At 69.6% G+C, this 57258-nt stretch carries 52 protein-coding genes and 3 pseudogenes (1 of these 55 only partly in view); 29 read left to right on the top strand and 26 right to left on the bottom strand.

The window, feature by feature from the left end; translation table 11 throughout:
* The 5 genes from R2S09_RS31945 to msrA form a co-directional block, all read left to right on the top strand.
* On the top strand, nt 1-1309 hold the 3' portion of the coding sequence (locus R2S09_RS31945; RefSeq protein WP_316744773.1) for an AfsR/SARP family transcriptional regulator. 449 nt of this gene lie to the left of the window's left edge; 1309 of the gene's 1758 nt are visible here — the last part of the coding sequence; its start codon lies off the left edge, out of view; its stop codon occupies nt 1307-1309.
* A 125-nt stretch (nt 1310-1434) separates the two neighbouring features.
* Complete coding sequence (gene tal, locus R2S09_RS31940; protein WP_306192394.1) at nt 1435-2565, top strand: transaldolase; 1131 nt, start codon at nt 1435-1437, stop codon at nt 2563-2565.
* Between the two features lie 224 nt (nt 2566-2789).
* A complete protein-coding gene (locus R2S09_RS31935) occupies nt 2790-3002 on the top strand; it encodes a WhiB family transcriptional regulator (RefSeq protein ID WP_316744772.1) in 213 nt (70 codons plus the stop codon).
* 290 nt (nt 3003-3292) lie between these two features.
* Nucleotides 3293-3610, top strand: coding sequence for a molybdenum cofactor biosysynthesis protein (locus R2S09_RS31930; RefSeq protein ID WP_316744777.1), 318 nt, complete (start codon nt 3293-3295; stop codon nt 3608-3610).
* Between the two features lie 733 nt (nt 3611-4343).
* Nucleotides 4344-4883 (top strand): peptide-methionine (S)-S-oxide reductase MsrA, encoded by a 540-nt coding sequence (gene msrA / locus R2S09_RS31925; RefSeq protein WP_316744770.1) that lies wholly within the window; start codon nt 4344-4346, stop codon nt 4881-4883.
* Between the two features lie 182 nt (nt 4884-5065).
* Here msrA and R2S09_RS31920 read toward each other — a convergent pair whose 3' ends face one another.
* The 8 genes from R2S09_RS31920 to R2S09_RS31885 form a co-directional block, all read right to left on the bottom strand.
* The gene (locus R2S09_RS31920; protein ID WP_316744768.1) at nt 5066-6442 is read right to left on the bottom strand and encodes a phosphomannomutase/phosphoglucomutase; all 1377 of its coding nucleotides are present in this window, start codon (nt 6440-6442) and stop codon (nt 5066-5068) included.
* Between the two features lie 381 nt (nt 6443-6823).
* Nucleotides 6824-8464: a glycoside hydrolase family 13 protein gene (locus R2S09_RS31915; RefSeq protein ID WP_316744766.1), complete on the bottom strand. Its 1641-nt coding sequence runs from the start codon at nt 8462-8464 to the stop codon at nt 6824-6826.
* Nucleotides 8461-9678: a Gfo/Idh/MocA family oxidoreductase gene (locus tag R2S09_RS31910; RefSeq protein WP_316744765.1), complete on the bottom strand. Its 1218-nt coding sequence runs from the start codon at nt 9676-9678 to the stop codon at nt 8461-8463. Before R2S09_RS31910 ends, R2S09_RS31915 begins: the two co-directional genes overlap by 4 nt.
* Nucleotides 9675-10748 carry a glycosidase gene (locus tag R2S09_RS31905; protein ID WP_316744764.1) on the bottom strand — a complete coding sequence of 358 codons (1074 nt, stop codon included), beginning with the start codon at nt 10746-10748 and terminating at the stop codon, nt 9675-9677. The genes R2S09_RS31910 and R2S09_RS31905 overlap by 4 nt, the downstream gene beginning before the upstream one ends.
* A 5-nt stretch (nt 10749-10753) precedes the next feature.
* A complete protein-coding gene (locus R2S09_RS31900) occupies nt 10754-11647 on the bottom strand; it encodes a carbohydrate ABC transporter permease (RefSeq protein WP_316744763.1) in 894 nt (297 codons plus the stop codon).
* Between the two features lies 1 nt (nt 11648).
* Nucleotides 11649-12608: a sugar ABC transporter permease gene (locus R2S09_RS31895; protein ID WP_316744762.1), complete on the bottom strand. Its 960-nt coding sequence runs from the start codon at nt 12606-12608 to the stop codon at nt 11649-11651.
* 9 nt (nt 12609-12617) lie between these two features.
* Entirely contained in the window at nt 12618-13889 is a 1272-nt protein-coding gene (locus R2S09_RS31890) for an extracellular solute-binding protein (protein ID WP_316744760.1), read from the bottom strand.
* A gap of 111 nt (nt 13890-14000) precedes the next feature.
* Complete coding sequence (locus tag R2S09_RS31885; RefSeq protein ID WP_306192377.1) at nt 14001-15017, bottom strand: LacI family DNA-binding transcriptional regulator; 1017 nt, start codon at nt 15015-15017, stop codon at nt 14001-14003.
* Between the two features lie 663 nt (nt 15018-15680).
* Between R2S09_RS31885 and R2S09_RS31880 the strand changes: the two genes are divergently transcribed.
* Complete coding sequence (locus R2S09_RS31880; protein ID WP_316744757.1) at nt 15681-16358, top strand: alpha/beta hydrolase; 678 nt, start codon at nt 15681-15683, stop codon at nt 16356-16358.
* Between the two features lie 212 nt (nt 16359-16570).
* Here R2S09_RS31880 and R2S09_RS31875 read toward each other — a convergent pair whose 3' ends face one another.
* Nucleotides 16571-18403 (bottom strand): helix-turn-helix domain-containing protein, encoded by a 1833-nt coding sequence (locus R2S09_RS31875; RefSeq protein ID WP_316744776.1) that lies wholly within the window; start codon nt 18401-18403, stop codon nt 16571-16573.
* Nucleotides 18404-18942: 539 nt separating this feature from the next.
* Here R2S09_RS31875 and R2S09_RS31870 point away from each other — a divergent pair.
* The 8 genes from R2S09_RS31870 (at nt 18943) to R2S09_RS31835 (ending at nt 27655) form a co-directional block, all read left to right on the top strand.
* A complete protein-coding gene (locus tag R2S09_RS31870) occupies nt 18943-20583 on the top strand; it encodes a methane monooxygenase (protein ID WP_306192380.1) in 1641 nt (546 codons plus the stop codon).
* An 83-nt stretch (nt 20584-20666) separates the two neighbouring features.
* The gene (locus R2S09_RS31865; RefSeq protein WP_306192381.1) at nt 20667-21704 is read left to right on the top strand and encodes an FAD-binding oxidoreductase; all 1038 of its coding nucleotides are present in this window, start codon (nt 20667-20669) and stop codon (nt 21702-21704) included.
* A 53-nt stretch (nt 21705-21757) separates the two neighbouring features.
* The gene (locus R2S09_RS31860; protein ID WP_316744754.1) at nt 21758-22864 is read left to right on the top strand and encodes an aromatic/alkene monooxygenase hydroxylase subunit beta; all 1107 of its coding nucleotides are present in this window, start codon (nt 21758-21760) and stop codon (nt 22862-22864) included.
* Nucleotides 22864-23214, top strand: coding sequence for a propane 2-monooxygenase effector subunit MimD (gene mimD, locus R2S09_RS31855; protein ID WP_399145127.1), 351 nt, complete (start codon nt 22864-22866; stop codon nt 23212-23214). Before R2S09_RS31860 ends, mimD begins: the two co-directional genes overlap by 1 nt.
* Nucleotides 23215-23435: 221 nt before the next feature.
* The gene (locus R2S09_RS31850) at nt 23436-24071 is read left to right on the top strand and encodes an iron-sulfur cluster assembly protein (protein ID WP_316744750.1); all 636 of its coding nucleotides are present in this window, start codon (nt 23436-23438) and stop codon (nt 24069-24071) included.
* 151 nt (nt 24072-24222) lie between these two features.
* The gene (gene groL, locus R2S09_RS31845; RefSeq protein WP_306192385.1) at nt 24223-25872 is read left to right on the top strand and encodes a chaperonin GroEL; all 1650 of its coding nucleotides are present in this window, start codon (nt 24223-24225) and stop codon (nt 25870-25872) included.
* A 45-nt stretch (nt 25873-25917) separates the two neighbouring features.
* Nucleotides 25918-27303, top strand: coding sequence for an Nramp family divalent metal transporter (locus R2S09_RS31840; RefSeq protein ID WP_306192386.1), 1386 nt, complete (start codon nt 25918-25920; stop codon nt 27301-27303).
* A 127-nt stretch (nt 27304-27430) separates the two neighbouring features.
* A complete protein-coding gene (locus tag R2S09_RS31835; RefSeq protein WP_306192387.1) occupies nt 27431-27655 on the top strand; it encodes a hypothetical protein in 225 nt (74 codons plus the stop codon).
* A gap of 135 nt (nt 27656-27790) precedes the next feature.
* On the opposite strand, the gene R2S09_RS31830 is transcribed toward R2S09_RS31835, so the two are convergent.
* The 5 genes from R2S09_RS31830 to R2S09_RS31810 all read right to left on the bottom strand — a co-directional run bounded on the left by R2S09_RS31830 (nt 27791) and on the right by R2S09_RS31810 (nt 32751).
* Nucleotides 27791-28120 (bottom strand): putative quinol monooxygenase, encoded by a 330-nt coding sequence (locus R2S09_RS31830; protein ID WP_306192388.1) that lies wholly within the window; start codon nt 28118-28120, stop codon nt 27791-27793.
* Nucleotides 28121-28225: 105 nt separating this feature from the next.
* Nucleotides 28226-29251 carry an NAD(P)-dependent alcohol dehydrogenase gene (locus R2S09_RS31825; RefSeq protein ID WP_316744747.1) on the bottom strand — a complete coding sequence of 342 codons (1026 nt, stop codon included), beginning with the start codon at nt 29249-29251 and terminating at the stop codon, nt 28226-28228.
* Complete coding sequence (locus tag R2S09_RS31820; RefSeq protein ID WP_316744745.1) at nt 29248-30024, bottom strand: iron-sulfur cluster assembly protein; 777 nt, start codon at nt 30022-30024, stop codon at nt 29248-29250. The genes R2S09_RS31825 and R2S09_RS31820 overlap by 4 nt, the downstream gene beginning before the upstream one ends.
* Before the next feature lies 1 nt (nt 30025).
* On the bottom strand, nt 30026-31087 hold the full coding sequence (locus R2S09_RS31815) for an amidohydrolase family protein (protein ID WP_316744744.1): 1062 nt from the start codon (nt 31085-31087) through the stop codon (nt 30026-30028).
* A 446-nt stretch (nt 31088-31533) separates the two neighbouring features.
* Nucleotides 31534-32751, bottom strand: coding sequence for an MFS transporter (locus R2S09_RS31810; protein WP_316744743.1), 1218 nt, complete (start codon nt 32749-32751; stop codon nt 31534-31536).
* Nucleotides 32752-32905: 154 nt separating this feature from the next.
* Here R2S09_RS31810 and R2S09_RS31805 point away from each other — a divergent pair, with 154 nt between their 5' ends.
* Nucleotides 32906-33370 carry a helix-turn-helix domain-containing protein gene (locus R2S09_RS31805; protein ID WP_306192393.1) on the top strand — a complete coding sequence of 155 codons (465 nt, stop codon included), beginning with the start codon at nt 32906-32908 and terminating at the stop codon, nt 33368-33370.
* 224 nt (nt 33371-33594) lie between these two features.
* Here the strand turns inward: R2S09_RS31805 and R2S09_RS31800 are convergent.
* The 4 genes and pseudogenes from R2S09_RS31800 to R2S09_RS31785 all read right to left on the bottom strand — a co-directional run.
* Nucleotides 33595-33735, bottom strand: a pseudogene (locus R2S09_RS31800) (3-oxoadipyl-CoA thiolase); the annotation flags it as partial.
* Nucleotides 33736-33839: 104 nt separating this feature from the next.
* The gene (locus R2S09_RS31795) at nt 33840-34313 is read right to left on the bottom strand and encodes a cupin domain-containing protein (protein WP_316744740.1); all 474 of its coding nucleotides are present in this window, start codon (nt 34311-34313) and stop codon (nt 33840-33842) included.
* Nucleotides 34310-35716, bottom strand: a complete 1407-nt coding sequence (locus tag R2S09_RS31790) for an NAD-dependent succinate-semialdehyde dehydrogenase (protein ID WP_316744739.1) — start codon at nt 35714-35716, stop codon at nt 34310-34312. Before R2S09_RS31790 ends, R2S09_RS31795 begins: the two co-directional genes overlap by 4 nt.
* A complete protein-coding gene (locus R2S09_RS31785; protein WP_316744737.1) occupies nt 35713-36792 on the bottom strand; it encodes an isocitrate/isopropylmalate family dehydrogenase in 1080 nt (359 codons plus the stop codon). The genes R2S09_RS31790 and R2S09_RS31785 overlap by 4 nt, the downstream gene beginning before the upstream one ends.
* A gap of 174 nt (nt 36793-36966) precedes the next feature.
* Here R2S09_RS31785 and R2S09_RS31780 point away from each other — a divergent pair, with 174 nt between their 5' ends.
* Complete coding sequence (locus R2S09_RS31780; protein WP_306190724.1) at nt 36967-37815, top strand: PHB depolymerase family esterase; 849 nt, start codon at nt 36967-36969, stop codon at nt 37813-37815.
* Between the two features lie 6 nt (nt 37816-37821).
* Here the strand turns inward: R2S09_RS31780 and R2S09_RS31775 are convergent, their stop codons facing one another.
* The 3 genes from R2S09_RS31775 to R2S09_RS31765 all read right to left on the bottom strand — a co-directional run bounded on the left by R2S09_RS31775 (nt 37822) and on the right by R2S09_RS31765 (nt 41981).
* On the bottom strand, nt 37822-39000 hold the full coding sequence (locus R2S09_RS31775) for a GDSL-type esterase/lipase family protein (RefSeq protein ID WP_316744735.1): 1179 nt from the start codon (nt 38998-39000) through the stop codon (nt 37822-37824).
* Nucleotides 39001-39210: 210 nt separating this feature from the next.
* Nucleotides 39211-40530 (bottom strand): metallopeptidase TldD-related protein, encoded by a 1320-nt coding sequence (locus R2S09_RS31770; RefSeq protein ID WP_316744734.1) that lies wholly within the window; start codon nt 40528-40530, stop codon nt 39211-39213.
* Entirely contained in the window at nt 40527-41981 is a 1455-nt protein-coding gene (locus R2S09_RS31765; protein WP_316744733.1) for a TldD/PmbA family protein, read from the bottom strand. The genes R2S09_RS31770 and R2S09_RS31765 overlap by 4 nt, the downstream gene beginning before the upstream one ends.
* Before the next feature lie 302 nt (nt 41982-42283).
* On the opposite strand from R2S09_RS31765, the gene R2S09_RS31760 reads away from it, so the two are divergent.
* The 8 genes from R2S09_RS31760 (at nt 42284) to R2S09_RS31725 (ending at nt 50749) form a co-directional block, all read left to right on the top strand.
* Nucleotides 42284-43468 (top strand): C45 family peptidase, encoded by a 1185-nt coding sequence (locus R2S09_RS31760; RefSeq protein WP_306190728.1) that lies wholly within the window; start codon nt 42284-42286, stop codon nt 43466-43468.
* A 56-nt stretch (nt 43469-43524) separates the two neighbouring features.
* The gene (locus tag R2S09_RS31755; RefSeq protein ID WP_316744732.1) at nt 43525-44565 is read left to right on the top strand and encodes a Fe(3+) dicitrate ABC transporter substrate-binding protein; all 1041 of its coding nucleotides are present in this window, start codon (nt 43525-43527) and stop codon (nt 44563-44565) included.
* Nucleotides 44562-45614 (top strand): iron ABC transporter permease, encoded by a 1053-nt coding sequence (locus tag R2S09_RS31750; protein WP_306190730.1) that lies wholly within the window; start codon nt 44562-44564, stop codon nt 45612-45614. Before R2S09_RS31755 ends, R2S09_RS31750 begins: the two co-directional genes overlap by 4 nt.
* Entirely contained in the window at nt 45611-46639 is a 1029-nt protein-coding gene (locus tag R2S09_RS31745; protein ID WP_316744730.1) for an iron chelate uptake ABC transporter family permease subunit, read from the top strand. The genes R2S09_RS31750 and R2S09_RS31745 overlap by 4 nt, the downstream gene beginning before the upstream one ends.
* Before the next feature lie 9 nt (nt 46640-46648).
* The gene (locus R2S09_RS31740; RefSeq protein WP_316744728.1) at nt 46649-47485 is read left to right on the top strand and encodes an ABC transporter ATP-binding protein; all 837 of its coding nucleotides are present in this window, start codon (nt 46649-46651) and stop codon (nt 47483-47485) included.
* Between the two features lie 100 nt (nt 47486-47585).
* Complete coding sequence (locus tag R2S09_RS31735; RefSeq protein ID WP_306190733.1) at nt 47586-48305, top strand: VIT1/CCC1 transporter family protein; 720 nt, start codon at nt 47586-47588, stop codon at nt 48303-48305.
* A complete protein-coding gene (locus R2S09_RS31730) occupies nt 48302-50152 on the top strand; it encodes an FAD-binding protein (RefSeq protein WP_316744727.1) in 1851 nt (616 codons plus the stop codon). Before R2S09_RS31735 ends, R2S09_RS31730 begins: the two co-directional genes overlap by 4 nt.
* A gap of 9 nt (nt 50153-50161) precedes the next feature.
* Nucleotides 50162-50749: a Chromate resistance protein ChrB gene (locus R2S09_RS31725; RefSeq protein ID WP_316744726.1), complete on the top strand. Its 588-nt coding sequence runs from the start codon at nt 50162-50164 to the stop codon at nt 50747-50749.
* 25 nt (nt 50750-50774) lie between these two features.
* Here the strand turns inward: R2S09_RS31725 and R2S09_RS31720 are convergent, their stop codons facing one another.
* The 3 genes from R2S09_RS31720 to R2S09_RS31710 all read right to left on the bottom strand — a co-directional run bounded on the left by R2S09_RS31720 (nt 50775) and on the right by R2S09_RS31710 (nt 52848).
* Nucleotides 50775-51701: a MurR/RpiR family transcriptional regulator gene (locus tag R2S09_RS31720; RefSeq protein ID WP_316744724.1), complete on the bottom strand. Its 927-nt coding sequence runs from the start codon at nt 51699-51701 to the stop codon at nt 50775-50777.
* 134 nt (nt 51702-51835) lie between these two features.
* A complete protein-coding gene (locus R2S09_RS31715; RefSeq protein ID WP_316744722.1) occupies nt 51836-52054 on the bottom strand; it encodes a hypothetical protein in 219 nt (72 codons plus the stop codon).
* Nucleotides 52051-52848: a hypothetical protein gene (locus tag R2S09_RS31710; RefSeq protein ID WP_316744721.1), complete on the bottom strand. Its 798-nt coding sequence runs from the start codon at nt 52846-52848 to the stop codon at nt 52051-52053. Before R2S09_RS31710 ends, R2S09_RS31715 begins: the two co-directional genes overlap by 4 nt.
* A gap of 142 nt (nt 52849-52990) precedes the next feature.
* Here R2S09_RS31710 and acnA point away from each other — a divergent pair, with 142 nt between their 5' ends.
* Entirely contained in the window at nt 52991-55693 is a 2703-nt protein-coding gene (gene acnA, locus R2S09_RS31705) for an aconitate hydratase AcnA (protein ID WP_316744719.1), read from the top strand.
* On the opposite strand, the pseudogene R2S09_RS31700 reads toward acnA, so the two are convergent.
* Nucleotides 55654-55803 (bottom strand): annotated as a pseudogene (locus tag R2S09_RS31700) (helix-turn-helix domain-containing protein); the annotation flags it as partial. The gene acnA and the pseudogene R2S09_RS31700 overlap by 40 nt on opposite strands.
* A 318-nt stretch (nt 55804-56121) precedes the next feature.
* Between R2S09_RS31700 and R2S09_RS31695 the strand changes: the two are divergent.
* Both R2S09_RS31695 and R2S09_RS31690 read left to right on the top strand, forming a co-directional pair.
* Nucleotides 56122-56304: a hypothetical protein gene (locus R2S09_RS31695; protein WP_306190740.1), complete on the top strand. Its 183-nt coding sequence runs from the start codon at nt 56122-56124 to the stop codon at nt 56302-56304.
* A 75-nt stretch (nt 56305-56379) separates the two neighbouring features.
* Nucleotides 56380-56574, top strand: a complete 195-nt coding sequence (locus tag R2S09_RS31690) for a hypothetical protein (protein WP_306190741.1) — start codon at nt 56380-56382, stop codon at nt 56572-56574.
* Between the two features lie 147 nt (nt 56575-56721).
* Here the strand turns inward: R2S09_RS31690 and R2S09_RS31685 are convergent, their stop codons facing one another.
* On the bottom strand, nt 56722-56880 hold the full coding sequence (locus R2S09_RS31685; RefSeq protein ID WP_316744717.1) for a hypothetical protein: 159 nt from the start codon (nt 56878-56880) through the stop codon (nt 56722-56724).
* Between R2S09_RS31685 and R2S09_RS31680 the strand changes: the two are divergent.
* Nucleotides 56845-56931 (top strand): annotated as a pseudogene (locus tag R2S09_RS31680) (hypothetical protein); the annotation flags it as partial. The gene R2S09_RS31685 and the pseudogene R2S09_RS31680 sit on opposite strands and share 36 nt — an antisense overlap.
* 74 nt (nt 56932-57005) lie before the next feature.
* A partial coding sequence (locus tag R2S09_RS31675) for a transposase family protein (RefSeq protein WP_316744715.1) occupies nt 57006-57258 on the top strand: 253 nt, incomplete at its 3' end.

Below are 57258 nucleotides of genomic sequence, written 5' to 3'. Positions count from 1 at the left end.
CGCGGAACTGTCCGCCCTGCTTGTCGAGCACCCGCTCCGAGAGCGCGTATGCGGCCTCCTCATGACCGCGCTCTACGGTGCTGGGCGGCAGTCCGAGGCCCTGACCATCTACCACACGACCAGTCACCTGCTGCGTCAACGCCTCGGCGTCAGCCCTTCGCCGGAGCTGCAGCAAGTCCACGAGCGCATACTCTCCGGGCGATTCCAGCTCCCGCACAGCGCCGACCGTCCGAAGGGCGAGCCACGGACGCCCCCGCCTCACGCCCCGGCCCAGCTCCCAGCCGCCCTTCCGAGCCTCGTCGGCCGCGAGAGGGAGCAACAGCAGGTCGAGCGCCTGGTCGCCGATGCAGAGGCGTCGTCCTCTGTGGCCATCTGCACGGTCGGCGGACTGGCCGGCGTCGGCAAGACAGCTTTCGCCACCACCGTCGCCCACCGTTTGGCTGACCGCTTCCCGGACGGCCAGCTCTTCGCCGACCTGCAGGGAGCCGGACCGGAGGCCGAGCCACGGGACCCCGCGCACGTGCTCGAGGACTTCCTGCAGTCCTTGGGGGTCCGTCCCGAGGACATGCCCGAGACCGCGCAGGCACGGGGGCTGATGTTCCGCGGCTTGCTCGCCAGCCGCCGAGTGCTCGTCGTGCTCGACAACGCATGGAACACGGACCAGCTGAAGCACCTCCTCCCCGGAGGTCCCGGCTCCATGGCCCTTGTCACCAGCCGCATGCAACTGCACGCGCTCGTGGCCGCCTATCAGGCACTTCCGCTGACACTCACACCCCTGAGCCAGACGGACGCACGCAGCCTCCTCGCGCGCCGACTCGGCGCAGCGAGGACAGCGGCTGAACCAGAGGCCGTCGACCGCATCATCAGGTTGGCCGGGCAGCTTCCCTTGGCCCTGGCCAACGTCGCCGCCCGCGCGGCCTATCGACCGCAGCTGCGCCTGGCGAGCCTGGCCGACGAGTACGAGGCGCTGGAGCACCGCACCCTGGACGCCTTCGCCAGCGACGAGGATCAGACGCTCGACGTCCGCGCGTCCATCACCCGCTCGTACCGCCTGCTCGACACGGAAACGGCCGCGCTCTTCCGCGACCTGAGCGCCTGCCCAGACCCCATGTTCGCAGCATCGCAGGCCGCGGACCTCGCCGGACGGCCCGAGTGCCGGGTCCGCCAGGTCCTGTCGCGCCTCACCCGAGCGCACCTCGTCTCAGAGATCGGTCCGGGCCGCTACAGCTGGAACCGGCTCGTGGCCGCGTACGCGGCGGAGCAGGCGGGGCGGAGGCTCCTTGACCAGGGCAAACCGGCCTGTTGGTAGGGCGAGCAGAGGCCGGCATCCATGTCGTGGTCACAGGCACCCCGCAGGGCCACCGCCGCGCAGACATGGGCACGCCGAGGCGGCCTGCCCGGCCCGCCTCACCACCCTTGGAAGGTGCGGGAAACATGACGAGTGCGTTGAAAGATCTGTCGGACGCCGGTGTGTCCGTGTGGCTGGACACCCTGTCGCGGGGGCGGATCGTGTCGGGCAGCCTGGCGGAGCTGGTCAGCAGTCGCTGCGTGGTGGGCGTCACGACGAATCCGACGATCTTCCGGGACGCGATAGCGCACGGTGCGGAATACGAGGCCCAGATGTCCGAGCTCGCGCTTCGCGGAGTGTCAGTCGAGGAGGCGGTCCGCACCATCACCGCGTGGGATGTGCGCGACGCCGCAGACATCCTTCGCCCCGCTTTCCTGGCATCCTCTGCCGGCCAGGACGGCCGCGTCTCCATCGAGGTCGACCCTCACCTGGCTCACGACACCGCGGCGACGATTGCCGAGGCACGTCATCTGGCCTGGCTTGTGGACCGCCGGAACACATACATCAAGATCCCGGCAACCGAGGCGGGCCTGCCCGCCATCACCGAGACCATTGCCCAGGGCATCAGTGTCAACGTGACCCTGATCTTCTCGCTGGCACGCTACCGGCAGGTAGCCGACGCCTACATGACAGGCCTCGAGAAAGCCCGAGCGGCCGGGCTGGACCTGTCGCGGATCTCCTCGGTCGCATCGTTCTTCGTCTCCCGCATGGACACGGAGGTCGACAGGCGCCTCGACGCCCTCGGCACGCCGGAGGCCAGAGCCCTCCGGGGCAAGGCCGCCGTCGCCAACGCCCGCCTGGCGTACGAAGCCTTTGAGGAGGGCTTCTCCGGTGAGCGCTGGAACCGCCTGCACCGTGCACAGGCGAACAAACAGCGCCCGCTGTGGGCCTCCACAGGTGTCAAGGACAGCGCGTACGAGGCCACCAAGTACGTCGCGGGGCTGATCGCCCCGGACACGGTGAACACCATGCCCGAGGCAACGCTGCTGGCCGTCGAGGCACAGGGGCTGGCCGCGGGCCGCGACGTCCGCGGCACATACGACGAGGCCCGGGCCGACCTCGAAGCGGTTGAGCGCCTGGGGATCCCCTACTCCGAAGTCGTCCAGCAGCTGGAGGACGAGGGTGTGGCGAAGTTCCAGGAGTCCTGGGACAGCCTTCTCACCGCGACCGAGGCCCGGCTCGGAACCGGCACACGCAGACTGCACACGCGGCAATGAGCAACACCCCTCCGGAACACCCCGATGCCCGGGCGCTGCCGAACCACCCGCACGCCGTTCCCCCCTCCAGGGAGAGCGGGGCGGATCACGTCCAGGGAGACGGCAGTACGATAGACTCGGCATTTGCGCCCGCGGCGGCGTCCCCGGCCCCGGGGACAGCAGCATGCTGACATGGCTCGCAAGCGCGGCCTGCCGGGACCTCGACACCGAACTGTTCTTCCCCCGTGAGCACGAAGGGTCCCGGTCGGCGTCAGGCCGACGAAGCGAAGGCCGTGTGCAAGGCATGCCCTGTCCGCCGACCGTGCGCCAGTTGGGCTCTCGCCACAGCACAGGAGTACGGAATCCGGGGCGGAATGGACGAGGAAGAACTGGTCCTGGCCTGCAGGAGAAAACACCTCAGCGCTCGGAAACGGTCCAGCTCCGGGCCTGACGCCTGACACAGAGCCGTCGTCCGTGCCAGGGACTTCCAGTACGCCGGGACAGCACAATTCGCGGGGCAGAAGGGATCTGACTCGGTTTGAGTTCCCCATACATCCCTCAGGGTGAGGTGCAGGTGGTGCAGCTCCTCGTGTCGCCGGTGCACCGGTACTCCGGACGGCCCGCCCAGGGGCCGTCAGCGGACCCGGCCGGCGGGCTGGTGCAGCAGGTCCATGTACGCCGTCACCTTGGAATCGTCGGCGACCGGTACTTCGCCCAGCCGGCTCACCGGGACGCGGCCGTGACCATCATGGCGGAAGAGAACCTGCCCACAAGCATCGATCCCGCTGTCGGCCTCCGACAGACGCGACGGAACATCCTGCTTCGAGGCGTCGACATCGACGCCTACGTCGATTGGACCGTGGAGCTCGACACCGGCGACGGCCCCATCGCGTTCACCGTCAACCGCGCCGCACGGCCCTGCGCGTGGATGGACGCTGTCATCGGACCCGGGGCGCAGCGCGCGCTGCGCGGCAAGGGCGGCGTACGGTGCACGCCGCTGTCGGACGGCGTGCTCAGTGTCGGCAGGGCGAGCTTCCGCGTGGTCGGGCCGCGCGAACGACGCTGATCCTCCCGTCTCACCTCGCGATCTTGTCGCGGACCCGGCTGAGAACAGGTACGGCCACGTGATCATCGGGAGTTGCGCGGACTCCTGAAGGCCGTGCGGTGCCCGCAGGCTACAACGAGACCTTGCCCGCCGGCGGGCGATGTCCGACCAGTCATGGGGCGGGCCGCACGCGGCCCGGGCCGATGCACCGCCTGCCGTGCTACGCACGCTGGGACGCCGACGCTGTCCACGACGACCTGCGCGCCCACGCCGCACGGCCGTACTCCAGTCCGCGCCGATACCGCCGCCGGCCGCCTGCCCGCCACGGCCTGGCACCGTCAGGGTGCGGGAAACGGCGCGGAAGGCCCGCGATACCACGACTGGGCCCGGATCCATATCGGTACCAGCAGCCATCACACCTGCTCAGCCGACGCAACCGGTCCACGGCGAACTCGCCTTCTGCCTGTGCTGGTCGCCTACCGAAGTGCCCCTCGATGAACCAGGCCGGGCTGTCCCGGGGCAGCCCGGGGCAAGGGACGGCGCGGCAGCCCGAGCAGATGCGGAACCCCCGGGCAGGCGCCCCGGGCCTGGCACCTGCAGACGCCGGGTAAGGAGTCCGCCACCGAGGCAGCTAACGGTGAACCAGCCGGCGGTTCGACGCCGCAGAGTCGAGGCCCCTGTCTGTCTGCCGCAACCTGGCGAAGGGGCGGGCCTCGCCCGTCTGGGCGTTCTCGTGTCGGACGGTCTTTGGTCAATGCCTACTTCACAGAAAGGGGAACACAACGTGGTACCAGCAAGGGGGTATGCCGTGTTGGCGGGCGGATGCTTCTGGGGCATGCAGGAGCTGTTCCGCTGGCTCCCGGGTGTCGTGGGCACCCGTGTCGGCTACACCGGCGGCGAGGTGGTGGAACCGACGTACCGAAACCACGGCAACCATGCGGAGGCGGTGGAGGTCACCTACGACCCGTCCTGGACGGACTACCGCAGCATCCTCGAGTTCTTCTTCCAGGTCCACGACCCCACCACGTTGAACCGGCAGGACAACGACATCGGCTTGCCCTTCAGGTCCGCCATCTTCTACCTGGACGAGGAACAGCGACGCATCGCCGAGGCAGTGATCACGGACTGCGACGCGTCTGGATTATGGCCGGGGAAGCTGGTTACCGAGGTCGTCCCGTCCGGCACGTTCTGGGAGGCGGAACCTGAGCACCAGAACTACCTCCAGCGCCATCCGGATGCGCCCATGAGCCAGTACATCCGACAAGAGTGGAACCTGCCGCGAGGACCGGCCTGACCTCCCCGCACCTGCCGCGGCATGTCATAGCAGGCGCGGAGGGGTCAGGCTGACGCGCCCTTTCACGCGATCCACGGTGACCCCGAATCGGCACCGGGGGTACGAAGCGCGGCCCAGGTGTTGATGCGGGCGGCCGGAAGGGACGACCGCATGGGCGCCGGCATCACCCGGTAGGCCCTCGGTCATCGGCGGATGACGGCCAGCACCTCGTCCCGCACCAGGGCCAGTGTGTCCGTGTCTGCCGCTTCCACATTGAGCCGCAGCAGCGGTTCGGTGTTGGAGGGGCGCAGGTTGAACCACCAGGCAGGGGTGGAGACGGTCAGGCCGTCGAGTTCGTCGACGGTGGTCTCGGCGTGTGCGGTGAAGTGAGCGCGTACGGCAGCGACGGCGGTGTCGGGGTCGGGAACCGTGCTGTTGATCTCTCCTGATGCCGCATAGCGCTGGTAGCGCTCGACCAGGCGGGACAGGGGCTCCGGCTGTGAACCGAGGGCGGCGACGACGTGGAGGGCGGCGAGCATGCCGGTGTCCGCGTTGTAGAAGTCGCGGAAGTAGTAGTGCGCCGAGTGCTCGCCGCCGAAGACCGCATTCGTGCGAGTCATCTCGGCTTTGATGAATGAGTGGCCCACCCGCGTGCGGACCGGGGTGCCGCCGAGCTCGCGGACCACCTCGGGCACGGTCCGTGAAGTGATCAGGTTGTGCAGCACGACGCTTCCCGGGTGTTCGGCCAGCAGCCGGGCGGCGATCAGGGCAGCGATGGCGGACGGGGCCACGGCTTCGCCGCGCTCGTCGACCACGAAACAGCGGTCGGCGTCGCCGTCGAAGGCCAGACCCAGGTCGGCCTGCGTCTCACGCACTGCGCGCTGCAGGTCGACGATGTTGGCGGGGTCGAGCGGGTTGGCCTCGTGGTGGGGGAAGGTTCCGTCGAGTTCGAAGTAAAGCGGGACGATCTTCACCGGCACGTCATGGAAGACGGCCGGCACGGTCAGTGCGCTCATGCCGTTGCCGGCGTCCACCACGATGCGGAGCGGGCGCACGGCGTGGACGTCGACCAGGTTCAGCAGGTGGGCCGCGTACTCCTTCAGCATGTCGAGCCGGGTGATCGAGCCCGCGGGGCGGGGCGGGGCGGGCAGTGGTTCGCCGGACGCCCAGCGTTCGACGAGCGTGCGGATGGCGCGCAGCCCGGTGTCCTGGCCGATCGGTGCCGCACCGGCCCGGCACATCTTGATGCCGTTGTAGCGGGCAGGGTTGTGGCTGGCGGTGAACATGGCGCCGGGCAGGTGCAGGGCACCGCTGGCGAAGTACAGCTCGTCCGTGGAGCACAAGCCGATCTCGGTGACGTCGGCGCCCTGTTCGGTGGCGCCCCGCGCGAAGGCGTGGGCCAGGGCGGGCGAGCTGGCCCGCATGTCGTGGCCGGTGACGATGGCGTCGGCGCCGGTCGTCTCGACGAAGGCGGCGCCGAACAGCCGGGCGAGCTCCTCGTCGAGCTGGTCCGGGACGAGGCCGCGGACGTCGTAGGCCTTCACCACGGCGGACAGGTCGACACCTGGTCTGTCGTTCACTGGATTTCTCCAAGGAGGATGCCTCGGCCTTCAGGCCGGGGACGGATCGGATTCCTGCGGATCAGGGCAGGCGCCGGACGCAGGATGTGGGGGCCGCCCGCTTACGCCTTCCGGCTTCGCGTCGTCCGCTGGCCTCCGCATGGCGCTGGATGCGCAGTGGGCGCGCTGCCGCTGGATCTGAAACGCCTGCGTTGCTGGGTCCGAAGCCGCACATCTCTGCACCAAGGCGACCGGCGAGAAGGTGACGTGCGGTCCGGCCCGGCCCGACAGGACCGAGGGCGTAAGACCACCTGGGCCGCCGGCCCATGCGGCGGCCTGAGCCGTAGATCTCCGTGCAGCCGTGGACGGTGAGCAGTCCTCTCCCTTCCGGGAGGGGAGCAGTCAATGCGGGTACTCCTCGCAGGTCAACCAGATGGCGGTGTCCTGGGGGACGTCGCGACCGTCGAGCGGTGCGCTGGACAGCAGTACTCGGGCGCCATCGTCCAGCGGGACGGGGCGCGGCCCGAAGTTGACCAGGCAGCGCAGCCGGGGCGATCGGTCGAAGGCGAACCACTCGCCGTTCGCCGGGCCCTGGACGCGCAACGCCGTGTCCGGGGCGGGATGGTCGTGACGCAGGCGCAGTGCGGCCTGGTACAGCGCGAGCATGGAGTGCTCGTCGTCCTGCTGCGCCGCGACGGTGAGTTCGGCCCAGTCGGTGGGCTGCGGGAACCAGCAGGCATCGGGCGTGGCCACGCTGAAGCCGTACGGAGGGGCGGTGCCGGACCAGGGGAGCGGCACCCGGCAGCCGTCGCGTCCGCGGTGGCGGTGCTCGGAGCGTTCCCACAAGGGGTCGCGGATCCGGTCGTCGGGGATGCGGGCCTGCGGCAGGGCCAGTTCCTCACCCTGGTACACGTAGGCCGCGCCGGGCAGGGCCAGCATGAGCAGGGCCGCCGCACGGGCGCGCCGCTCACCGAGTCGGCCGCCTCCGTAGCGGGTGACGGGACGGATCGCGTCATGGCTGGAGAGGACCCAGGTGACGGGAGCACCCACCGCCCGCATGGCGTGGGCCGACTGCTCGACCACCTCGCGCATCGCCGGTCCGTCCCAAGGGCATTCCAGGAGAGCGAAGTTGAACGTCTGCTGCATCTCGCCAGGGGCGACGTAGCGGGCCAGCCGCTCGCGGTCGAAGATGCCCGCCTCGGCCACCAGGACGCGTTCGGGCGGGGCCACCGCCCCTGCGGGGGCCGGATGTCGGTCCAGCAGAGTTCGCCAGTTCCTGAAGAGCGGGTGCAGTTCCTCCTGGTCGTAGTAGGGCATCAAGTGGTTGCGGTGGACGTCCTGGTGCTGGCCGGGACCGGCATCGGGCAGTCCTTCGGCCTTGAACAGGGTGTGGGCCACGTCGACGCGGAAACCGTCGACCCCGCGGTCCAGCCAGTGCCGGAGGATCCGCTCGAACTCGGCGACCACCTGGGGATGGCGCCAGTTGAGGTCGGGCTGCTGGGGCGCGTGCAGGTGCAGATACCACTGCCCTGGGAGCCCGTCCGCCTCGTCGATGCGGGTCCAGGCGGGGCCGCCGAATGCGGACTGCCAGTCGTTGGGCGGCAGCTCGCCCTTTTCGCCGCTGCCGTCCCGGAAAATGTACCGCTGCCTGGCCGGGGAGCCGGGCGCGGCGGCAAGCGCTTCGAGGAACCAGGGATGCTGGTGGGAGGTGTGGTTGGGGACCACGTCCACAAGGACCTTGATCCCGAGGGCGTGTGCCTTGGCCACCAGGGCGTCGAAGTCGGCTGGTGTGCCGAGGTCTGCCGCGACGCCGGTGTGGTCGGCGATGTCGTAACCGCCGTCCGCCAGCGGCGAGGGGTAGAAGGGGGTGATCCACACCGCGTCGACGCCCAGACGCGCCAGGTGGTCCAGGCGGGCGGTCGCTCCGGGCAGATCCCCGGTGCCGTCGCCGTTGCCGTCCGCGAAGGCGCGCGGGTGGATCTCGTAGCAGACCGCCTCCCGCCACCATGGGACGGGACCGGTAGGTCCGGGCACCGCCGTCATCGGGTGCCTCCGGCCAGAACGGGGGTGGTGAGGGACATGGTGTGGCCGCTTCGCGCGGATCGGGTCGCCGCCCGGGCCACGGCCACCGCGGTCAGCCCGGCCGTGGCGTCGGCCTGCGGAGTGCCGCCGTGCACCGCGCAGTGCAGGAGGTCGGTCATGGCCGCCCGCACGCTCTCGGCGTACACGTGCTGTTTGCGGCCCTCACCGCCCAGGTCCACGACGCAGTCGGCCCGGTGCGGGACGCTGCGCGTCACACCCCGGCCGCGAGCGGGCCGGGCGGGGCCGGCGTCGCGTGTCACGGAGACCGTGATGCGCTCCTCGCCGTGCGGCCGCAGCCCGGGAACCGCGAGCAGCTCGCCGGCCCGCGCGGGCAGTGCCTCCCAGCGGGCCGCGCCCGCCTCGTCGGTCCACGCGGTGATCGTGGCGTACGTCGGGATCCAGCCGGTGACGCGGGCCTCGGCGAAGCCGTAGTCGAGCCGCATCAGCTGACGCTCGGCGCGGTGGGCGTGGGTGAAGGAGTGGGTGTGGGTGGCGACCGCGCCGCCGGGGTGGACGGCGGTGGCCACCACGATGTCCACCGGTCCGCCCTCCCGCCGCACCTCGGTGCCCTGCACCCGGAGCGGGTCGCTGCCCATCAGGACGCTGGCGGCGTCGAAGAAGTGGACGCCGTGCTCGACGTGGATGCCGCCGCTGTGCGCCGGGTCCCAGAACCAGTGGTCCGGGCCGAGGTCCTCGTCGGAGGCGTCGTTCTCGAAGGCGAACCGCCGCAGTCCGTCCAGGAGTTGCTCCTGTCCGAGCCGCTTCAGCAGGCGCAGGACCGGGTTGTAGCGCAGCACGTGGTCGACCACGAACACACCGTGCGAGCGGTGGCTCTCCGCCGCGACGCGCGCGGCGTCCTCGACCGTGAGCGCCATGGGCTTCTCGCAGAAGACGTGCTTGCCCGCCCGGAGGGCGGTCACCGCGGCGTCCGCATGCGCGGCCGGCGGGGTGGCCAGGACGACCACGTCGACGTCCGCCAGCGCGGCCACGTCCTCCACGCTCGTGTGGACGGCCGCGCCGTACCGGCCGGCGAGCGCCTGCGCTCGCCGCCGGTCGGCGTCGGCGCACGCGGCGACGCGGACACCGGGCAGGTCGTGTATCGCGTCCAGCACGAACGTGCCGAAGGCTCCGCAGCCGACCAGCGCGACGGCGTGCCCGATGGGTGCGGGGATCATGCGGACCGGTCCAGCCGGGCCACGCCGATGTGCGCGTCGGCCATGCCGTAGAAGACGTAGCGCACGCCGTCGATCTCCTCGATCGCGGTCGGGAAGACCACGTTGGGCACGGTGCCGGAACGCTCCTCCTCGGTCTCAGGAGCCATCAGCGGCTCGGAGGTGCGGGCGACGACGCGGCTGGGATCGGCGGGATCGAGGATCATCGCGCCGGCGGCGTAGTTGACCGTCTGCGCCTGTGCGAAGGGGTCCCCGATGGTGCCGGAGACGCCGTGGTGGATCAGCAGCCACCCCTCGTCGACCCGGATCGGAGCCGGCCCGGCGCCGATCTTGAGCTCTTCCCAGGAGTACTCGGATGGGGCGACCAGCCGGTGGTGGCGCGGCCGGGTCAGGGCGCTCAGGTCCTGCTTGACCTCGTCGACGGGTACGTACGAGATCCAGATGCCGGGGCGCTCGTCGCTCACCCCGGCGGGCAGGTGCACGCCCTCGCCGGGACGGAACCAGCCGAGGTCCCACATCGGGCGGTGCAGCATGGCGTAGTACATCGCGCCGTCCGGGCCCGGCACGGGCTCGGGGAAGTGCACGACGTCCTTGTTGGGGAAGAGGTTGAGGTCGGTGTCCAGGTCGGGTTGGTACGCGAACTGGAGGGGGCCGAGGCGTTCCCAGCCGACCAGGTCCCTTGAGACAGCGAGGGCGGGCTTGGGGCCGAGCGGCCCGTAGGCCACGTACGACATGACGTACAGGCCCAGATCCTCGATCCAGGTGGTGCGGGGGTCCTCCACACCGGCGTTGTTCTTGCCGCGCTCCCAGCCGGCGTCGGGCGCGAGGACCACGCCACGGCGCTCGACGCCGGTGGGCACACCGTTGTCCAGGACGACCTCGGCGAGGCCGACGCGGGAGACGTTGCCCTCGGAGACGAGCCGGGGCAGCAGATGCAGCCTGCCGTCGGGGGTGCGGCCGGAGGCCGGGTTGAGCACGCCCTCGACTTCGTTGGCCTCGCCGGGCAGCGGAGACATCACGACGCCGACCCGGGTCAGGGTGTAGGGGACAGGGGCGGTGGTGCTGTGGGACACGAAGTTCAGCCCTTCGTTGCCGAGTCGATGTCGGTGGAGTTGAAACGGCTCTGGAAGACGAGGTAGAGGGCGACCGCCGGTGCGGCCAGGACGCAGGCCCCGGCGAGAATGGCGCCGAAGGGGTTGGCGGCGGCGGAGGCGACGGTGCTGATGTAGTTGGCCAGCGAGACGGCCAGAGGCTGCATGTCCTGCCGCTTGGTCACCAGAAACGGCCAGAGGAACTCGTTCCAGGGCCCGGTGAAGCTGAGCAGCACGACCGACATCAGGGCCGGTTTGCACAGCGGCAGCGCGATGCGGAACAGGATCTGCAGCTCACCTGCGCCGTCGATGCGGGCGGCCTCGAACATGGCGGCCGGCAGTTGCAGGAAGAACTGCCGGAAGATGAACACGGCACTGGTGTTGATCGCGAACGGCAGGATCATGCCGAGGTAGGAGTCGGCGAGACCGTAGTCGCGGACGATCAGCACGTACAGCGGGATCAGCAGCAGCTGGAACGGCACGACCTGGACCAGCAGAACCAGGGCGAACGTCGAGCCACGGCCGCGGAAGTGCAGCCGGGCCAGTGCGTAGCCCGCGAGCAGGCCGAACACGGTGGTGCAGATGATCACGCCGCCGGTGAAGATGCCGGAGTTCACCAGCGACCTGCCGAGCGAGATCGCCGAGTCGATCGCCGCGTAATTGTGCAGGCTCAGGTTGGACGGGTCCGGGAACGCCCCGGCGGGGCTGGAGTCGGGCTCCTTCTGAAGGGAGCCGATGATCATGTAGTAGAAGGGGAAGAGGAAGGCAAACGCGCCGATGAGCAGCGCGATGCGGGATCCGGTCGACCGGGTGCGGGGCCGCGGAGCGTGCTCGGTGGTGCGGTGCTCGCCGGTGGCCAGGGCTGCGACGTCGGTGGCCATCTCAGTCCCTCTCCACGAAGCGTCGGTAGACGAGCGAGATGGCGGTGATCAGTACGACGAGGATCACGCCGATGGCCGCCGCCTCGTCCGGGTGGCCCTGCTGCAGACCCCGCTGGTACATCAGCAGTACGGGCGAGGTCGTCGCGCCGTCGGGACCACCGCCGCTGGTGAGCAGGTAGGGCTCGGTGAAGAGGTTGGCGCCGGTGATGGTGGCCAGGATCAGAACCAGGAGGGTGGCCGGCCGGACCGCGGGGACCGTGATGGAGCGGAAGATGCGCAGCCGTCCGGCGCCGTCGATGGCCGCCGACTCGTACAGCTCCTGGGGCACGTTCTGCAACGCCGACAGATACAGCACCACGAAGAAACCCAGTTGTTTCCAGGCCACGAAGACGGCCACGACCGGCATGGCGAGGTGGGAGTTGACCAGCCAGGACGGATCCGGCGCCAGCGGGCCGAGCGCATGGTTGACCAGGCCGTCGCTGTTGAACAGGAACAGCCACACACCGACGACCGCGACGCTGGCCGTGATGTAGGGGATGTAGTAGGCGGTGCGGAAGAAGGACCGGAAGGGCAGCTTCTTGTTCAGCGCGTCGGCCAGGACCAGGGAGCCGACGGCGGTCAGCGGCACGTTGATGACCAGGAAGACGGCGATGTTGAGGAACGAACGCCAGACGTCGGGGTCGGTGAGTACCGTCGTGTAGTTGTCCAGGCCCACGAAGGGCCGGTCCACCTGGACGCCGGGGGCCGTGAAGAAGTAGTCGTGGAACGACATCCACACGGCGAAGCCGAGGGGATACACAAAGATCGCGGCGAGGTAGAGCAGGTACGGGGAGACGAACAGCATGCCGATGGGCTGATGGCCGCCCAGCCGAAACCGCCACCGCTGCCGGGGTGCCGGCGCCTTCGGCGTGGTCCTGGCGGCAGGTCGGGGCCAGTGGACGTCAGAAGTGCTGGAGGACATGGCGGGTACTCACTGGCCCTGTGCGAGCTTGTCCACCTTGGCCGCGGCGTCCTTGAGGGCCGCGGCGAGGTCACCCTTGCCGAAGATGACGGCCTTGGTGTACGCATCGCGGAACGTCTGCCAGACTTCCACGGAGTTGGGCACGTTGGGTGCCTCGATGGTGTGCTCCGCCTGCTGCGCGAACACCTGGTAGTCCTTGTGCGAAGCGAAGTAGGACGGATAGGCGCTCGCCAGATCGGCGCGCATGGGCATCTGCCCGGTCGCCTCCAGCAGCTTGCCGTCCTGCTCCTTGCTGGTGGCGAACTTCATGACGTTCCAGGCCGTCCCGCGGTTCTTGCAGGAGGTGTACATGCCGATGGACTTCTCGTCGCTGAAGGTGCCCTTGCCGGCGGCGCCGTCGGCGGTGGGGACCGGTACGGCGCCCCACTTGACCTTGTCGCCGTAGACGGAGATCGCCCAGGGTCCGACGGTGGCCATGGCTGCCTTGCCGTCGGCGAAGGCGTCGCCGTTGTACTTCTCGTTCGGCGCCAGGCCCTCGGCATACATGGTCTTCCACAGCTGGGCCGCCCTGATGCCGTCGGCCGAGGCGAACTGCGCCTTGCCGTCCTCGACCAGCTGCTTGCCGGACTGCGCCGTGAACATCGGGTAGTAGTCGAACCAGGACTGGTAGAACTCCGAGGACGGAGCCGGCCAGATCGCGGCCTTGGCGGCCTTGGCCGCGACCAGCTTGCGCGAGGTGTCGAGGAAGTCCTGGTAGCTGGAGAGCTTGGGGTGCTCCGGGTCCAGTCCGGCCTTCTTGAACAGCTCCTTGTTGTAGAAGATCATCACCGGGTTGCTCTTCCACGGCATCTGGTAGTACTTGCCGTCCGGCGACGCGTACTGCGACAGCCTGCCGCCGACACGCTCCTGCAGGTACTTCTTGCCGTCGGGGAAGTCGTCGAGCGGAACGAGGCCGCCCTGCTTCTGGAACCCGGGCACGGCGGCCGGCGCGGTGTTGAGGATCAGGCAGGGCGCGTTACCGGCGGTGATCGCCGCGCCGATGACCTCTTCGGAGCTCTTGCCCGCGGGGATCTCCTGGGCGGTGATCTTCTCCTTGGGGTGGGCGGCGTTCCACTGCGCCACCATCTTCTTGCCCCACGCGACTTCCTGCGCGTTGTTGGAGTACCAGATCGTGATCGGGCCGTGGGAGTCGTCGGAGACGCCGGAGTCGGATCCGCCGCTGCCGCACGCACTGAGCGTCAGGGCGGCCACCGGCAGCAGGGCGAAAAGGGCCTTCTTCATTGGAGGTTCCGTTTCTTGCTGGGGAATCGCTTGCGGTACGGCTCGGCCGGTACGTGCCTGCCCGGCACCGTCCGTCCCGGGGGTGCGGGGCGCACCGGCACGCCGCGGGTCTCAGCGGACCGGCGCAGGGCCGGTGGAGGCTCGCACCACGAGGGCGGCGGGCTCCAGCTCCACGTCGGCGGTGGTGCCGGTCTCGATCAGTTCCACCAGTGCCTGGGCGGACGCCCGGCCCCAGGAGACGGGGTTGGCGCGGCAGGTGGTCAGCGGGGGGCTGGTGTAGGAGGCGAGCGGTACGTCGTCGAAGCCGACCACCGACAGGTCTTCAGGCAGGCGCAGTCCGGCGTCCTGGGCGACCGCCATCCCGGCCGTGGCCGAGAGGTCGTTGCCGTAGACGATGGCCGTCGGCGGCGTCGGCCGGTCGAGCAGCATCCGGGTGGCCCGCGCTCCGCCCTCGGCGGAGAAGCCGCCCGGCAGTGACGTCCCCTGGGGCAGGCCGGCTTCGGCGAGGGCGTCGCTCCAGGCCTGGCGGCGCCGCCGGGCGTGCACGAACTCCTCGGGACCGGCTACGTAGGCGATGTCGCGATGCCCGAGGCCGGCGAGGTGGTGTACGGCCTCGCGGACGGCGGGACGGTCGTCGAGGTTGACCGTCGGCAGACCCGTGCCGGCGCCCGCCCCCACGGCCACGGCCGGGAGGCCCAGTTCGGCGACCAGCGCCGGACGTGAGTCGCCGGTGCGCAGGTCGGTGAGGAGCACGCCGTCCACGCGGCGGTCGGCGGCGAGCCTGCGGTAGGTGTCCACTTCGTTTCCGGGACGGCTCATCTGCAGCATCAGACCGTCGCCGGTCTCCGATATGACCGTCTCGATGCCCGCCATGAAGGCGGGAAAGAATGGGTCGGTGCCGATGAGCTCGGGCTCACGTGTCAGGACCAGTCCGACCGCGCGGGCTCGGCCCGTGGACAGCGCACGGGCGCTGGAGCTCGGTGTCCACCCCAGCTCCTCGGCCGCGGACCGGACGCGCTGCTGGGTGTCCGCGGCCACGCCGGGACGGTTGTTGAGGACGAAGGAAACGGTCGCACGGGAGACCCCGGCCAGTTTCGCCACGTCGGCGATCGTGGGACGTCGCGCCATGCGTGCACCGCTTCCTTCTGAGCAGCCGTGCGGTCCCCCCAGGGCGGCTGAGCAGGCCGGACACCCCGCGACCGCATTTTCCGGGCACCGGCGAGGAGGCCGGGACCGGGTGCGGAGCGCGGTGCCGTGCGGGGCACCGAGCCGGCTTTTAAACCGGTTTGAATGGACGATCCGTAGCCTGCGGGTTGGAGTTGCGGAAAGTCAATAGCTCGAAAGAGAGTGCCTTGATTGGCATACATTCCTCCGAGATGGTCATTATGTTCCGTCTGGGCGCAGGTGAGCCGAGGAGGGCACGGCCTTCTGTTTGAGCGCCGATCCCCGCTTCAAACGGCTGTTCTGCCAGGCGTGGTCCGCTCAGGACGCCTTCCGTACGGTGACTGGAGCAGACGGCGCCCCCAAAAGCGTGCAAGACGTACGTGTGCGGGATGGTGACGGCAGCATGCTGGGCCGTCCATGGAGGCGTAGCCGGCTGGATCGGGGCAACGGTCCGGTTCTCTGGACGGATGCGAGCAATGTGGCAGCCCTCCCCTCATCACCGCGTGGGACAATTCTTACCGGGCGCGGGGACAACTCCAGTCCGCGTTGGGGCGTTCGCTCGTCGTACCTCGACGGAAAGCGCGACCGAGTCGAGACACTGTGTCCGCTACCGAGAGGGCGCTGACGATGGCTACGTATGTGCTGATTCCCGGTGCCGCGTCCGGCCCGTGGTACTGGCATCTGCTGGAGGCCGAGTTGCGCGGGCGGGGCCATGACGTGGTGGCGGTGGACCTGCCGTGCGACGACGACTCGGCCGGGCCGGCCGAGTACGCCGACACCGTGGTCGACGCCATCGGCGATCGCGGCGACCTGATCTTGGTGGCCCATTCCTTCGGCGGCTTCACCGCCCCCCTGGTGTGTGACCGGGTGCCAGTCGATTTGCTGGTGATGCTGCAGGCGCAGATCCCGGCGCCGGGTGAGAGCCCAGGCCAGTGGTGGGCCAACACCGGCTACGAGCAGGCCAGGCGCGAACAGGACGAACGCGACGGCAGGGACCCTGACGACGACACCGCCCTGTTCCATCACGACACCCCGTCGGTACTCGTCGCCGAGGCCAGGAAGCGCACGCGCACGCAGTCGGCGACTCCGTTCATGAAGCCATGGCCACTGGCCGCGTGGCCGGACGTGCCAACGAAGTTCCTTCTGTCTCGGGACGACCGTTTCTTCCCCGCCGAGTACATGCGCCGGATCGTGCGGGAGCGCCTTGGCATCACACCGGACGAGCTGCCGGGCGACCACTGCCCCATGCTCGGCCACCCCACAGAACTGGCCGATCACCTGGAGGCATACCGGACCGAGGCGTAACAGCCGCTGGGTTCCACGCTCGCGTTCCACGTCGGCGTCGAGCCGCCGCACGCCACCTTCCCCTGTGTTCCGTCATCTCGGCATCCAGGGCCCGCTCGAGCACGGCCCGGGCGACCGCGGTCTGGTGGGCGCGTGACGTCGCGTCTTGCGACGGTGCCCCCGGTTACGGGGGAGGCGAGCAGCGTCCACTGGTCGATGGAGCCGGGGGGGAGTTACTTGGAAATGTCAATGCCGTATTCCCGGATTTTGCGGTAGATGGTGGCGCGGGATACGCCGAGTGCTCGGGCCGCCTTGTTCTTGTTGCCGCCGGCCTCGATGAGGCTGCGCACCATCGCGTCACGTTCGAGGGATTCCAGGGGTGTGAGCACACGGCGGGCCACGGCCTGGCACTCGGGAGGCAGGTCGCTGGGCTGGACCACGCCCGATCGGCGGCGTTGCGCCACGCTGCTCAGGACCTGCTGCAGTTGGGCGACGTTTCCGGGCCAGGTGTGACGCATCAGCAGCTGCAGGGCCGCGCGGGAGACGGTCAGCCCTGAGGTCGAGTCGATTTTGGCGAGCAGAAAGGGGACGAGTTCGTTCAGGTCGTCGGTGTGATGGCGCAGTGGGGGCACCTCCACCGATGCGGGGAAGAGCCGCAGCACGTCGTCCAGGCCATTGTCGCCGGTGATCGGGTGGTGAGTGGCCGCCACCCACCATTGCCGCCCGGTCTGGTCGGCCAGGCGGCGATGCTGGTGCAGGAGGGTGGCGAAGGCATGGCCGAGGCCGGTGGACAGGCGGTCGATGTGCTGGAGGACCAGGGTGCCGCCGCTGCCTTGCTCCAGTTCCTGCTTCAGGCGGGCGAGGAGGTCCCTTTCGCCGGGGGTCCCGGAGAGGTCCAGGACGTGGAAGCTGCCGGACGGATCGTGGTGGCGGTGCACGGCCCGCAGCAGGGCGAGTTTGCCGGTGCCTGCCTCGCCCTTGAGGGTGATCCACTCGTTCTTCCGGTAGTGGGCGCAGGCAAGTTCACAGGTGCGCCGCCAGGCGGGGGACGAGCCCGCGAGGCCGGGCAGTACGGGCTGGACCGACACAGTGCCGGGCGGCGATGCAGGCCCGGTGAGGCGGACCCTGACCACCCCTCCGGCAGGGCCGGAGGCGGTGTGCACAGGGGCACAGAACATCCGCGCTCTTTCCCCGCCGGGGAGAGCCACGTCGATCGTGACACGCTTGCTGCCCAGCATCGCCTCGGCCGCGGTGGTGAGCAGCGCGGCCTGGTCGGAGGCGCTGAGGACCTTGCGGGCGTGGTCGTTCAGCATGACCACGTCGTTGTTGAGCGCGAACACGATGCCGCCGCTGTGCTGACAGGCCCGCAAGTACTCCTGGAACAGGGCGAATTCCCGCAACCCGGTCAAAGTGGTGAGCTCTTGCTCGATCTGCTGGGCGGTGGTCTTGGCCAGTGCCAGCAGCAAGGGGGAGGCGTCATGGCTCCAGCAGGTCAGGTCGAACACCCCGAGGAGACGGCCGGAGACCGGGTGGCGCACCGGTACCCCGGCACAGCTGAGATCCTCCAGGTCCTCGGCGTAGTGCTCGGGTCCGAACACGCCGGTGGCCTGGCCGCCCTCCAGGGCCGTGCCGATGCCGTTGGTGCCCACGAACCGTTCCGCGTAGGAGAAGCCGGGAGCGAGTTGAACCTGGTCCAGGCGCTGTTCGAGCCGGCTGTCGGTGGTGCGCCGGTCCAGCACCGTGCCGGAGGGATCGGTGAGGATGAGACTGACCGGTTCGTCGCTCATCTGCTCCCGCAGTCGTTGCAGGATCGGGCCGGCCCCGCGGACCAGAGGCGTGTCGAGGTTGGGGTCCTTCACATACGGCAGGCGCAGGTGGTCGGCGGTGATCTTCCAGGTTCGCGACCGCCACCAGGAGGCCGCGATGGTCTGGCGCACATGGTCGGTGTCCACGGTTCCGGCGCTCAGGAACCGCTCGCGTGCCGCCGCGAGTTCTCGGGCGTCACGCAACCTGTGGCGGGCCCCGCCGACTGCCTGCTCGCTGCCCTCACGCCGGTCGCTGGTCATCGTCACTGGCCCTCCTCGGTGGGTGCCGTGCGGGAGAAGCCGTTCGACGGCCCTGGCGGACGGAAGAGGAACCGCGCGGCGGGAGGAGGAGAGGAGTACCGGGTGCCCGGCGCCGCCGGATGCGCCCCGGGCGCGGGGGCCCGGCTCCCTCGATCGTGGGCCACGGGGCATGGCCGTCCGTTCCGCCCGAAGAGATGCGGCGGGTGAATGCGATAATTCCCGGAATTCCTCACCAGTAGCAGATCTGCGGCGTAGACCAAGGCCACCAGAGCCCCTTTTTACTTCGAGCGTACCCGGAGCGTGACGGGTGCATTGCGAGCATGTAACCAGCCACGGCCTGGCAGGGGAAGGACGCCGGTCGGCGGTTGTCACATTTTGAGACTCCACGCACGGGCCGGATGCGCTGTGATGCTCACACCAGGACGCATCGCCGGGCCCTGCGCCCGCAGGGCTGTCTCGGCGACACGCGGGCGGCCGGAGCGGCGGAGGCGTAGTCGTGGGCGCCATGCCGTGCAGCCGCCCTTCCCCAGGAGGCATTCGTGAGCCGACAAAGTCTCAGCAAGGCGCACAAGAAGATCACCGAACTCTCGTGGGAGCCGACCTTCGCCACCCCGGCGAAGCGGTTCGGAACCGACTACAAGTTCGACAAGGCCCCGAAGAAGGACCCGCTCAAGCAGATCCTGCGCTCCTACTTCCCGATGGAGGAGGAGAAGGACAACCGCGTCTACGGCGCGATGGACGGCGCCATCCGCGGCAACATGTTCCGGCAGGTGCAGGAACGGTGGATGGAGTGGCAGAAGCTGTTCCTGTCGATCATCCCGTTCCCGGAGATCTCCGCGGCCAGGGCCATGCCGATGGCGATCGACGCGGTGCCCAACCCTGAGGTCCACAACGGGCTCGCGGTGCAGATGATCGACGAGGTGCGGCACTCGACGATCCAGATGAACCTCAAGCGCCTGTACATGAACCACTACATCGACCCGGCCGGGTTCGACATCACCGAGAAGGCCTTCGCGAACAACTACGCGGGCACGATCGGCCGGCAGTTCGGCGAGGGGTTCATCACCGGTGACGCGATCACCGCGGCCAACATCTACCTCACGGTCGTCGCCGAGACCGCGTTCACCAACACCCTGTTCGTGGCCATGCCCTCGGAGGCCGCGGCCAACGGCGACTACCTGCTGCCCACCGTGTTCCACTCGGTGCAGTCCGACGAGTCCCGGCACATCTCCAACGGCTACTCCATCCTGCTGATGGCACTGGCCGACGAAGAGAACCGCAAGCTGCTCGAGCGGGACCTGCGCTACGCGTGGTGGAACAACCACTGCGTCGTGGATGCCGCGATCGGCACCTTCATCGAGTACGGGAGCAAGGACCGCCGCAAGGACCGGGACAGCTACGCGGAGATGTGGCGTCGGTGGATCTACGACGACTACTACCGCAGCTACCTGATCCCGCTGGAGAAGTACGGTCTGGTCATCCCTCACGACCTGGTCGAGGAGTCGTGGAACCGGATCTACAACAAGCACTACGTGCACCGCGTCGCCCAGTTCTTCGCCACCGGATGGCCGGTCAACTACTGGCGCATCGACCCGATGACCGACCAGGACTTCGAGTGGTTCGAGGAGAAGTACCCCGGCTGGTACAACCAGTTCGGCCGCTGGTGGGAGGAGTACAACCGGCTGCGCTACCCGGGCCGCAACAAGCCGATCGCCTTCGAGAACGTCGGCTACGAATACCCGCACCGGTGCTGGACCTGCATGGTGCCCTGCCTGGTCCGCGACGACATGGTGGTCGACCAGGTCGACGGCCAGTGGCGGACGTACTGCTCGGACACCTGCCACTGGACCGACAAGGTGGCCTTCCGCCCCGAGTACGAGGGCCGGCCGACCCCGAACATGGGCCGGCTGACCGGCAAGCGCGAATGGGAGACGCTGTACCACGGCCGGGACCTGGCCGACATCATCTCCGACCTCGGGTACGTCCGCGACGACGGCAGGACCCTCATCCCGCAGCCGCACCTGGACCTGGACGACCCGAAGAAGCTGTGGACCCTCGACGACGTGCGCGGCATCGCGTTCAACAGTCCCAACGTACTGCTGAACGAGATGTCCGACGCCGAACGTGAGGCACACGTCGCGGCGTACAAGGCGAACCCGAACGTCACTCCGGCGGCCTGACGGCCCTTCCAGACCGGCTCCCGCCGCGGCCCGTGGCCGCGACGCGTCGCGGCGGGAGCCCCTCATCGTCAAGGAGCGGCATCATGGCCGACACGCACAAGGTGCGATTCGAACCGGTAGGCATAGAGATCGAAGCCGACGAGGACGAAACCGTGCTCGATGCCGCGTTCCGGCAGGGTGTCATGCTTGTCCACGGCTGCAAGGAAGGCCAGTGCTCGGCGTGCAAGTCCTTCCTGCTGGACGGCGACCTGCAGATGGGCCGGTACTCCACCTTCGCCCTGCCCGACTTCGAGAAGGACGAGGGATACGTCCTGCTGTGCCGGTCGCACGTCTACAGCGACACGGAGATCGAACTCGTCAACTACGACGAGGACATGATCAGGTCGGGTCTGCCGGTCACCACCGTGCAGACGGAGGTGGCCCAGCTGACCGACCTCACGCACGACATCAGCCTGGTGCGGCTGAAGCTGCCGGCGGACTCCGGTTTCCGGTTCCACCCCGGCCAGTACGTCGACATCACCATCCCCGGAACCGACGAGCACCGCTCGTTCTCCATGGCCAACCTCTCGGCGGCCGAGGGGATGCTGGAGTTCGTCATCAAGCGCTACCCGGGAGGCAGGTTCTCCGGTCTTCTCGAGGATGGTCTCACCGTCGGCGACCCGCTCGAGGTGACCGGACCGTACGGCACCTTCACGCTGCGCGTCAGCTCCGACCGTCCCCTGGTCTTCGTCGGCGGAGGCGCCGGGATGGCGCCGATCCTGTCGCTGTTGCGCCAGATGGCGGAGAGCGGCAACGAGCGGGAAGCGGTCTACTACTACGGGGCCCGCACCGAAAGCGACCTGTTCCATCTCGAGGAGCTGGCGGACCTCACCCGGGAGCTCGCCCACTTCCGGTTCGTCCCCTGTCTGTCCGACAGCTGGCCGGCCGACTGGGCAGGGGAGAGGGGCCTGGTCACCGATGTCCTGGACCGGCAGGAGCGCGACCTCGCCGGCTGCGACGTCTACCTGTGCGGCCCGCCTCCGATGATCGACGCCGCGCTGCCGCTGCTGGAGGCCACGGGCATCCCCGAGGAACAGGTCTTCTTCGACAAGTTCACCATCACTGCTGCCGCCGACGACTGACCTGCCACCGCACGACAGTCACCTCCACGCCAGACACAGAAAGGTGTGCGTTCATGACCTCATCGGAAAGGACCGCGCCCCGCAGCTTCCCCCAGATCGAGTTCACCGGGGCAGAAGCGGGTCTGAAGGAGTTCCCCAGTTCGAAGAGCCGCTCGTACAACTACTTCACGCCCCAGAAGAAGCGGGCGACGATGTACGAGGACGTCACCGTCGACGTGCAGCCCGACCCGGAGCGGCACCTCTCACAGGGCTGGATCTACGGATTCGCCGACGGCAAGGGCGGCTACCCCCAGGACTGGACCGCACTGCGTTCCGGTGACTGGCACCGTTTCCTTGACCCGAACGAGGAATGGGAACAGACCATCTACCGCAACAACTCCAACGTCGTCCGGCAGATCCAACTGACGCTGGAGAACGCCAAGCAGGCCCGCGCCTACCAGGCCTGGCCGACGGCATGGGTGAAGTTCCTGGAACGGCACCTGGGCGCCTGGATGCACGCCGAGCACGGCCTGGGCATGCACGTCTTCACCTCCGAGCAGCGCTCGGCACCCACCAACATGATCAACACCGCGATCGCGGTGAACAGCGCCCACAAGCTGCGCTTCGCCCAGGACCTCGCCCTGTACAACCTGGACCTCGCGGAGGCGGAGATCGGCTTCGACGGTTCGGTGCACAAGACGGCCTGGCACACCGACCCGGTCTGGCAGGGGGTCCGGGAGAACGTCGAGAGGCTCACGGCCATCGGCGACTGGGCCGAGTCGCTGTTCGCCACCAACGTGGTGTTCGAGTCGCTGGTCGGCGTCCTGTTCCGCAGTCACCTGGTCATGCAGGTCGCGGCGCGCAACGGCGACTACGTCACTCCCACGCTGGTGGGCACCGGGGAGCACGACCACGGCCGTGACCTGCGCTACACCCGGGCGTTGTTCCGCATGCTCACCACCGACGAGAACCACGGCCGGCGCAACCGGGACACTCTGCAGGGCTGGCTGGAGGCATGGACGCCGCTGAGCGTGCGGGCCGCCCACGAATTGCAACCGATCTGGTCGCAGCCGCAGGAGAAGGTGATCACCTTCGCCGACTCCTACGACGCCGCGGTGACGGGCCTAAGCAGCCTGCTGGCCGACCTGAACCTCTCGGAGCCGAAGGGACTGTCGCAGTGATGGTGAACAACGCGAAATTCGGGAGCGACCGGTCGTTCTCGAACCTGTGCGGCGTGACCTTGATGAACAACCAGAACGGTCATGTCGTGGCCGATGTGATGCGCGGCAAGCCGGACGTGTCCGTCCAGGAGTACCCGTCGATGATCCGGGTCGACGGCGTCGGCAAGCTGGTGTTCGACTTCGCCGAGATCACCGAGGCGATCGGGTTCGAATTCGATCAGACGGACTTCGAAGAGATCATGTCGACCCACTACGGCCGGATGGTCCACTTCGACGACAAGACGATGCTCTTCGCCAGCCCGGAGGAAGCGGCGGAGTACATCGACTTCGACCTCCGGCCGGTTCAGTAACACCGACGGCCGCACGTCGGCACCGGCCGGGGCCGGGGAGCGTGAGCGACGCGAGCCGCCAATGCCCGCACTTCCCGGCGCGGCCGACACCACCGATCCTCCGAGCGAGGCAGCAGATGGACAGCGAGGCAGCGCATGGCCGGCAAGGACGACGTGGACGGCTTCGTGGCCCACAGCCATGTCCACCTCCGGGAGACGACGGGCACCGGGCAGGCGCCGGCATGACCCTGGCCACCGTCACCGGCGCACCGGTCACCGGGCCGGCCGAGCAGTCCGCGGGAGTCATCGCCGCTCTGGCCACGGTGCTGGACCCCGACCGCGGCCGGCCCATCACCGAACTGGGTATCGTCCGCCGCGTCAGCATCGACGGCGGGCGGGTGGCGGCGCGGCTGAGGCTACCCGCCCACGTGGGCGGTCCGGACCTCGCCAGGCTGACGGCGGACGACGCCCGCCGGGCGCTCGCCGTGCTGACGTGGGTCACCGACGTGACGGTCGATCTGGAGGACCACTCCGTCCGCGAGGAGACCTGTCATCCTGCGCCCCCCGAGGAGGAGTTCACCGCGGCGTCCCCCCTGCACTCGGGCCCCGGCCAGGCGGAGCGGCCACGCAGCGCCCTCCCGCGCGAAGATCTGCTGGCGGTGCAGGGGCGCCTCGGGCGTCACCTGGTCAGCCGGGGCTGGACCTGCCGCCAGATGGCCGGGGCCTGCCTGAAGGACCTGCCCGGCCGGCTGACCGAAGCCCTCGTGCGTTGCCGCCGGACCCTCGGCCTGCCGGCCGACGACAGCGATCCCGTCTTCATCGACGAACGCGGCCGCGCCGTTCTGGCCGTCGAGATCGAACCGCACCTGCGCCGGTGAACGGCACCGTACGACCCGAACGAAGGCGGAGTCCGCGCCGGACACTCCTCACCCTCCGAACCGGCGGACAGCGCTCGATCCGGCGCGGCTGTTTCGTTCGCGGCAACCGCTGCACCACCTTCACCCCCTGTCTGAAAGGCGGTTACGAGACATGGCCAAGGACCTGCGTTTCAACGTGGAGGCACGACGCCTCCTCGAGGCGGGCGTGAACGCCCTGGCGGACGCCGTCAAGGTGACATTGGGCCCCAAGGGACGCAACGCCGTCATCGAGAGGCTCACCGGCCCGCCGACCATCACCAACGACGGCGTCACCATCGCCCGGGAGATCCAGTTGCGCGACCCGTTCGCGAACATGGGTGCCCAGCTGGTCAAGGAGGTCGCCAACAAGACCAACGGCGTCGCAGGGGACGGCACCACGACCGCCACCGTGCTCGCCCAGGCCCTGGTGCACGAAGGACTGCGCGCGGTGGACGCCGGCGCCAACCCCATGCTTCTCAAGACGGGCATCAACAAGGCGGTCGCCGCTGTGATCGGCGCGCTGCGGGAGCACACCCGGCAGGTCACCGACCAGACGGACCTGGCCCACGTGGCCACGCTCTCGGCCAACAACGACCCCGAGATCGGCGAGACGATCGCGGCCGCGATGGCACGCGTCGGACGCAACGGCGTCGTCACGGTCGAGGAGTCCCCCTCCTTCGGGCTCGACGTCAGCTTCGTCGACGGGGTGGAATTCGACCACGGATACCTCTCGCCGTACATGGTGACCGACAAGGACCGGATGGAGACGGTCTTCGACAACCCCTACATCCTGCTGACCAATGAAAAGATCTCAGCGGTCCAGACCCTGATGCCGCTGCTCGAACAGGTCACCCGCACCGGCAGCCCGCTGGTGATCCTGGCCGAGACCGTGGAGGGGCCGGCCCTGGGCATGCTCGTGACCAACAACGTGCACGACACCTTCAAGTCGGTGGTGGTACGAGCACCGGGGTTCGGTCACCGGCGCGTCGCCGAGCTCGAAGACCTCGCCGCCTTCACCGGCGGACGTGTCGTGACGGGGGACGCGGGCCTGAGCCTGGAAGGGGTCCGGCTGGAGCACCTCGGACGCTGCCGGAAGATCACGGTCACCGAGTCCAGCACCACCCTGGTCGGCGGCGCGGGCTCCGACGAGGCGGTGACCACGCGCATCGAACAGATCAAGCGAGAGCTGGAACGAGCGGAGAACGAACACGACCAGGACCACCTGCAGTTGCGCATCGCCCGCCTGTCCGGCAGCGTCGCCGTCATCCACGTCGGCGCGGCCACCGGTGTGGAGCTGAAGGAGATGCAGCACCGCGTCGAGGACTCCCTGTCCGCCACCCGCGCGGCCATCGAGGAGGGAATCGTCGCCGGCGGCGGAACCGCGCTCGCGCAGTGCGCCTTGGTGCTGACCGGACTGGATGTGGAGGGCGATGCGGCCGCCGGACGGGACATCGTGCGCCACGCCCTCGGCGAGCCGCTGCGGTGGATCGCCATCAACGCGGGCTACGACGGCCGGGAGGTTCTCGACCGGGTCGTCTCCCAGCCGGCCGGATATGGCTTCGACGCGCTGACCGGACAGTTCGGCGACATGTTCGACCTTGGCGTGGTCGACCCCCTGAAGGTCACCCGCTCCGCGCTGCAGAGTGCGGCGTCCATTGCCGCCCTGCTGCTCACCACCGAAACGCTGGTCGTCGAAGAGATCATCCAGAATCCCGGCGCGGTCGTGGCCCCCGGCTTCGGAGACCTGGCAGAGGGTCTGGTCCGGCCGTCGAACATCTACTGACCGGATCACGCCGGCACGCGCCGCAGGGAGGCTACCGCCGTGTTCATGCCCAATCCAGCCCGATCTCGGAGAGGCCACCGGATCGACCCCCTTGCCGCGCAGCACCTGCCACCATCGCAGTGGGCGGCGGCCACGGCCGCCGTCCCGTCCGGCAGCGGCACCGTCTCACTCACGAAGCCCGCCGCGGGCGGGCCCAGCGCGCTCGAGCAGTTGCTGGCCAAGGGGCGGCTGCGTGCCACGCTGGCCATGCTCGGCCCGGCGTTCGTCGCGGCTGTCGCGTACGTCGATCCCGGGAACTTCGCAACGAACCTGCAAGGCGGAGCCCAGCACGGTTACCTGCTGCTGTGGGTGGTCCTGCTGGCGAATCTGATGGCGATGCCGGTGCAGTACCTGTCCGCCAAGCTCGGCATCGCCACCGAGCGCAATCTGCCCGAACTCGTCCGCGAGCACTATCCCCGCGCCGTCGCCCGGGGAATGTGGATGCAGGCCGAGGTGGTGGTGATCTCCACCGACATCGCCGAATTCCTCGGCGCCGCACTCGGGCTGAACATCCTCTTCGGAGTGCCGATGTTGCCCGCGGGACTGATCGCAGGGGCGATCGCGTTCGCGATCCTCGCGCTCCAGAACCGGGGCCACCGCCGATTCGAGCTCGCCATCACCGCCTTGCTGGGCATCATCCTGGTGGGCTTCCTCTACGAGGTGCTGCGCATCGGTCCCTCGGCCCACGAGTCGCTGCGCGGACTCCGGCCCACCTTGCACGGCGCCGACTCCCTGTACCTCGCTGTCGGCATCATCGGCGCCACCGTGATGCCCCACGCCATCTACCTGCACTCCGCACTGACCGGCGGCCGTATGCCGTGCCGGGACGACGCGGAGCGGCGGCGCGTGCTGCGCTTCGAGCGGCTCGATGTGATCGTGGCGCTCGGGATCGCCGGCCTGGTGAACATGGCCATGCTCGCCATGGCCGCCGAACTCTTCCACAGCCCCGCCATGACCGACCTGAACACCATTCCCCAAGCCCATCTGGAACTCGAACGCCTGGCCGGCGGCGCAGCAGCGCTGGCGTTCGCCGTCGCGCTGCTGGTCGCGGGCGTGTCCTCCGCGAGCGTGGGAACCTACACCGGCCAGGTCGTCATGGCAGGCTTCGTCGACGTCCGCGTCCCCCTGCTCCTGCGACGCCTGATCACCATGATCCCGGCGATCGTCATCCTGGCCGTCGGAGTCGATCCCACCGACGCCCTCGTGCTCAGTCAGGTCGTCCTGTCCTTCGGCATACCCTTCGCACTGGTGCCGCTGATCACCCTCACCTCCCGACGTGACGTCATGGGAACCCACGTCAACCGCCGGGCCACCACAGCGGTCGCCTGGGCCATCGCCGCGCTGGTCATCGTGCTGAACGTCGTCCTGCTCCACCATCAGTTCTTCCGCTAGCCGACACCACACCGCCGCCAAGCCGACCGGAGGCGATCCCGCGCACACCGGTCGACCTGGTCGTGGACCGGGAGCCCCGCCTGCCGCCTGCGTCCATGACCAGGAGTCACCTCACACGGAGGATCCGATGTCCCTGACGCTCCATACGCTCGCAGGCCGGGTAGCCGCCTTCGGCGGTCTGGGAAGCGCGACCATGGCCCTGTACATGGCTGCCCTGCGTCGCGTGGACTTCGACCTGATCCCCTCCTCTGCCATGCCCCGAGTCCGCTGGTGGAGCGCCCACGCGCCCATGGCGTTCTTCGTCGGTCTTCTGCTGACCGTCATCGGCCTCGTCCTGCTCGTAGCCACCTGAACGCGTTCTCGTCCCCGCATCGCACAGGTGCGGCACCTGTCGGACCGAGCCTGGCCGGAAGTTGATGAACGCTCTTCGGCCGGGCGGCATTCGGCCGCCCGGCCAAAGAGCGTTCACTGGGCATTCAGGAAGTGCTCACGTCTCCTGGACGGCCATTTCCCCCAGGAGTGACCAATCCTGCTGATCGACGGTCGTGTTGATGATCCGCGGGGTCTCCGCGAGGTGCGGCGGCAGGGTTAGCCGCGCGGCCTTGAAGTGCGCGGAGTTGACGTGCGCGACCCCGGCCTCTTCGTCCTGAAAGGCCTCGACCAGGACGTACTCGGCCGGATTCTCCACAGAGCGTGCCCACTCGAACCACAGGCACCCCGGCTCGCCGCGTGTCGCCTGGGTGAACTCCTGGGTGATCTCGGGCCACCGGTCCGCGTGTGCGGGCTTGACCCGGAACCTTGCAGTAATGAAGATCATCGGATATCTCCTGCGCCGGCCGGCGGCTCACCGCCGGCCGGCCGACAGCGCCTGTTTCCACCGCTCCGGTCGGGACGGAAGGGGGAGGCGTCAGGCATGCGGGACTCAGGGGACCAGGATCGCACGGCCGCGGACGCGGCCGGCGTCGAGATCGTCCAGGGCGTCCTGGAAGCGCCCGAGTGGGTACGTGGTCGTGTGCAGACGGACCTGTCCCCGGGCCGCGAGCGCCATCAGTTCGCACAGGTCGTTGTAGGAGCCGACCAGGTTGCCGATGAAGTTGATCTCGCTGGAGATGATGTCGATGGTCGGCACGTCGATGTTCTCCCCGTATCCGACCACGTGGTAATCGCCCGCGCGGCGCAGCATCCGCACGCCGTCCGAGGTGGCCCCACCCTCGCCGACGAAGTCGAGCACCACCTCGGCTCCCCGGCCGCCGGTCAGGTCGAGCACCTCCTGCACGTGCTCCCCGGTGGCGACGACGCCGTGGTGGGCGCCGATGGACTCCGCCAGCTTCACCGCCTCGGCGCTGCGGTCGACGACGATGACCTCGGCGGCCGTCAGCGCCCGCAGCACCTGCACCCCGATGTGTCCCAGCCCGCCGGCGCCGATGACCACGCAGCGGTGCCCGGGCCGCAGCTTCAGGGCCGCCTTGGCGACGGCGTGGTACGCGGTCAGTCCGGCGTCGGCCAGGGCGGCGACGTCGGCCGGCTCCAGGGAGTCGTCGATGCGGACCACGCTCCGGGCGGAGGTCTTCAGGTACTCGGCGTAGCCGCCGGCCGTGTCGATGCCGGGGAACAGGCTCTGCTCGCAGTGGACGTCGTCCCCGAAGCGGCAGGCCCGGCACAGCCCGCAGGTGATCAGCGGGTGGACGATGACCTTGTCGCCCTCGGCGACGTTGGTGACGGCGCTGCCGACCGCGTGCACCCACCCGGCGTTCTCGTGCCCGATCGTGTAGGGCAGCGTCACCCCGGACTTCTCGGCCCACTGCCCTTCGAGGATGTGCAGGTCGGTGCGGCACACGCCCGCTCCGCCGATTCTGACGACGACGTCGTACGGGCCGGTGACCTGCGGGACGGGTACGTCCGCCATCTGAGGAGGCTGACCGTAGCCGACGACCTGGACTGCTTTCACTGGGGCTCCTTGCGGGGGGAGATGAGGGTGGTGTCTTCGGCGCGGGGGGCCTGGTCGGAGGCGGACTCCGGGTAGCGGGTGCGCAGCAGACCGCGGCAGAAGTGCGCGTTGCCGTCGATCGAGATGCGGATCGAGCGGGCGAAGCGCAGCCGCAGCGGGATCTCGTCCGGCGGACAGGGGCGTCCCTGCTCGTCGACGAGGGCCGGGGCGGAGGGAGCGAGACTCAGCCCCAGGGCCTCGCGGCGACGCAGGAGCGCCTGTGTCGCGGGGCTGTCCGGGAGGGCGGCGAGCGTGACGTCGAGGAGCTCCTCCTCGGTGAGGTCCGGATTCGCCCGCAGCAGGCCGGACAGAACACGCTCCATGGCGGCGGCATGCGCCTTGCGGCGGAAGGTCAGGCGCAGCTCCTCGAGGTCCTCTTCGGCCTCGTCTCCGAATGTGCCGCGGTAGCCGGCGTCGGTGGCCAGGCCGCGATTGATCAGGTCGGAGTCGTGGTGGTCGTCGAGCAGGACCGTGACCGCCCCGGCGTCCGGCAGGGCGTCCAGGGCGTCCTTGGCGTCGGACGCCATGAGGTAGGCGAAGTTGGGTGAGCAGAAGGAGGTCGGCAGCCGCAGGTGCACCGTCAGCCGGTGATCGGGGCCCGTCTCGATGGACCGTACGAAGCCGAGGTCGGTGATCGGCTCGTCCAGCTCGGGGTCGAAGACACTGCCGAGCGCCTTCCTGGCCCGCTGCTCCAGTGAGCGGCTGGACACGCCCGTGGACGTGCGGGCGGGCATGTCATGCCTCCCCGGGCTGTGCGGCGACGGAGGCGGCCCCGGCCGGGCCCGAGGCCGAGGAAGTGCCTGCGGCCGGGGTGGTGGCTGCGGCCGCGCCGGGAACCGGGATGCCGTACATGGCCGCCGCGTTCAGGCCGAGGATCTTCTTCTTCTGCTCGACGGTGAGCGGCGGGTACTCGTTCTGCATCTCCTCGGGGATCTGGAAGTCCACGAACCGCTCGATGAGCCACTTGGGCGTCCAGAGCGCGTAGTCGCTGGAGAACTGGATGCGGTTCTCGTCCAGCCAGTACAGCAGCTCGCCGATGATCTGCGCGAAGTAGCGCGGACGCGTGTGGATGAACGGCATGGCGACCGCGAGACCGGCGTGCACGTTGGGCTCCTGGGTGGCGATCCAGCAGAAGTCCTCCAGCCGGGGCAGCCCGCAGTGCTCGACGACGAAGTTCAGGTCGGTGAAGTCCGAGGCCGCCTTGTCGACATCGGCGACGTCGAAGGCGTCCCGGTCCAGCGGCCGGATCGTCGGGCCCTTGTGGATGTGGATGTTCTTGATGCCCAGTTCCTGGCACGCCTCGAGGTAGCGGTAGGTCCATGGGTCGTCCAGCTTGTAGCCGCGCGAGTCGCCCTGCCACTCGGCCGTGTACAGCTTGACCCCCTTGAGCCCGAATCGCTCGGCGTCGCGCCGGAGCTGGTCGAGGCCCTTCTGTTCGTACCGGGGGTCCCAGCAGTGGTTGTACGTCAGCTTGTCGGGATGCCGCCGGGCCAGCGCGAAGGCCTCCTCGGTCTGCCCGAAGCCGTTGCGGTAGAAGGCGCTGAGCAGGGCAGGCTGGAAGATCGCGTGATCGACGTACCCCTCGACGAACAGATCCTTCATCAGACGCTCGGCACCGTAGTAGAGGTACTCCTCGTACGGCCACAACTCCGATTCCGGACTCAGGTTGCGGTGGTAGTCGTAGAAGCAGTCGATGAACTGCCTGCCGTGAATGTTGAGCTGGTTCTCAGGGCGCGCGTCCCACAGTGCGATGTGCGCGTCCACGATGAAGTAGTTCTCGCCGTCCTTGCTGTACACCAGGGCCTCCCTGTTGCAATGACCACGCTTCGTGGAAGCACGCTAGGCAGCCCTCATCCCTCCCGGAAGCCAGCGGGATGTCTCATTTTGAGGCATTGCGAAAGGGCCGTGCATCTCGACGGGTACGTCGGCGAAGGGCGCTACGGGAACGGCAACTCCGGCTCGGCGGAGACAGCGATCCAGTGGGCCTCCCAGCACAGTGATCGACCCACTGCTGCCCGAGGTGGGGCGCCGGATGCGACATCCGGGACGCAAGAGGTATCCGGACCGTCTGGTTTTCCAGGGCATCGAGTTCTTTTCGACCTGGCGGGTTGCGTCACCGTCCGCCTGGGCGGCGAGGGCGGCCAGGAAGGCGTGGGCGAGCATGGCGAGTGTGATGTGCGGTGCGCCGGCTGGGGACCGGGCTGCCTGGGTATTCGGCAGCAGGTCGACCGGGCCGGGTGTCGTCACGATCCGACCTCTGCCTCCGCGGCGGATGCGGCTTCCTGGGTCGCTGCCGTGGTTCGGTGGGCGGCGTGGCCACCGCGTCGGTGGAGCGGGGCGAGAATGGCCAGGCCCCCGATGAGGACGACGACGAAGAAGGCGCCGAAAGCGGTGGCGCCGGTCAGCAGTCCGGGCATCAGCCCGTGCGCGGTCACGACGGCGCCGAGGGCCGGCGCCCCGACGCCCTGCGCGATGTAGCCGATGAGGTATCCGCCGGACACCATGCTGGCCCGGTGGTGCGGAGCGGCGTACCGGCTGAAGACCGTCAGCCCGCCGGCGAAGTCGAAGGCATAGGCGGCACCGGCCACCGCCGAGGCGAGGAAGAAAAGGGCCAGCGAGTGCACCAGGCCCGTGACGACGAACAGCCACACCGCTGCGAGTGACCCGATCGCCCCGAGGACGACCAGGAGCCAGACCTGGATACGCCGGGCCACGAGCGCGAACAGGGTGATGCACGCCGCGAAGACCGACAGCAGCGCGCCTGTCACCAGGGCGTTGGTCGAACCGGCGAGCTGTTGGGCGATCTTGGCGCCGAGCGGCAGCACGATCGCCCCGAGCAGGAACGACGAGGCGAAGGCGATCGAGCCGGCCACGAAGACGACGCGGCTGCCACGGGGAATGACGATCGTCCGGATGCGCCACGGCTCCCTGGCCTCGTCCCGGGTGTGGCGGGGCAGGCACAGGACCAGGCCGGCCACGGCCGCGATCGCGGCGGCCAGGACGAAGAAGCCGAGGTGGAGGGGGAAGGGCGCGTACTGGGTCAGGGCGCCGCCCAGCACCATCGCCAGGCCGATGCCCAGGGCCGATATGGCTGTGCTGATGGCGCCGGCGCGCTTCTCCTGACCCGGTGCGCTGAATTCGACCATGGCCACGTTGGCGGGGCTGATGGACAGCCCGACACCGATTCCCATGAAAGCGCGGCCGACCAGGAGCCACGCGACGTCACCGGCGATGGCGAAGAGCAGCGCACCGATCAACTCGGCGGCGAGCCCGATCAGGATGGAGGCACGTCTTCCGATGTGGTCGGAGAGGTCACCGAAAACGATCAGAACCGGGATCAGGGTGATCGGATACGCGGCGAAGATCCACGCGACGGTTGTGGCCGAGACTCCCCATTCGGCCTGGTAGAGCGGGTAGGTCATGGTGGGGCAGGCGCTGGTCCACAGCGCGAGTGCCACCACGGCGCCGGCGGTCCAAAAGCTGGCACGTGTTCCGAGGAGCGGCACTGGGCCTCCAGTGAGTGACAAGGGGTTCGGGATCGCCGACCCGGCTGAATATCGCAAAACAACTTAGCTACCTGGGTAGCTCACTGCAACTCAACGCTATGCTGGAGGCATGACCAAGACGCTCGGCAAGGACTCGACCTGCTCCATCGCCCGAAGCCTCGAGGTGCTCGGCGACACCTGGACCCTGCTGATCATCCGTGAGGCAGTGGTGGCGCATTCGTCCCGGTTCCAGGAGTTCCGGGAGGCGCTGGGGATCGCACCGAACATCCTCGCCAAGCGGTTGGCGCTGCTGGTCGAGGAGGGGCTGATGGAACGGCGCAGCTACCGGGAACCGGGGGAGCGGGCCCGCGACGAATACGTCCTCACCGAGGCCGGGCGCAGCCTGACCGTGGTCATGGGGGCGCTGGCGGCCTGGGGGCGGAGTTATCGTCCGCGCCCGGACAGCACCTCGCCGCGGTTCATGCTGGAGGACTCGGGGCGGACGGTGCAGTTGGCATTCGTCACCGAGGACGGCGACAGGGTGCCGCCAGGGGAGCTGACGGCGCGGCGAACCGCCGATATCCGGCTCGGGTGAGCCGTGGGGCGCACTTCCCGGGTGGGGAGCGCCACGTGGCCGCGCGGCCCTGGGACGTCCATCGGCTCGGTCCGCTCGGGCCGCTCGTTCGTGCCCGGTGGCCGGGGCGTGCACGACCGGAGGCGACGGCGGTGGGCGTCACAAGGCCGCAAGCCGTCATGGCATGGCCGTCGGCACCCTGAGAGGAGCGCGGATGGCCCTGCATGTGACGCCGCCTGAGCGGCACCGCCCACGAGAACGATGTCGGCGTCGCCCGTCTCGATCGTGCCGGAGCCGGCCATGGCCGTGCGCAGGCTCGAGCCACACAGCCGGTTGACCGTCGTGGCCGCTCTGCCGGCCGGCAGAGCGGCCATCCGGCCGACGTGGAGGTGACAACGTAGGCGTCCGCGATGCACAGGGCTCCCGCGCTGTTGGGCGAGGTGTTCGCTGTGCTGGGCCGACCCGCCCTGGCTCCACGCGGCCTGACCGGTTACTCGTCCCCTGGCTTCATGTGTTCGGCGTCGATCCGAGCGGTCGCCCCCGTCTCCACGATGGTGCGGGTGGCATCCACGGACGCGTAGGTCCACAGGATCCGCATAGGCTCGGTCGCGGAGGCGTTGCGGAAGCGGTGGGGGGTGCCGGCGGCGACGTAGGTGGTGTCGAGGCGAGTCAGCCGGTGCTCGGTGCCGTCGATGTCGGCGATTGCGCAGCCGTCGAGGATGACCACGCTCTCGGCACAGTTGTGGGTGTGCAGGGGAATGCCCGCACCGGGCGCGAACAGGGTGATTCCGTTGAGGAAGACCTGTGCGCCGAGCGCTCTGGTGACCAGAGGTGTGGTGCTGGCCCCGCCGCCGCGCTCGAAGCCGGGCAGACCGGCGGGGTGCAGCACGGCCGGAGGGAAGGTGCCGCAGCGGTGGCCGGACGCGGACTTTTCACGCGAACCGTTCGTGTTCGGGGCAGTCATCGGGGAGTTGCTCCCTTCGAGGAGGGACGGCCGGCCGTGGCGGGGCCGATCCATACGGTCTTCACGTTGACGAACTCGCGGATGCCTTCGACGCCCAGTTCACGGCCGTAGCCGGACTTCTTGATGCCGCCGAAGGGCAGTCGTGCATCGGATGCCACCATGCCGTTGACGAAGACGGCCCCCGCGTCCAGCCGGCGCACGAGTGTCCGGGCCCGGCTCAGGTCGCCGGTCCACAACGTGGCGGCCAGCCCGTACTCCGTGCGGTTCGCCAGGGCGATGGCCTCCTCGGCGGTGGCCGCCCGGGTGATGGCGGCGACCGGGCCGAAGGTCTCCTCGTCGAAGGCGGGCATGCCTGGTGCGACGCGGTCGAGGACGGTCGGCGGGTAGAACCAGCCGGCGCCGTCCACCGCCCGGCCGCCGAGCTTCAGCTCGGCCCCCGTGGCGATGCTCCGTTCGACCTGATCGTGGAGCGTCTCGCGCAGGTCGGCGCGTGCCATCGGACCGATGTTCGTGGCGTGGTCCGTCGGATCCCCGACGACGAGGGCCTGCGCGCCCCGGGTGAACGCGGCGGCGAACTCCTCGGCCACGGCCTCCTCGACGATGAACCTCTTGGCGTTGACACAGCTCTGCCCGGCGTTGACGAACCGGGAGGCGACGGCGGTCGCGGCGGCCTGTGCCACGTCCGCGTCGGCCAGGACCACGAACGGATCGGAGCCGCCGAGTTCCAGGACCTGCTTCTTCAGTGCGGCGGCCGCCTGGGACGCGACGATCGCGCCGACCCCGGTGGAGCCGGTGAGGCTGACCGCTGCGATGCGCGGGTCGGCCACGATACCGGCGACCCGGTCGACCTCGATCAGCAGGGTGCGGCACAGACCCTCGGGCACCCCGGCCTCCCGCATCGCCCGTTCGACGGCGAGAGCGCACTGCGGCACGTTGTTGGCGTGTTTGAGCACCACCGCGTTGCCGGCGGCGAGGGCCGGTGCGGCGCAGCGGACGAACTGCCAGAAGGGGTAGTTCCACGGCATCACCGCGAGCACCACGCCCAGGGGGTCGTACACCACGGCGCTTTCGGCGGCGTCCGAGTCCACGGGGCGGTCCGCGAGTTGGTCGGCGGCGTGCTCGGCGTAGTACTCGCAGGTGACGGCACACTTCTCGATCTCCGCCTCTGCCTGGCCGATGGGCTTGCCCATCTCGGCGGTGATCAGTCGTGCGTAGTCGTCCTTGTTCTGTCGTAGCACGTCGGCCAGCCGTTCCAGCAGCGGGACGCGTTCCGTCACGGCGCGCCGCCGCCAGTCGGCCTGGGCGGCCAGGGCGCCGGCCAGGACTGCCTCCACCTCCTTTTCCGAGTGCGGTGTGAATCGGGCGAGTTCGCTGCCCGTGGCCGGATTGGTCGAAACGATCACGAGGTGGCCTCCGGTGCGTTCTCGATGGTGTGGCGGACCGCGGCCGCGTACTCCGCGGTGCCCAGGTGACCACCGATGTCGCGGGTCCGGGTGGCGGGATCGTCCAGCACGGCGTCCACCGCGCCGCTGATCAACGCGGCGGCGCGGCGCAGCCGGTCGTCGCCGTCCCGGCGGCCCCGCCAGTCCAGGAGCATGGCGGCGGAGAGGATCAAGGACGTGGGGTTGGCGACGCCCTGCCCCGCGATGTCGGGGGCGGAGCCGTGCTGGGCCTGGGCGACGCAGATCGTGTCGCCGGTGTTGACGGATCCGCCCAGGCCCAGGCTGCCGGACAGCTCCGAGGCCTCGTCCGAGAGGATGTCGCCGAACATGTTGGTGGTGACGACCACGTCGAACCGCCCGGGGTTGCGGATCAGCAGCGCCGCGGTGGCGTCCACGATCAGCTCCTCGAACTCGATGTCGGGGAACTCGGCCGCGACCTTGCGCACCTCGCGCAGGAACAGCCCGTCGGACAGCTTCACGACGTTGGCCTTGTGGACGGCCGTGACTTTGCGGCGGCGGCCCCTGGCCAGTTCGAAGGCGGCCCGAGCGACTCTCGCACTGGCCCGGGCGCTGACCTTGCGCACCGACAGCGCGAGGTCCGGGTCGGGCATGAACTCGCCGCTGCCCGCGTACATGTTGCGGTCGGAGTAGAAGCCCTCAGTGTTCTCCCGCACGATCACCAGGTCCATCGGGGTCCGCAGGACGCTCAGTCCGGGACGGGAGCGGCAGGGGCGGACGTTGGCGAACAGTTCGAAGGTGGTGCGCAGCTCTGCCGAGGGGTTGATGCCGCCTTCGGCGCGCGGGGGGTATTCGTAGTGCGAGACGGGGCCGAGCAGCACGCCGTCCATCAGGGGCACGCGTCGCAGCACGGCGTCCGGCAGTGTGGTGCCGGACGCCGCCAGGGAGGCGAGGCCGATGTCGTGGGTCTCGTAGGCGAGGCCGAGACCGAGCCGCTTGTCGACGGTCTCGAGCACATCGAGTGTCGCCCCGGTGATCTCGGGGCCTATGCCGTCGCCGGGCAGGACCAGGATCTTCACGGACTGCCTTTCCTGGAAGGGTCGTTGACGTGCCGGTTCGGTGCGGTCGCGGCACCGCAACGGTGCCGGGTGCGCCGCGGCCCAGTGGTTGTAGTATCCACTACGGTCTGGTTGTCATGTTGATACATATGCTACAGATAGGTGTCGTGGCAACCCGCGCCGAAAGGAAAACCGTTGAAGACAGCACAGCCCGCCACGTCGGGCGCCCGGATTCTCCACCCGACTGAGTTCTTCCACTCCGGCGTCACCGCCTTCTTCGCCCTCCAGAGCGACCAGCGCTTCTCCTACTGCCTTTACGTGCCGACCGCACACCAGCAGGCCACCGAGCCGCTGCCCCTGGTCGTCGTCGTGCACGGCACCAACCGCCTCGCGGAGCGGTACCGCACCCACTTCCGTGACTTCGCCGAGGAGCACGGCTGCATCGTGCTCGCGCCCCTCTTCCCGGCGGGCGTCGCCGATCCGGAGGACCTGCACGGCTACAAGCGCCTCCTGCACCAGGGCATCCGCTACGACACGGTCCTGCTGGACATCGTCGAGCAGATCGGCAGCCGCTACACCGTGGACACCACGCGCTTCCTGCTGCACGGTTTCTCCGGCGGCGGTCAGTTCGCGCACCGGTTCGCCTATCTGCACCCCGAGCGCCTGACCGCGCTGTCCGTGGGCGCTCCGGGCCGGATCACCCGCATCAACCCCGAGGTGCCGTGGTGGCTCGGCACGGCCGACGTCGCCGAGCGGTTCGGCCGGGAGATCGACTTCGACGTCCTGCGCACGGTGCCGGTGCAGATGCTCGTCGGCGACGCCGACACGGACACGTGGGAGATCGCCGAACCCGGGCTCGACGCCGGCGGCGACACCCGGATCGAGCGCATGATGGCCCTGCGCGACAACTGGGAGCGGCACGGCATCCGCGTACGCTTCGACCTCATACCCGGCATGGGGCACAGCGGTTCGGCGGCGCTACCGCACGTGCAGCGTTTCTTCGCCGGCATTCTCGAGCCCTCGGGAGCCGGCCGAACCGCGTGACGCGCCTCAGGCGAACACGCCGCCGCCACCCAGTACACGCTGGGCGAAGCGCTCGCCCATCCTCCGGTAGCCGGCGGCATTGGGATGGATGCCGTCCGGCATGTCCTCGGCGTCCCGCGGGCCGAACAGCTCACGCCCGTCGAGGTAGTGCAGGTGGGGGTCGCCGCCGCTGCGCCGGCTGAGCACGATGGACTCCAGCGCCTCGCGGACCATGGCCAGGGTCAGCGGGGCGAGACCTGCCTCGCCGGGGTCCCCCGGCTCCTCGTCCGGCCTGCCGTCACCGGCCTTCGTGTGCTCCGCGCCGAAGCCCGCTGCCGCCGGGGCGTCCGGGCGCACCGACTCGAGGCGTGGACAGAACACCGGCGAGATGACCAGGATCGGGGTGTCCGGGTGGCCGCCGCGCACGGTGTCGAGGAAGCCGTGCACCGCGGGACCGAAGGTGCGCAGCTTGAACGCGGCCTTGAGCACGGGGTTCACGCCCAGCTTGAGGCTGATCAGATCGGCCGGCAGATCACGGATCGTCCGGGCGACGTACGGATCCAGCATGCCGTTGCCCGCCATGCCCAGGTTCACCGGCTCCAGCCCGCCCAGCGCAGCCGCCACCGCGGGCCAGGTGCCGGTGGGCCCGTCGGCCTGGGTGCAGTGGCTGATCGAGCTGCCGTGGTGCACCCAGCGGGGCCGGCCGGACGGCTCGGGCGGCGACACCTGCGCGTCGGCGCGCAGGGCGAGGAGTTCGCACGGAGTCTGCTGGGGCAGCCACAGCTCGATCTCCTTCACGCCCTCGGCCAGCCCCGGAAATCGAACGGTGGCCGGCTCACCCGGGACCTCGCGTGCCGCAGCCCGGGCGTGGGCGAGCCTCAGCACCCGGCCCACGGGAGCGTCCGCCCGCGCCACGAGCCGGCCGTCCACGACGAGTTCGAGCACGCCGGCAGGTGTGGGAGCGACCGATCCGTCGAACTGGCGGACGGTGGTGAGCAGGTCGAGCTCCAGCGTCCGGGCGGCGGTGCGGAAGGCCAGTCGTACGCCCGAGGGCATGGCCGACACGAAGTCCATGAAGGCGTCCGGGTACTGCTGTCGTGTCCAGGCCGGCAGCCGTCGTGGCAGCAGTCCGCCGCCGGGCCGCTGCTCCAGGTCCAGTGCCCCTCTGAACAGGACTGGACCGCCGGCCAGCGGTATCTCGTGCATGGGCGATGCCTCCTGCTCTCGTGGTCCCGGTGGTCCAAGCCACCGGTGTCCACCGCGCTGTGACGGCGGCGCGGCCGCGAGCACGGTGGCCGACCGATCGGCTGTCCGGCGCGGCCGGGGGAGCGGGCGGGCCGTTCGCCCGGTGTCGGGGGACGGTACCGCACACGTTCCGCGGCCGGGCGGCGGGGCCCGCGCGGCGCGCGGGCGTGGTCACAGACTGATCGGGCCGGCCTCCACCAGCAGCGCGGGTGCCACGACACTCTCCATGAACACGGCCTCGCCGCGCTCGCGGCGGCTGCCGACGGCCAGCACGGCGTCGAGCACTTCGTCCATGCGGAAGGTGAGACGCACCGAGGGCTGCCAGGCCACCGGTTCGCAGTCGTGGATCCAGTACGTGGTGTCCCGCGTCGTACCGGTGACGAGAGTGTCCTTGGGATGCAGGATGCGCAGGTAGTCGAGGCGGCTGATCACCAGTCCGGTGCCGCAGACGGCGGCCAGCTCCTCCTCGGTGCGGTCGCCGCCCGCCAGGAAGAGGTGCGACGGCGAGGGATCCGCGCCGAAGCGCCAGCCGGCCGGCACCGCGTGGCCGGTGGACGAGCCGTCCGTCACGTCGGCGTGCTTGAGGTCCGACACCACGCCGGTGAGCACACCGCGGTCGATCAGCCGGGTCGGCCGGCGTGGGGTGCCTTCAGGATCGAAGCCGCTGGCGAGGCCGGCCTGGTCGGTGCCGTCGTCGGTGAGGGTGAGCAGGTCGCTGGTGACCCTGCTGCCGATGCGGCCGGCCACCGCAGTGCGTCCTTCGGCGTATCCGGCGGCGCCCAGGGCGACATAGCCGTACGTGGCCAGCAGGGTGATCACCGCCTGGGGTCGCAGCAGGACCCGGAACGTGCCGCTGACGGACTCGCGTTCGGGCAGGTCGGTCAGGTCGTCAAGGAGCCGGCGGGCCACGTCGGTGGGGTCGATGCGGGCGGCGTCCCGATGGACGACGCGCACGCTCGACGACCTGCCGTCGCGTTCGGCGATCGCCTGCAGCGACGCCTTGGTAAGGGTCTCCTCGCGATACAGGCCGCTGTGGTCGGCGACCACCCGGTGGATCACGTCGTGCCGGATGGACCCGCCCAGCTGGGCCGTGTCGGCCAGGCCGTCCCGCACGGCGCTGAACCACGCATGGCGCTCGGCCGGTCCGGCGCTGAGCGTGGCGGTGCCCACCTCGGGTGCGACGGGGTCGGCGGCGCTGCGTGGGAAGGCGTCGGGTTCGCCGGAGGGCGCCGGAAGCAGGGCCAGGGCGGAGCGGAGCCGATCGGAGAGGGCCCTGACCTCGGTGGGTTCGAGGGTCTCCAGGGTCCCCAGGGCCGTTCTGCCGCCCTCGGTGAGGCGCACCCGCACGCGCAGGCGCTCCTCGCTGTGCTGGGCGGTGACCTGGGAACGGGCGTAGCGCAGCAGGCCGGTTCGTTCCTGAGAGAGGTCGACATGGGCACCCCGCCCCATGATGTCGAGCGCGGACCGGACCTGACGGGGATCGATGCTCATCGCGTGCCTATCTGGACGTTGCGGAAGCGGGCCGGGACCGTGCCGTGACCGATGTGGGCGACCTGGAGCGGTTCGCCCTTGTTGCAGGAGGGGATGCCGTGGACCTGGAACTCGTCGTGGTTGCCCAGGGCGTCGCAGTCGGCCCAGAACCTGGGTGTGACACCGCTGTAGGTGCAGTTCTTCAGCAGGCGGCCGAGCTTTCCGTCGCGGATCTCCCAGCCCGCCTCGGCGCCCAGCCGGAAGGACAGCCGCTGGTCGTCGATGGAGACGCTCTTGGTCATGTCCATCAGCACGCCGCGCTTGGTGTCGGCGATCATCTCGGCGAGCGAGGAGTCACCGGGTTCCAGGCAGAGGTTGGTCATCCGGACCAGCGGGATGCGCTGCCAGCCGTCGGCGCGGGCCGCTCCCGAGGACTCCTGGCCGAGCGCCGCGGCCGACTCCCGGCCGGAGAGGTAGCCGGTGAAGACGCCGTCCTTGACGAGTTCGGTGCGCTGCGCGGCGACGCCCTCGTCGTCGTATGCGTAGCTGCCCAGGGCGCCGGGGATGGTGGCGTCGGCGTGGACGGAGACGATGGGGGAGCCGAAGCGGAAGGTGCCGCGGCGCTCGGGCGAGGCGTAGGTGCCGCCCGCGAGGCTGACCTCGGAGCCCAGGGCCCGGTCGGCTTCCATCGGGTGGCCGGCGCACTCGTGCAGCAGCATGGCGAGCTGGGCGCCGGTGATGACCAGCGTGCTGGTCTCGTCGGGGCACTGCGGGGCGGACAGCAGGGCGACGGCGTCGGCGCCGACCCGGGCTGCCTCCTCCACCAGGCACAGGGCGGGGATGTGCTCGTAGCCGGCGGTGGCGAACTGCCCGCGCTGGCCGCGGATGGAGCGGGGCACGGCCTGCGGGAACGAGCGCCGCTGGACGTCGTCGCCGTCGGAGGCGACGGCCATGAGGCCGGCGCCGCTTTCGGTGATGGTCTGTTCGATCAGGGCGCCCTCGGTGTTCGCGAAGACTTTGTCGTCGCGGAAGAAATCCATCGAGGCCTCGATCTGACGCAGCAGCGGACCGGCGGTGCTCGCCTCGGCCACGGCCGCCGCGAGCAGGTCGAGCTTGCTGGACAGCGGCACCGTGAACGGGTCGACGGACATCGGGGAGGACCAGCGGGCGCGGGTGGTGACCGGCTGGCCGAGTGCGATCTTCGCTCCGCCGCCGGCGGCGCGGGCCTGTGCGACGGCTTCGGTGACCGCGTCCGTAAGGCCCTTGCGGTCCAGGCGGTGGGTGGCCGCGAAGCCCCACTGACCGCCGATGACGACGCGGACACCGACGCCCAGCGAGTTCTCCCGCATGACGTCGCCGGGGCCCTCATGTTCGACGAGGACCAGCTCGTGGGTGCGCTCGACGACCCGGACGTCCGCGTATGCGACGTCCCTGGGCAGCAGGCCCAGGACCGTCTCCGCAGTGTCTTTCACAGTGTGTCTTACCCTTCGATCGGGGTGCTGCGCCGGGCAGTGCCGAGCGGGCACCGGGCGTGAGGTGCGCAAGGGCTCCAGAAGGCCGGGCACTTCTCGAAGGTAGCGTTTGCTACAGAACTTGACAACGAGTGTTGTAGACATTTCAGAGAGGTTTGAAGTATCTCACTACAGGTATTGACTCAACTTGTAGTGATTACTACAGTTCCACCACCCGGCGAGGCCAACTCCCGGTTGATCTGGCCCTTCTTCCAATCGAACCGACGGCGGACAGCGCGCCTCACTCGCCCCAGGAAGTTCTCATGCCCGAGCAACTCCTCTTCATCGACCTGACGAGTGCCGATCCACGAGAGCGCGGCCGGCAGTACGGCGCGGCCGCGCGCGAACTGATAGAACGCTCCATCGACTTCTACGCGGACCTGTTCCTGCGCACCGCCGGACTCCAGTGGACCGAGGCCACCACCAGGGCCCGCGCCTGGATACCGCTCATCGACGACTACTTCCCCGGCATCCTCGACGAGATCCGCGGGATCGCCGAGGGCGCCGGACGCGACTTCGAGGAAATCCTCGCCCTCAACGCCCGCTTCGAACTGAGCCAGTCCAACCCCTTCGACGACAAGGCGGACGAGGGCTGCACCTCCTTCGCCCTGCTGGAAGAGGCGAACGGCCTCGAGCACGTGCTGTGCGGTCAGAACTGGGACTGGCGCGAGCAGGTGGCGGACACCGTCGTCGTACTGCGCGTCCAGCAGCCCGGCCGGCCGGCCCTCATCACCCAGACCGAGGCCGGACAGATCGGTCGGCACGGCGCCAACTCGGCCGGTATCGGCCTGAACGCCAACGGACTCGGAGGCGGATTCGACGCCGGACTCAGCGTGCCCGGCACCTTCGTCCGCCGCAGGATCCTCGAGTCCTGGGACGTGTACGACGCCCTGCGGGCCGCGTTCCAGGTCACCCAGTCCGCCCCCAGCAACCTGCTGATCACCCATCGCGACGGATTCGCCATCGACCTGGAGACCACCCCGGGCCGGCACGGCTGGATGTACCCCACACGAGGACTGCTGGTCCACGGCAACCACTTCCAGGCCTTCGTCCCGCCCCAGATCGAGAAGACCTACCGGCCCTTCTCCGTCGACTCGCTCTTCCGCGTTCCCCGCGTCGAGAACGGGCTCCGGGCCGCACGGACGGTCACATCCAGGGCCCAGCTGCGCGCCCTCGTCCGTGACGTGATGAGCGACCACTTCGCCCACCCCAACTCGGTGTGCCAGCACGCCGATCCACGGCGCCACGAGGCCGACCGCTACCAGACGGTCGTCTCCAGCCTGGTGGACCTCAGCACCGGCGAGTACCTGCTGACCGCGGGACTTCCGTGCGAGAACGACTACGTCCAGGTGCCCTGGAACATCTACGACGGGCCAGAGGCACCGACTCGCCCGGCATGGGGTGACTCCTCGTCTCCCGCTCCGCCCGCGGTGGCCCACACGGGCTGACCGCACGACGAAGGCACCCGCACGCCACGTCCCCGTCCCTCACCCCTGGAGCCTCGATGTCCCCTTCCCCCCGTCGCCGTTCACCGAGACGACCCGCAGCGGCACTCGGCGCCGCCCTCACCCTCGCCGTCCTCACCGCCGGCTGCGGCGGCACCGCAGGATCCGCCGGATCCGCCGTCAAGGGCGACAGCGCCAAGGGCGGCGGACAGGCCGCCGCCCGGCCCAAGGCCGAAGCGAACGACGCCATCTGCGGTCAGAACAGCCGCCCCATCAAGCACGACCTCGGCACCACCACGATCACCGGCAAGCCCAAGCGCGTCGTCGCTCTCGAGTTCTCCTTCGTGGACGCGCTGGTGAACGCCGGCGTCAAGCCCATCGGCATCGCGGACGACGGGAAGCCGGACCGGATCCTCAAGCCGCTGCGCGACGCCGTGGGCGACTACACCTCGGTCGGTCTGCGGCAGTCCCCGAACCTCCAGGTCATCAAGTCCCTCAAGCCCGACCTCATCCTCGCCGACAGTCAGCGCGACGCGGCCGTCTACGATCAGCTGCAGAAGATCGCCCCGACGGTGGCCCTCGGCAGCAACGCCGCCGATTACGACCGGGTCATGCAGAGCGAGGTCGTGGTCGGCGAGGCGGTCGACGAGTGCGACAGGATGACCGCCGCGCTCGGCAAGCACAAGAAGGCCATGGCCGACCTCAAGGCCAAGATCCCCCCCGGTGACAAGCGCAGGATCGTCTTCGCCATCACCTACGACAAGGGTGTCAGCGCCCAGACCCAGCGGGCCTTCGCCCCCACTGTGCTGCGCGGTCTCGGACTGACGACCGTGCCCTCGACCAAGGGCCAGGACGCCACCTTGAGCATGACCCTGGAGTCCATGGTCACCCTCGCCCCCGACGTGCTGTTCATGGCGCGCAACACGCCCAGGACACTCAGCGACCAGTGGCAGTCAAGCCGGCTGTGGAAGCAGATCCCGTCCGTCAAGAACAACAAGACGTACGTGGTCGACGGCACCGTCTGGTCCAAGAGCAGGGGCACCTTCGCCGCCGAGATGATCGCACGCGAGGCGATCGAGAAGCTCTTCCCCGCCTCATGAACGCCACCACCGCCGCGATGCGGCCGTCCCTGGCCGGGGATGCCGGCCGGGGACGGGGCCCCGGCATCGTCGTTGCGGCCGTCGCCGTCGTAGGAGTGGCCCTGCTGGCTGTCGGCATCCTGTGGGCCCTGTCGATCGGCAGCGAACAGATCAGTTGGTCGTCCGTGGTGCACTCCTGGTTCTCGGCCGACTCCCCGGCCGAGCAGATCGTCCGCACCATCCGGCTGCCGCGGGTGCTGCTCGCGGCCCTGGTCGGCGCCAACCTGGCGGTGTCCGGCGCGGTGATGCAGGCGATCACAGCCAACCCCATCGCCTCGCCCGACATCATGGGCGTCAACTCCGGCGCGGCGATGGTCGTCGTCGCGGCCATCACCATCGTGCCGACCATGGCCGGCGCCCCCTCCATCCTCCTCGCCTTCGGCGGCGCGGCGGCGGCAGGCATCACCGTGATGGTCCTGGCGGGCATGGGAACGGGCAAGGTCAGCCCGGTGCGGCTCGCCCTGGCCGGAGTCACGGCGAGCACCCTGCTCGTCTCCCTCACCCAGGTGCTCGTGATCTTCAATGAGAACGACACCCAGTCGGTGCTGTTCTGGCTGGTCGGCGGTGTCAACTTCGCCCAGTGGCACGACATCGGCACCGTCCTGCCGTGGACCGTGGCCGGGCTGCTGGTCGCCCTCGCTCTCGCCAGGTCGCTCAACATCCTCGCTCTCGGCGAGGACATGGCGCGCGGCCTGGGCCAACACGTGGAGCGCACCCGCGCGTTCGGCGCCGCCGTCGTGATCGTGCTGTGCGGTGCCTCGGTCGCGGTGGCCGGCCCGGTCGCCTTCATCGGACTGATCGCTCCGCACATCACGCGTAAACTCGTCGGCTCCAACTACCTGCGCGTCCTGCCCGTCTCGATGCTGGTCGGCGCTGTCCTCACCGTCTACGCCGACATCGGCTCCCGCTATGTGAACCCGCCCTTCGAGGTACCCACCGGCGTGGTGACCGCCCTCGTGGGAGCGCCGATCTTCATCTACCTCGCCCGACGGCAGAAGGTGACGCGATGACCGTCAACGTAGCCATGGGACGGCCCGTGCGCCGCACCGCCGTCGCGGCCCGCAGACCCTGGATCCTGGTCGGCTCGCTGCTCGCCCTGGCCGTGGTCTGCACCCTCGTCAGCCTGACGATCGGCGCCACGCGGATCCCGTTCTCGGACGTCCTGACCGCACTGTCCGGACGGCGCACCACCGACGGGGCCGAGGTCGTCCTCGACTTCCAGCTGCCACGGGTGCTGCTGTGCTGGGTGGTCGGCATCGGCCTCGCCGTCTCCGGCGGGGTGATGCAGGGCGTGGTCCGCAACCCGCTGGCCGCTCCCGACATCATCGGGGTGACCAAGGGCGCCGGCTTCGCCGGCATGCTCCTCGTGCTGACCCTGCCCGGCGCCTCCGTCGCCCTGGTCCCGCCGGCGGCCTTCGCCGGTGGTGTGGCCGGCGCGGGACTGGTGTACCTCTTCGCCTACCGGCGCGGGGTCTCCCCGGTCCGGCTCGCGCTGGTGGGCATCGCCGTCAGCGCCACCTTCGAGGCGGGCATCCGCTATCTGCTCGTCAAGTACCCGCTGGATGTCAACGCCTCCCTGATCTGGCTCACCGGCAGCCTTTTCGGACGGTCGATGGACACCGTCTGGATGGCCGTGCCGTGGATCGCGGTGCTCGTACCGACAGTGCTTGTGATGGCGCGCCGGCTCGACGTCCTCGGCCTCGGTGACGACCTGGCGACCGGGCTCGGCGAACCGGTGGAGCGCACCCGCCGCAACCTGCTGCTGCTCGGTGTGGCGCTCGCGAGCGTCTGCGTCGCCGTCGCCGGGACCATCACCTTCGTCGGGCTGATCGCACCGCACATCGCCCGGCGCCTGGTCGGCGGCCGTCATGTGGTGCTGCTGTCGGCCGCGGCCATGATCGGCGTGCTGCTGATGCTGCTCGCGGACACCGTGGGCCGCGGCCTCGCCCCGCCCCTGGAAATCCCCGCGGGCGTGGTCACCGCCGTCATCGGCGGACCGTACTTCCTGTATCTGCTGGTCAAGCTGGGCAAGTAGGAGCCACCGATGAGACTGCAGGCACAAAACGTGCAACTCGCCTACGACGCCCGCGTGATCGCGGAGAACCTCAGCCTGACCATCCCGGACGGCAAGGTGAGTGTCCTGATCGGGCCCAACGGCTGCGGCAAGAGCACGGCGCTGCGCGCGCTGGCCCGGCTGCTGCCGCCGCGCACGGGCCAGGTCGTCCTCGACGGCAAATCCATCCAGAAGACACCGACCCGGGAAGTGGCCCGGCTGCTGGCGATCCTGCCGCAGGTCCTCACCGCCCCCGAGGGCATCACCATCGAGGACCTCGTGTGCTTCGGCCGCCATCCGCACCGCTCCTCGCTGAAGGTCCCCTCGGAGGCGGACCGCGAGGCCGTGGAGTGGGCCATGGAGGTCACCGGCGTCGCCGAGATGCGGCACGCCCATGTGGACCAGCTCTCCGGTGGTCAGCGGCAGCGCGTGTGGATCGCGCTCTGCCTCGCGCAGGAGACCGACATCATCCTGCTGGACGAACCCACCACCTACCTCGACGTCGCCTACCAGCTGGAGGTGCTGGACCTGCTCGCGGACCTCAACCGCGACCACGGCACGACGATCGCGATGGTCCTGCACGACTTCAACATGGCCGCGGAGTACGCCGATCACATCTTCGTGATGCACTCCGGCGCGCTCGTCGCCGAGGGCACCCCCGCCGAGGTCCTCACGCCCGAGCTCATCCACCAGGTCTTCGGCGTGGAGTCACGGGTGGTGGATCATCCCGTCAGCGGCAAGCCGCTGTGCATCCCGGTCCGCCAGGAACGGGTCGCCCGGCCCGCGCCCGGACGGCGCGGGGCCAAGGCGGCCGCCGGCGCCTCCTGACCGGCCCCGCGACGGCCCCCTCCGCACTCATCTCCCCGCATCCATCCCCCATCCCTTCCATCCGTATGTCCTGCGCACCACGAGAACGGACCACACACGCATGTCATCGACCGTCGACAGCCGCATGCCCGAACTGCATCACGCCCACCGGGACGTGACCGGCGGTTGGCTGCGCCCCGCCACCTTCGGCGTGATGGACGGCCTTGTCTCCAATTTCTCCCTCGTCGCCGGCGTGGTCGGCGGCGGCGCCTCGGCACATGCCGTGATCCTCACGGGCCTGGCCGGACTGGTCGCGGGCGCCTGCTCCATGGCCACCGGCGAGTACACGTCGGTGTCCTCGCAGCGCGATCTGGCACATGACGAGATCGCCACCGAGCGGCGCGAACTGGAGGCCAACCCCGACGAGGAACTCCGTGAACTCACCCTGATCTACGAGGACAAGGGACTGCGCCCGGAACTGGCCGCCGAGGTCGCACGCGAGATCACCGCCCAGCCCGAGGTGGCCTGGCGCGTACATGTGCGCGAGGAACTGGGCATCGACCCCGACGACCTGCCCTCGCCCTGGACGGCGGCCGCCTCCTCGTTCGCGGCCTTCGCGATCGGCGCCCTGGTCCCGCTGCTGCCGTTCTTCCTCGGGGCCTCGGGCATCGTTCCGGCGCTCGTGATCTGTGCCCTGGCGCTGGTCGTGACCGGCGGTGCCATAGCCCGCCTGACCGCACGCCCCATGTGGTTCGGCGGACGGCGCCAGCTGCTGCTCGGCGGCATGTCCGCCGCGGTGACCTACGGCGTCGGTCTGCTCGTGGGAACGGGCGTTTCATGACCGAGCCCCTGATACCCCCCGGCGGCGGTGCGGCGTCGGGACTGCGCACCGTCGCTCTGGTCAAGCAGGTGCCGCTGGACGGCGGCTCCGGCGATCTCGATCCGGACGGGCGGCTCAGACGCATCGGCCAGGACGCGGAGATGAATCCCTGGTGCCGACGTGCCGTGACCCAGGCGGTCCGGCTCGCGGCCGGGCCCGGCGGGCACAGCACCGCCGTCACGATGGGACCGTCCCGCGCCGTGGACGTGCTGCGCGAAGCGCTCGCCTGCGGCGTGCAGAGCGCCCTGCACCTGACCGATCCCGGCTGGGCCGGCGCGGACTGCCTCGTGACGGCCAAGGCGCTGGCCGCGGCACTCGAGGCGCACACCGACGCCGAAGCGATCCTTGTCGGCCGCAGTTCCGTCGACGGCAACACCACCGCCATCGGCCCCATGGTGGCCGAACTGCTCGGCCTGCCGTTCGTCGGGGCGGCCCTCGACATCGATGTCGCCGAGGAGGGCGGCGTCCGCGTCCTGCGCACCACGCTCCAGTCCGAGGAGGGCCGGCGTGCGGTGCGGGTGGCGCTGCCCGCCGTGATCGCCGTCGCCGAGCGCTCGTGCCGGGGGGCCAAGGCGCCGTCCGACATCTGGCCCGGTACCGACCGGATCCGTACGGTGTCGCGGCAGGACCTTGGGCACACGGGCCCTGTGACCAGCCCGACCCGGGTGACGGGCGTACGCCGGCAGGCGCGGGTGCGCACACCGGTGGTGCTGTCCGGCACCCTCGACGAGCAGGTGGAGCAGGCCCTCGATCTCTGGGAGTCCCGGACGCAGCCGGCTGCCGCGGCCGACCGCGAGCCCGTGCCGCCACGGCACCGCGCCACGGCCTTCGAACGGATCCTGGCGCTGACCGGGCCGCCGGAGACGGCCGAGCCCCGAGCACTCCTGGGGGAGGCCGCGGCCGTGGCCGCACGCTTCGGCGCCCGGGTCACCGCCGTCGCCCTGCCGGGCGCCGACACTCGCGACTTCGGGGCGTGGGGGTCCGACGAACTGCTCGTGCTGAACGGCGACGCGCCCCGGTCGGCGGCGGCCGCCCTGCACGCCTGGATCATGGAGCACGGCCGCCCGCCGGCCCTGCTCGGCTCCGCCCGCTCGTGGGAGCGCGAGGTGCTGAGCCGGCTCGCCGTACGTCTGGACAGCGGGCTGATGTCCGACCTCGTCGCGATCGAGGCCCGCGACGACGGCCTCGGACCGTGGCTGGTCGGGACGAAGCCGTCCGGCCAGTCCGCCCTCGCGGAGATCGGCAGCCTCAGCACCGTGCAGATCGCGACCCTGCGCACGGGTAGCCTGCCGCTGCGCACACCGCGGCCGGGTGCCGGGCCGTTGCCCATGCGGCAGCTGGACGTGGCGCCGGACCCTGCGCTGCGAGCCGGGCCGCTCGTGCCGGACGCGAACTACGACGCACTGGAGCGGGCCCGGGTCGTCATCGGTGTCGGACAGGGGGTGGATCCGGTCCGGTACGCCGAGCTGGAGCCGCTGCGCCTGCTGCTGGATGCCGAGCTCGCCGCCACCCGCAAGGTGACCGACGCCGGCCGGCTGCCGCACTCACGCCAGCTCGGGGTCACGGCCCGCGCCGTCGCACCCGAGCTGTACCTCGCGCTGGGCATTTCCGGCAGCACCAACCACATGAGCGGAGTGGAGCGGGCGGCGACCGTGCTGGCCGTCAATCACGACGCCGGGGCGCCTGTCTTCCAGCAGTGCGACATCGGGATCGTCGCCGACTGGGCGGCGGCCGTGGAGGCGTTGTGCGCGGCCCTGGAGAAGCGCCGACGGCTGACCGATGGGCTATCCGGCGAGCGAGGCGACTAGCCTTGCGACATGGCCATCGACAACCGCACCGAGCCGCCCGTCACGGATCCGACACAGGGCCCCTGGCTGCTGCTGATCTACCGCGTCCCGAACGAGTCGTCGGGGGCGCGCGTGGCGGTGTGGCGGCAGCTGAAGCGGCTGGGCGGCTTCTATGTGCAACAGGCGGTGTGTGTACTGCCCGACCGCGGGGAGCTCAGGGAGAAGCTGAGCCGGATCCGCGAGCGCATCGACGAGCTGGGCGGCTCCAGTGTCTTCCTGACTCTCACCGATGCCGAGGAGGACGCTCGCGTCCAGTTCGTCGAAGGCCTGCGCGGCCAGTCGGCGAAGGAGTACGCGGAGATCGTCGAGGAGTGCGAGACCAAGTTCTTCAAGGAGATCGAGTTCGAGCGCTACCGCGACAACTACACCTTCGAGGAGGCGGAGGAGATCCGCCAGGACCTGGAGAAGCTGAAGCGCTGGCTGCGCAAGGTCGAGGCGCGGGACTGGATGGGCGCCGACGGCAAGGAGCTCGCCCGGCAGAAGGTCGCCGAGTGCGAGCGGATGCTGGAGGAGTTCGAGGCGGACGTCTATGAACGGACCGTCAGCGAGGCGGGATGAGCCGCCGCCCCAGCCGGGCGGCGGCTCAGGTGCGGCGCCGTCCCCCCTTGCGGGTGCCGCCCGCTTCGTGTGCCCGTGCCGCGAAGCGGGCGTCGAGCAGTTCCCTGAGCTGGTTGCGTTTGTCGAAGGTACGGATAGCCCGCTCCTCGTCGCGTGCCGCCACGGCCAGGGTGAGTGCCTCCAGCACGATCAGGAACATGCTCTGGCCGCCGTACATCTCCGGCCGGCCCGTCGGGGCGGTCAGCACGGCGTCGGTCCGCTCGTCCAGCGCCTCGCGCAGGGTGTCGGTCAGCAAAACGGTGCTTGCTCCCGTGTCCGCGGCGTGCTGGAGGGTCACTTCCAGCTCGGGCCGGATGCGGTTCTGCGCGATGATGAGGACCACGTCGTCGGGTCCGAGCGGCAACAGCCGGTCCACGAGCTGGAAACCGGTGTCGGAGGCCGGCCGGGCGCGGTAGCCGAGCCGGTTGAGCCGGGTCACGGTGTACTCGACGAGGCTCGCGTCCCCGCCCAGGCCCCACACCAGCGTCTCGTGGGCGTCCGCGACCAGCTCCACCGCCCGGCGGAAGTCCGCCGGGTCGAGGGTGCGCCCCAGCTCGTTGAGCAGGTCGGCCCGCTCGGCGAGCAGACTGCCCACCACGCCCTCGGGGCCCTCGCTGAAGTTGCTGATCGTGTTGTGCAGCAGGTGGGTCGGCGTCAGCAGGGTGCCGAGGTGCTCCTGGAGGGTGCGCTTGAGGCCCGGAAGCCCGTCGAACCCGAGGGACTTGGCGGTGCGTACGACACTGGCGTCACTGGTGCCGGTGGCCGTGGCGATCTCTTCCGCGGAGGAGAACGCCGCCTGCTGCGGATGCTCGCACAGGTAGGTGGCGACCTTGCGCTCGGTGGGAGTGAGCGACTCGTAGCGTGCGGTCACCCGCTCCTGCAGAGTGGGCAGTTTGCGGACAGCGGGCGTCACGGCTACGGCTCTCCTCGGGTCACCGGTGAACGGGCTGTAGCGGATACTACGCGCACCAGCCGGTTCACGACAAAGTGTCGAGGGGCGGGCCCGGAGTCCTCTCCGGGCCCGCCCGCCACGCTGTACCGCACGCTTCACGACTTGTTCGGCCTCACGTCGATGGCCAGGCTGATGGAGAAGGCGCCCACGAGCAGGACGCCGCCGACCACGGCCAGGGTGGCGTCCCCGAACAGGCCGAGCGAGAGGACCGTCAGCAGGACGGTCAGGGCCAGCACCACGGCGACCGCGATCTTCCAGTCGTCACCGATGACGAAGTCGTACCAGAACTGCCCGAAGGACTTCAGGAACCTCATCGCACGTTCTCCTCGAACGGACCGGCGAGGGCCGGTGTGCTGGTGCGGGGGGTGCGCAAGGCGCTCACGAAGACCCGGCTCAGGAGGAACCACACGATCAGCAGGCCGAGGATCGCCACGTCGTGGCCCGGCCACTCCAGGCTCTCCTGGCCGGCGCGGAAGATGCCGATCCCCTCCACCGCCCAGTAGGTGCCGAATGAGGCGAGCAGCAGGCCGACGCCGTACTTGAGCAGGTTCTCGTCGATCATCGACAGCGGGCGGCGCACCGCGAACGCGATGCCGAGCACGATGACCACCGCCGCCGCGGCGCCCACGCTGGCCGCGGGCACGTTGTCCGCGTTCAGGCCGAAGGTGATGACGATGAAGACGACCTCCATGCCTTCGAGGAACACGCCTTTGAAGGAGACCATGAAGGAGAACATGTCGAGCCGGCCGGTGCTGTGTCCCGCTGACTTGGCCGCCTCGACCTCCTCGCGGTAGATCGCGTCCTCGTCGTGGACGGCCTTGCGGCCCGACGAGCGCAGGATCGCCTTCCTCAGCCACTGCAGGCCGAATATCAGCAGCAGGCCGCCGATGACCAGTTGCAACGCGGCTTCGGGGAACCAGCGCCCGAGCGCGTAACCGGCGATCGATGTGACCACGGCGAGTACTGCCAGGGCGGCGGCCACTCCGGTGAGTGCCGAGCGCCAGCTTCGGGTGTAGCCCATCGCCATGACGATCGTCGTCGCTTCGACCATTTCCACGAAGCAGGCGACGAAGGTCGCGGTGATGAGTCCCCAGGTTGCCGCATCCACGGCGGCTCCTCTCCTTGGGTAAGATGAGATGCATCATCTGTTGCAATACAACGCTAGTTACATGCAACATATGTTGTCAATAATGGAGCGTCTCCGTTCGGGCGGGTGTCCGGGAGACGGGAATCAGGAGGGAGCGGAGCGGGTGGACAAGCTGAGACACGGGTCCGACGACTTCGGCACCGCGGGCACGCTCGCCCTCGGCGGTGAGCGGTACACCGTCCAACAGATCTCCGGCATCGCCCCGGCGGCCTGGCCGTACTCGATCAAGGTCCTGCTGGAGAACCTGCTGCGCCACGCGTACCTCGGTCAGGTGACGTCCGATCAGATCGAGTCGCTGCTCGGCTGGGGGAGCGCGGACTCCTTCGCACGGGCCGTCGACGTCCACCCGGCCCGCGCCTTCCTGCACGACACGAACGGGGTACCGGCCCTCGCCGATCTCGCCGCGCTGCGTGCGGCGGTGGCCGAACGCGGTGGCGACCCGGCGCGCGCCAACCCGGTCATCCCCGTCGAGTTGACGGTCGATCACTCGGTCGTCGCGGACATAGCGGGTCGCCCCGACGCGGTCGAGCGCAACGTTGCGCTCGAGTACGAGCGCAACGCCGAGCGCTTCCGCTTCCTGAAGTGGGGGCGCGACGTGCTGCGTGGCGTGGCGGTCGTGCCGCCGGGCACCGGCATCATGCACCAGGTCAACCTCGAGTATCTGGCCCGCGTGGTCGTGGCCCGTGACGGCTGGGCGTTTCCCGACCTGTGTCTGGGCACCGACTCCCACACGACGATGATCGGCGGCCTCGGCACCCTGGGCTGGGGCATCGGCGGCATCGAGGCCGAGGCCGCCATGCTCGGACAGCCCCTGTCTATGCTCATCCCTCCCGTGGTGGGCGTCCGGCTGGACGGCGAACTGCCCGAAGGCACCACCGCCACCGATCTGGTCCTCACGGTCACCGAACTCCTTCGCCGGCACGGTGTGGTGGGCAAGTTCGTGGAGTTCCACGGCCACGGCGTCGCTCGCCTCTCCTTGGCCGACCGGGCCACCCTGGCCAACATGGCCCCTGAGTACGGGGCGACCTGCGGGTACTTCCCGATCGACGACGAGACCCTGCGCTACCTGCGGTTCACCGGCAGAACGCCCGAGCATGTCGGCCTCGTCGAGGCCTATGCGAAGGAACAGGGGCTGTGGCACCGGCCGGACGCGCCGCCGAGCTACACCGAAACGCTCCGGCTCGACCTCTCCACCGTCGTGCCGTCCCTGGCGGGCCCCAGCCGCCCCCAGGACCGCGTGCCGCTGGCCCAAGTACGCGACACGGTGCGCGAGCGATCCGGCAGCGTTGACCGGGGGAGTGCCACTCGTCCCATCCCGGCCCGTCCCATCCCGGCACGAGACGACTCCCACAACACGGGCGGCCGGCTCCCGGATGCGGCCGTCGTGATCGCCGCGATCACCTCCTGCACCAACACCGCCAACCCATCGGTGATGATCGGCGCCGGCCTGCTCGCCCGCAACGCCGTCGAACGCGGACTGCGAACCAAGCCCTGGGTGAAGACCAGCCTGTCACTCGGCTCCCGCGTCGTCATGGACTACCTGGACACCGCCGGCCTGACGCCGTACCTGGAGAAACTGGGCTTCCACCTGACCGGCTACGGATGCATGACCTGCATCGGGGCCTCGGGACCCCTGGCCGACGGAGTGTCCGAGACGGTGCGCGAACAGGGCCTCGACGTCGCCGCAGTGCTGTCCGGCAACCGTAACTTCGAGGGCCGCATCCACCCTGACGCACGCATGAACTTCCTCGCCTCACCCCCGCTCGTCGTGGCATACGCCCTGGCCGGCAGCGTGGACACCGATCTGACCGCTGAAGCCCTCGGCCCCGACCAAAACGGGCACCCCGTTTTCCTGCGGGACATCTGGCCGACCGCCAACGAGATCCGGGATGTCGTCGAAACCGCGCTCGCACCGGACATGTTCGTCCGCGCCTACGCGGACGTCTTCACAGGTGACGCTCGCTGGGCGGCCCTTGACGCGCCGCCGGGTGAACTCTTCGACTGGCCCGACGACTCCACGTATCTGCTCCGTCCCCCGTTCCTGGACGGCGTGAGTGACGTGCCCGAGCCGGTGGTCGACATCCGGGGCGCGCGGGTGCTGGCGAGCCTCGGCGACTCCGTGACCACCGACCACCTCTCGCCGGCCGGGGCCATTCCCGTGCGGAGCCCGGCGGGTCGTTACCTCACGGCGCACGGCACACCGCGTGCAGGGCTCAACACATACGCCTCGCGCCGCGGCAACCACGAGGTGATGATGCGCGGTGCACTCGCGAACATCCGGCTGCGCAACCGCCTCGTCCCGGGAACCGAAGGCGGGTTCACTCGCGACTTCACGGCGGACGGAGCGGTCACCACCATCCATGAGGCGGCCGCTGCCTACCGGGCCGCCGGCATCCCGCACATCCTGCTGGCCGGCAAGGAGTACGGCACCGGCTCCTCCCGGGACTGGGCGGCCAAGGGCCCGGCACTGCTGGGCGTGCGGGCCGTGCTGGCCGAGTCCTTCGAACGCATCCACCGGTCGAACCTGGTGGGCATGGGCATACTGCCGCTCCAGTTCCTTCCGGGCGACAGCGTCACCGCACTGGGACTCACCGGGGAAGAGGTCTACGACATCGTCGGCCTCCCCGACGTCCTCGAGGACGACTGCGATGACAGCGGAGCCGCTCCCACGGTGCTGGTACGCGCGGACACCCGGACATTTCGAGCGGCGGTACGCCTGGACACGCCCCGCGAGCGGACCCACTACCGACACGGCGGCATCCTGCCCTACGTCCTGCGCGAATTCACCCGCGGGACACGGCCGTAGCGGCGCGAGCGGCCCGGCCGGGGTCGGCCCTCCAGCGCGGCCAGGTTCTCGGCGGCGAACCGCTTGCGCCAGCGCCGCACGGTGTCCAGGCGCACGCCAAGCGCGCGGGCAACGGCAGCACAACGAGGAAGAGGTCACGTACGGCATCGAGCACTGACCTCGGCTGCTCGTCGACGGGATCGAAGAGGATTCCGGGGCTCCTTGTCTGCTTCGCACCGGAGGCCGTCGCATCCAGGGGCATGCGCACACCGCACTCGCAGGCAGGCCGCCGTCCCAAGCACGAAAGGGGAGTGCCGCTGCGGAGCGGTTCAACTCGACACGAGCGGCGCCGATCCTGCGTAGATGGGCTGTAGATCAAAGCTGCAATACCATTTGTGGAGAAACAACGTGCTGATCGGCCCTGCGCGGACAGGGATTCGGAGGACATCGTGAACAATGGCAACTCTACGGTGCAAGGGGATGCCCAAGTGGCGCTTTTCGAGGCCATCGCGTCTCAAGCGCGACTGCAGGCGGAGCACAAGGACCACGGAGCGGTCGCAGCAGCCTTGAAGGACCTGGCAGAGGCGTTTGCCTGGGCTGCGAACCAGCACAAGAGCCCGAACGATCAGTGAAGGTTGCCGGCTCTTGAATGGCCAGTCGCTCACGCTGAGCGACCCCGTCACACTTGTTCGAACCTAGGAGACACGATGGCTGAAAGCGCTGACGACGAGTGGGGAGAGCAAACTCCAGATGCGGTCCTCCACACGGGCACGGAACAGTTGCCCGACCCAGAAGATGTGGTACTGGCATCCGGTCACGACATCACGCCGGAGAGGCTTGAACAGGCACGCCGTCTTCTCGATGAAGAGGGCGCTGCCGGCGTGGAAAAGTTGCTCCCCTGAAAGAGCATCGCTGCGACACCCGGGAGCCCCTGACGAGCTCGTGCACGGTAGGCGGTGAGACATCGAGTTCTCGATCGTCGATCATGGTCGTGTGGTGGGAACGCGTCTCGTGCGGCGATCGTCAGCGACCGGAGGATCACGGGCCTGTCAGCCGAGGTGGTCGCTGAACTCGTCACCGAGGCGGGCCCGTCGTGGCACGTACGACACCAGGCCCAGCTCGCGTCCACGCCACGGAAGCGGGCCGTGGGCGCGGGTGCGAAGCAACAGCTGGTGTTCGTCGACCGGCTCCTGGCCACGCTCGTGCATTTCCGCCACGTCACCACGCACGATGCGCCGGCCCGCTGGTTCGTCGTCGACCGCTCCACCATGACCCGCGCCATCGGCGAGGTGCGGCCGCTGCTCGCCGAGCGAGGCTGCACCATCAGCCGGGTGTGCGGCTGCGGACCCTGGCCGAGGTCGTCGACCATCTCGGTGCGAGCGGGAAGACCGGCATCATCGACGGAACCGAGTTCCGAGTCAGGCGCGCAACTGCCGGAGGCAGAGACCGGGACAAGTTCATCTCCGGCAAGAGCAAGCAGAACGCGGTCAAGACCATGCTGGTCACGGACGGCGACGGCCGGGTGCTCTTCTGCAGCCCGGCTCAGCACGGCAGCTGCGCGGACATCGCCCACGCCCGCCAGTTAG

Source organism: Streptomyces sp. MK7, assembly GCF_032658145.1.
Classification (GTDB): Bacteria; Actinomycetota; Actinomycetes; order Streptomycetales; family Streptomycetaceae; genus Streptomyces; species Streptomyces spiralis.
The sequence above is the reverse complement of the archived record's forward strand: the minus strand, read 5'-3'. Positions and strand labels throughout refer to the sequence as shown.

Coding starts and splice junctions, on each gene's coding strand:
- tal (WP_306192394.1), top strand. CDS start 1,435: ATGACGAGTGCGTTGAAAGATCTGTCGGACGCCGGTGTGTCCGTGTGG.
- R2S09_RS31930 (WP_316744777.1), top strand. CDS start 3,293: ATGGCGGAAGAGAACCTGCCCACAAGCATCGATCCCGCTGTCGGCCTC.
- msrA (WP_316744770.1), top strand. CDS start 4,344: ATGCCTACTTCACAGAAAGGGGAACACAACGTGGTACCAGCAAGGGGG.
- R2S09_RS31915 (WP_316744766.1), bottom strand. CDS start 8,464: ATGACGGCGGTGCCCGGACCTACCGGTCCCGTCCCATGGTGGCGGGAG.
- R2S09_RS31910 (WP_316744765.1), bottom strand. CDS start 9,678: ATGATCCCCGCACCCATCGGGCACGCCGTCGCGCTGGTCGGCTGCGGA.
- R2S09_RS31900 (WP_316744763.1), bottom strand. CDS start 11,647: ATGGCCACCGACGTCGCAGCCCTGGCCACCGGCGAGCACCGCACCACC.
- R2S09_RS31895 (WP_316744762.1), bottom strand. CDS start 12,608: ATGTCCTCCAGCACTTCTGACGTCCACTGGCCCCGACCTGCCGCCAGG.
- R2S09_RS31890 (WP_316744760.1), bottom strand. CDS start 13,889: ATGAAGAAGGCCCTTTTCGCCCTGCTGCCGGTGGCCGCCCTGACGCTC.
- R2S09_RS31885 (WP_306192377.1), bottom strand. CDS start 15,017: ATGGCGCGACGTCCCACGATCGCCGACGTGGCGAAACTGGCCGGGGTC.
- R2S09_RS31880 (WP_316744757.1), top strand. CDS start 15,681: ATGGCTACGTATGTGCTGATTCCCGGTGCCGCGTCCGGCCCGTGGTAC.
- R2S09_RS31875 (WP_316744776.1), bottom strand. CDS start 18,403: ATGACCAGCGACCGGCGTGAGGGCAGCGAGCAGGCAGTCGGCGGGGCC.
- R2S09_RS31865 (WP_306192381.1), top strand. CDS start 20,667: ATGGCCGACACGCACAAGGTGCGATTCGAACCGGTAGGCATAGAGATC.
- R2S09_RS31860 (WP_316744754.1), top strand. CDS start 21,758: ATGACCTCATCGGAAAGGACCGCGCCCCGCAGCTTCCCCCAGATCGAG.
- mimD (WP_399145127.1), top strand. CDS start 22,864: ATGGTGAACAACGCGAAATTCGGGAGCGACCGGTCGTTCTCGAACCTG.
- R2S09_RS31850 (WP_316744750.1), top strand. CDS start 23,436: ATGACCCTGGCCACCGTCACCGGCGCACCGGTCACCGGGCCGGCCGAG.
- groL (WP_306192385.1), top strand. CDS start 24,223: ATGGCCAAGGACCTGCGTTTCAACGTGGAGGCACGACGCCTCCTCGAG.
- R2S09_RS31840 (WP_306192386.1), top strand. CDS start 25,918: ATGCCCAATCCAGCCCGATCTCGGAGAGGCCACCGGATCGACCCCCTT.
- R2S09_RS31835 (WP_306192387.1), top strand. CDS start 27,431: ATGTCCCTGACGCTCCATACGCTCGCAGGCCGGGTAGCCGCCTTCGGC.
- R2S09_RS31830 (WP_306192388.1), bottom strand. CDS start 28,120: ATGATCTTCATTACTGCAAGGTTCCGGGTCAAGCCCGCACACGCGGAC.
- R2S09_RS31820 (WP_316744745.1), bottom strand. CDS start 30,024: ATGCCCGCCCGCACGTCCACGGGCGTGTCCAGCCGCTCACTGGAGCAG.
- R2S09_RS31805 (WP_306192393.1), top strand. CDS start 32,906: ATGACCAAGACGCTCGGCAAGGACTCGACCTGCTCCATCGCCCGAAGC.
- R2S09_RS31795 (WP_316744740.1), bottom strand. CDS start 34,313: ATGACTGCCCCGAACACGAACGGTTCGCGTGAAAAGTCCGCGTCCGGC.
- R2S09_RS31775 (WP_316744735.1), bottom strand. CDS start 39,000: ATGCACGAGATACCGCTGGCCGGCGGTCCAGTCCTGTTCAGAGGGGCA.
- R2S09_RS31770 (WP_316744734.1), bottom strand. CDS start 40,530: ATGAGCATCGATCCCCGTCAGGTCCGGTCCGCGCTCGACATCATGGGG.
- R2S09_RS31760 (WP_306190728.1), top strand. CDS start 42,284: ATGCCCGAGCAACTCCTCTTCATCGACCTGACGAGTGCCGATCCACGA.
- R2S09_RS31755 (WP_316744732.1), top strand. CDS start 43,525: ATGTCCCCTTCCCCCCGTCGCCGTTCACCGAGACGACCCGCAGCGGCA.
- R2S09_RS31750 (WP_306190730.1), top strand. CDS start 44,562: ATGAACGCCACCACCGCCGCGATGCGGCCGTCCCTGGCCGGGGATGCC.
- R2S09_RS31745 (WP_316744730.1), top strand. CDS start 45,611: ATGACCGTCAACGTAGCCATGGGACGGCCCGTGCGCCGCACCGCCGTC.
- R2S09_RS31740 (WP_316744728.1), top strand. CDS start 46,649: ATGAGACTGCAGGCACAAAACGTGCAACTCGCCTACGACGCCCGCGTG.
- R2S09_RS31735 (WP_306190733.1), top strand. CDS start 47,586: ATGTCATCGACCGTCGACAGCCGCATGCCCGAACTGCATCACGCCCAC.
- R2S09_RS31730 (WP_316744727.1), top strand. CDS start 48,302: ATGACCGAGCCCCTGATACCCCCCGGCGGCGGTGCGGCGTCGGGACTG.
- R2S09_RS31725 (WP_316744726.1), top strand. CDS start 50,162: ATGGCCATCGACAACCGCACCGAGCCGCCCGTCACGGATCCGACACAG.
- R2S09_RS31715 (WP_316744722.1), bottom strand. CDS start 52,054: ATGAGGTTCCTGAAGTCCTTCGGGCAGTTCTGGTACGACTTCGTCATC.
- R2S09_RS31690 (WP_306190741.1), top strand. CDS start 56,380: ATGGCTGAAAGCGCTGACGACGAGTGGGGAGAGCAAACTCCAGATGCG.
- R2S09_RS31685 (WP_316744717.1), bottom strand. CDS start 56,880: ATGCACGAGCGTGGCCAGGAGCCGGTCGACGAACACCAGCTGTTGCTT.